The 57,671-nt window shown below is 36.5% G+C and carries 59 protein-coding genes and 1 pseudogene (1 of these 60 running past the window's edge); 19 read left to right on the top strand and 41 right to left on the bottom strand.

What is annotated here, in order from left to right; translation table 11 throughout:
• From BD809_RS10050 to BD809_RS09995, 12 genes are all read right to left on the bottom strand, one after another.
• Positions 1 to 294, bottom strand: the 5' end (the start) of a protein-coding gene (locus tag BD809_RS10050; RefSeq protein ID WP_148782849.1) for an MBL fold metallo-hydrolase. 1,056 nt of this gene lie to the left of the window's left edge; only the first 294 of its 1,350 coding nucleotides appear in the window; the start codon lies at positions 292 to 294; its stop codon lies off the left edge, out of view.
• A 253-nt stretch (positions 295 to 547) separates the two neighbouring features.
• Positions 548 to 1,081 carry a GNAT family N-acetyltransferase gene (locus BD809_RS10045; protein ID WP_148782848.1) on the bottom strand — a complete coding sequence of 178 codons (534 nt, stop codon included), beginning with the start codon at positions 1,079 to 1,081 and terminating at the stop codon, positions 548 to 550.
• A gap of 139 nt (positions 1,082 to 1,220) precedes the next feature.
• Positions 1,221 to 2,942, bottom strand: coding sequence for a SulP family inorganic anion transporter (locus BD809_RS10040; protein WP_148782847.1), 1,722 nt, complete (start codon positions 2,940 to 2,942; stop codon positions 1,221 to 1,223).
• A gap of 67 nt (positions 2,943 to 3,009) precedes the next feature.
• Entirely contained in the window at positions 3,010 to 3,645 is a 636-nt protein-coding gene (locus BD809_RS10035; RefSeq protein ID WP_148782846.1) for a Crp/Fnr family transcriptional regulator, read from the bottom strand.
• Positions 3,642 to 4,043 carry a DUF983 domain-containing protein gene (locus tag BD809_RS10030; RefSeq protein WP_148782845.1) on the bottom strand — a complete coding sequence of 134 codons (402 nt, stop codon included), beginning with the start codon at positions 4,041 to 4,043 and terminating at the stop codon, positions 3,642 to 3,644. Before BD809_RS10030 ends, BD809_RS10035 begins: the two co-directional genes overlap by 4 nt.
• A 129-nt stretch (positions 4,044 to 4,172) precedes the next feature.
• Positions 4,173 to 4,985: an OmpA/MotB family protein gene (locus BD809_RS10025; protein ID WP_148782844.1), complete on the bottom strand. Its 813-nt coding sequence runs from the start codon at positions 4,983 to 4,985 to the stop codon at positions 4,173 to 4,175.
• Between the two features lie 50 nt (positions 4,986 to 5,035).
• Positions 5,036 to 5,482: a hypothetical protein gene (locus BD809_RS10020; RefSeq protein ID WP_148782843.1), complete on the bottom strand. Its 447-nt coding sequence runs from the start codon at positions 5,480 to 5,482 to the stop codon at positions 5,036 to 5,038.
• A gap of 123 nt (positions 5,483 to 5,605) precedes the next feature.
• A complete protein-coding gene (locus tag BD809_RS10015; protein ID WP_148782842.1) occupies positions 5,606 to 6,856 on the bottom strand; it encodes a PepSY-associated TM helix domain-containing protein in 1,251 nt (416 codons plus the stop codon).
• 65 nt (positions 6,857 to 6,921) lie between these two features.
• Positions 6,922 to 9,291: a TonB-dependent receptor gene (locus BD809_RS10010; RefSeq protein WP_148782841.1), complete on the bottom strand. Its 2,370-nt coding sequence runs from the start codon at positions 9,289 to 9,291 to the stop codon at positions 6,922 to 6,924.
• Between the two features lie 187 nt (positions 9,292 to 9,478).
• Positions 9,479 to 9,700: a hypothetical protein gene (locus tag BD809_RS10005; protein WP_148782840.1), complete on the bottom strand. Its 222-nt coding sequence runs from the start codon at positions 9,698 to 9,700 to the stop codon at positions 9,479 to 9,481.
• Between the two features lie 274 nt (positions 9,701 to 9,974).
• Entirely contained in the window at positions 9,975 to 10,505 is a 531-nt protein-coding gene (locus BD809_RS10000; RefSeq protein ID WP_148782839.1) for a hypothetical protein, read from the bottom strand.
• A 75-nt stretch (positions 10,506 to 10,580) separates the two neighbouring features.
• Positions 10,581 to 11,216, bottom strand: a complete 636-nt coding sequence (locus BD809_RS09995) for a trimeric intracellular cation channel family protein (protein WP_148782838.1) — start codon at positions 11,214 to 11,216, stop codon at positions 10,581 to 10,583.
• Positions 11,217 to 11,378: 162 nt separating this feature from the next.
• Between BD809_RS09995 and trxB the strand changes: the two genes are divergently transcribed.
• Positions 11,379 to 12,347 carry a thioredoxin-disulfide reductase gene (trxB, locus tag BD809_RS09990; protein WP_148782837.1) on the top strand — a complete coding sequence of 323 codons (969 nt, stop codon included), beginning with the start codon at positions 11,379 to 11,381 and terminating at the stop codon, positions 12,345 to 12,347.
• A 65-nt stretch (positions 12,348 to 12,412) separates the two neighbouring features.
• Here trxB and BD809_RS09985 read toward each other — a convergent pair whose 3' ends face one another.
• The 6 genes from BD809_RS09985 to BD809_RS09960 form a co-directional block, all read right to left on the bottom strand.
• Positions 12,413 to 13,279 (bottom strand): GIN domain-containing protein, encoded by an 867-nt coding sequence (locus BD809_RS09985; protein WP_148782836.1) that lies wholly within the window; start codon positions 13,277 to 13,279, stop codon positions 12,413 to 12,415.
• 221 nt (positions 13,280 to 13,500) lie between these two features.
• A complete protein-coding gene (locus tag BD809_RS09980) occupies positions 13,501 to 14,967 on the bottom strand; it encodes a serine hydrolase (protein ID WP_148782835.1) in 1,467 nt (488 codons plus the stop codon).
• A gap of 94 nt (positions 14,968 to 15,061) precedes the next feature.
• Positions 15,062 to 15,781 carry a head GIN domain-containing protein gene (locus BD809_RS09975; RefSeq protein ID WP_148782834.1) on the bottom strand — a complete coding sequence of 240 codons (720 nt, stop codon included), beginning with the start codon at positions 15,779 to 15,781 and terminating at the stop codon, positions 15,062 to 15,064.
• A 41-nt stretch (positions 15,782 to 15,822) separates the two neighbouring features.
• Positions 15,823 to 17,580, bottom strand: a complete 1,758-nt coding sequence (locus tag BD809_RS09970) for a PspC domain-containing protein (RefSeq protein WP_148782833.1) — start codon at positions 17,578 to 17,580, stop codon at positions 15,823 to 15,825.
• Position 17,581: 1 nt separating this feature from the next.
• Entirely contained in the window at positions 17,582 to 17,917 is a 336-nt protein-coding gene (locus BD809_RS09965) for a PadR family transcriptional regulator (RefSeq protein ID WP_148782832.1), read from the bottom strand.
• 56 nt (positions 17,918 to 17,973) lie between these two features.
• Positions 17,974 to 18,426, bottom strand: coding sequence for a DUF4870 domain-containing protein (locus BD809_RS09960; protein WP_148782831.1), 453 nt, complete (start codon positions 18,424 to 18,426; stop codon positions 17,974 to 17,976).
• Between the two features lie 152 nt (positions 18,427 to 18,578).
• Here BD809_RS09960 and BD809_RS09955 point away from each other — a divergent pair, with 152 nt between their 5' ends.
• The 3 genes from BD809_RS09955 (at position 18,579) to BD809_RS09945 (ending at position 20,254) form a co-directional block, all read left to right on the top strand.
• The gene (locus BD809_RS09955; RefSeq protein WP_148782830.1) at positions 18,579 to 19,043 is read left to right on the top strand and encodes a DUF4442 domain-containing protein; all 465 of its coding nucleotides are present in this window, start codon (positions 18,579 to 18,581) and stop codon (positions 19,041 to 19,043) included.
• A gap of 79 nt (positions 19,044 to 19,122) precedes the next feature.
• Positions 19,123 to 19,923, top strand: a complete 801-nt coding sequence (locus BD809_RS09950; protein ID WP_148782829.1) for a TIGR00266 family protein — start codon at positions 19,123 to 19,125, stop codon at positions 19,921 to 19,923.
• 133 nt (positions 19,924 to 20,056) lie between these two features.
• A complete protein-coding gene (locus BD809_RS09945) occupies positions 20,057 to 20,254 on the top strand; it encodes a hypothetical protein (RefSeq protein WP_148782828.1) in 198 nt (65 codons plus the stop codon).
• A gap of 20 nt (positions 20,255 to 20,274) precedes the next feature.
• Here BD809_RS09945 and BD809_RS09940 read toward each other — a convergent pair whose 3' ends face one another.
• The 7 genes from BD809_RS09940 to BD809_RS09910 form a co-directional block, all read right to left on the bottom strand.
• Entirely contained in the window at positions 20,275 to 21,228 is a 954-nt protein-coding gene (locus BD809_RS09940) for a LysR family transcriptional regulator (RefSeq protein ID WP_148782827.1), read from the bottom strand.
• Positions 21,229 to 21,330: 102 nt separating this feature from the next.
• Positions 21,331 to 22,665: a DUF58 domain-containing protein gene (locus BD809_RS09935; RefSeq protein WP_148782826.1), complete on the bottom strand. Its 1,335-nt coding sequence runs from the start codon at positions 22,663 to 22,665 to the stop codon at positions 21,331 to 21,333.
• 2 nt (positions 22,666 to 22,667) lie between these two features.
• Positions 22,668 to 23,699, bottom strand: a complete 1,032-nt coding sequence (locus BD809_RS09930; protein ID WP_148782825.1) for an AAA family ATPase — start codon at positions 23,697 to 23,699, stop codon at positions 22,668 to 22,670.
• 51 nt (positions 23,700 to 23,750) lie between these two features.
• Positions 23,751 to 24,959, bottom strand: a complete 1,209-nt coding sequence (locus BD809_RS09925; protein ID WP_148782824.1) for a DUF4350 domain-containing protein — start codon at positions 24,957 to 24,959, stop codon at positions 23,751 to 23,753.
• A complete protein-coding gene (locus tag BD809_RS09920; RefSeq protein ID WP_148782823.1) occupies positions 24,956 to 25,720 on the bottom strand; it encodes a hypothetical protein in 765 nt (254 codons plus the stop codon). Before BD809_RS09920 ends, BD809_RS09925 begins: the two co-directional genes overlap by 4 nt.
• Positions 25,710 to 26,597: a hypothetical protein gene (locus BD809_RS09915; protein WP_148782822.1), complete on the bottom strand. Its 888-nt coding sequence runs from the start codon at positions 26,595 to 26,597 to the stop codon at positions 25,710 to 25,712. The genes BD809_RS09920 and BD809_RS09915 overlap by 11 nt, the downstream gene beginning before the upstream one ends.
• Entirely contained in the window at positions 26,594 to 27,553 is a 960-nt protein-coding gene (locus BD809_RS09910) for a stage II sporulation protein M (protein ID WP_148782821.1), read from the bottom strand. The genes BD809_RS09915 and BD809_RS09910 overlap by 4 nt, the downstream gene beginning before the upstream one ends.
• A 36-nt stretch (positions 27,554 to 27,589) precedes the next feature.
• On the opposite strand from BD809_RS09910, the gene BD809_RS09905 reads away from it, so the two are divergent.
• Positions 27,590 to 28,306 (top strand): RDD family protein, encoded by a 717-nt coding sequence (locus BD809_RS09905; protein WP_148782820.1) that lies wholly within the window; start codon positions 27,590 to 27,592, stop codon positions 28,304 to 28,306.
• A gap of 5 nt (positions 28,307 to 28,311) precedes the next feature.
• Here BD809_RS09905 and BD809_RS09900 read toward each other — a convergent pair whose 3' ends face one another.
• Positions 28,312 to 29,076 carry a peptidylprolyl isomerase gene (locus BD809_RS09900; RefSeq protein WP_170251855.1) on the bottom strand — a complete coding sequence of 255 codons (765 nt, stop codon included), beginning with the start codon at positions 29,074 to 29,076 and terminating at the stop codon, positions 28,312 to 28,314.
• Between BD809_RS09900 and BD809_RS09895 the strand changes: the two genes are divergently transcribed.
• Together BD809_RS09895 and BD809_RS09890 are read left to right on the top strand one after the other, a co-directional pair.
• Positions 29,070 to 29,711 carry an NUDIX hydrolase gene (locus BD809_RS09895; protein ID WP_148782818.1) on the top strand — a complete coding sequence of 214 codons (642 nt, stop codon included), beginning with the start codon at positions 29,070 to 29,072 and terminating at the stop codon, positions 29,709 to 29,711. The genes BD809_RS09900 and BD809_RS09895 overlap by 7 nt on opposite strands.
• A 145-nt stretch (positions 29,712 to 29,856) precedes the next feature.
• On the top strand, positions 29,857 to 30,660 hold the full coding sequence (locus BD809_RS09890) for a lysophospholipid acyltransferase family protein (protein ID WP_148782817.1): 804 nt from the start codon (positions 29,857 to 29,859) through the stop codon (positions 30,658 to 30,660).
• Positions 30,661 to 30,701: 41 nt separating this feature from the next.
• Here BD809_RS09890 and BD809_RS09885 read toward each other — a convergent pair whose 3' ends face one another.
• From BD809_RS09885 to BD809_RS09855, 7 genes are all read right to left on the bottom strand, one after another.
• Positions 30,702 to 31,454, bottom strand: a complete 753-nt coding sequence (locus tag BD809_RS09885; RefSeq protein WP_148782816.1) for a LytR/AlgR family response regulator transcription factor — start codon at positions 31,452 to 31,454, stop codon at positions 30,702 to 30,704.
• Positions 31,455 to 31,503: 49 nt separating this feature from the next.
• Positions 31,504 to 31,809 carry a 2TM domain-containing protein gene (locus tag BD809_RS09880; RefSeq protein WP_148782815.1) on the bottom strand — a complete coding sequence of 102 codons (306 nt, stop codon included), beginning with the start codon at positions 31,807 to 31,809 and terminating at the stop codon, positions 31,504 to 31,506.
• Positions 31,810 to 31,858: 49 nt separating this feature from the next.
• Positions 31,859 to 32,185, bottom strand: a complete 327-nt coding sequence (locus BD809_RS09875; RefSeq protein ID WP_148782814.1) for a 2TM domain-containing protein — start codon at positions 32,183 to 32,185, stop codon at positions 31,859 to 31,861.
• On the bottom strand, positions 32,182 to 33,531 hold the full coding sequence (locus BD809_RS09870; protein WP_148782813.1) for a 2TM domain-containing protein: 1,350 nt from the start codon (positions 33,529 to 33,531) through the stop codon (positions 32,182 to 32,184). The genes BD809_RS09875 and BD809_RS09870 overlap by 4 nt, the downstream gene beginning before the upstream one ends.
• Positions 33,532 to 33,580: 49 nt before the next feature.
• Positions 33,581 to 34,204 (bottom strand): hypothetical protein, encoded by a 624-nt coding sequence (locus tag BD809_RS09865; protein ID WP_148782812.1) that lies wholly within the window; start codon positions 34,202 to 34,204, stop codon positions 33,581 to 33,583.
• A gap of 94 nt (positions 34,205 to 34,298) precedes the next feature.
• Positions 34,299 to 36,455: a TonB-dependent receptor gene (locus BD809_RS09860; protein ID WP_148782811.1), complete on the bottom strand. Its 2,157-nt coding sequence runs from the start codon at positions 36,453 to 36,455 to the stop codon at positions 34,299 to 34,301.
• A gap of 130 nt (positions 36,456 to 36,585) precedes the next feature.
• Positions 36,586 to 37,884 carry an NAD(P)/FAD-dependent oxidoreductase gene (locus tag BD809_RS09855; RefSeq protein WP_148782810.1) on the bottom strand — a complete coding sequence of 433 codons (1,299 nt, stop codon included), beginning with the start codon at positions 37,882 to 37,884 and terminating at the stop codon, positions 36,586 to 36,588.
• Positions 37,885 to 38,078: 194 nt separating this feature from the next.
• Here BD809_RS09855 and BD809_RS09850 point away from each other — a divergent pair, with 194 nt between their 5' ends.
• The gene (locus tag BD809_RS09850; RefSeq protein ID WP_148782809.1) at positions 38,079 to 38,573 is read left to right on the top strand and encodes an RNA polymerase sigma factor; all 495 of its coding nucleotides are present in this window, start codon (positions 38,079 to 38,081) and stop codon (positions 38,571 to 38,573) included.
• Between the two features lie 2 nt (positions 38,574 to 38,575).
• Complete coding sequence (locus tag BD809_RS09845) at positions 38,576 to 39,196, top strand: hypothetical protein (RefSeq protein WP_148782808.1); 621 nt, start codon at positions 38,576 to 38,578, stop codon at positions 39,194 to 39,196.
• 23 nt (positions 39,197 to 39,219) lie between these two features.
• Here the strand turns inward: BD809_RS09845 and BD809_RS09840 are convergent, their stop codons facing one another.
• On the bottom strand, positions 39,220 to 40,401 hold the full coding sequence (locus BD809_RS09840) for an LETM1-related biofilm-associated protein (RefSeq protein WP_148782807.1): 1,182 nt from the start codon (positions 40,399 to 40,401) through the stop codon (positions 39,220 to 39,222).
• Between the two features lie 113 nt (positions 40,402 to 40,514).
• On the opposite strand from BD809_RS09840, the pseudogene BD809_RS16040 reads away from it, so the two are divergent.
• From BD809_RS16040 to BD809_RS15620, 8 genes and pseudogenes are all read left to right on the top strand, one after another.
• Positions 40,515 to 41,843 (top strand): annotated as a pseudogene (locus BD809_RS16040) (DUF4331 family protein).
• A 178-nt stretch (positions 41,844 to 42,021) separates the two neighbouring features.
• Positions 42,022 to 43,314 carry a tetratricopeptide repeat protein gene (locus tag BD809_RS09825; RefSeq protein WP_148782804.1) on the top strand — a complete coding sequence of 431 codons (1,293 nt, stop codon included), beginning with the start codon at positions 42,022 to 42,024 and terminating at the stop codon, positions 43,312 to 43,314.
• Between the two features lie 22 nt (positions 43,315 to 43,336).
• Positions 43,337 to 45,562, top strand: coding sequence for a TonB-dependent receptor (locus BD809_RS09820; RefSeq protein ID WP_148782803.1), 2,226 nt, complete (start codon positions 43,337 to 43,339; stop codon positions 45,560 to 45,562).
• 262 nt (positions 45,563 to 45,824) lie between these two features.
• Positions 45,825 to 46,676 (top strand): methylated-DNA--[protein]-cysteine S-methyltransferase, encoded by an 852-nt coding sequence (locus BD809_RS09815; protein WP_148782802.1) that lies wholly within the window; start codon positions 45,825 to 45,827, stop codon positions 46,674 to 46,676.
• 3 nt (positions 46,677 to 46,679) lie between these two features.
• A complete protein-coding gene (locus BD809_RS09810; RefSeq protein WP_148782801.1) occupies positions 46,680 to 47,192 on the top strand; it encodes a GNAT family N-acetyltransferase in 513 nt (170 codons plus the stop codon).
• A 24-nt stretch (positions 47,193 to 47,216) separates the two neighbouring features.
• Complete coding sequence (locus BD809_RS15625; protein WP_170251853.1) at positions 47,217 to 47,387, top strand: hypothetical protein; 171 nt, start codon at positions 47,217 to 47,219, stop codon at positions 47,385 to 47,387.
• Positions 47,388 to 47,882, top strand: coding sequence for a class I SAM-dependent methyltransferase (locus BD809_RS09805; RefSeq protein ID WP_148782800.1), 495 nt, complete (start codon positions 47,388 to 47,390; stop codon positions 47,880 to 47,882).
• Between the two features lie 117 nt (positions 47,883 to 47,999).
• The gene (locus BD809_RS15620) at positions 48,000 to 48,152 is read left to right on the top strand and encodes a hypothetical protein (protein WP_170251849.1); all 153 of its coding nucleotides are present in this window, start codon (positions 48,000 to 48,002) and stop codon (positions 48,150 to 48,152) included.
• A 199-nt stretch (positions 48,153 to 48,351) separates the two neighbouring features.
• Here BD809_RS15620 and BD809_RS09800 read toward each other — a convergent pair whose 3' ends face one another.
• The 4 genes from BD809_RS09800 to BD809_RS09785 form a co-directional block, all read right to left on the bottom strand.
• Complete coding sequence (locus BD809_RS09800; protein WP_148782799.1) at positions 48,352 to 49,152, bottom strand: anti-sigma factor; 801 nt, start codon at positions 49,150 to 49,152, stop codon at positions 48,352 to 48,354.
• Positions 49,153 to 49,154: 2 nt separating this feature from the next.
• Positions 49,155 to 49,685 carry an RNA polymerase sigma factor gene (locus BD809_RS09795; protein ID WP_148782798.1) on the bottom strand — a complete coding sequence of 177 codons (531 nt, stop codon included), beginning with the start codon at positions 49,683 to 49,685 and terminating at the stop codon, positions 49,155 to 49,157.
• Between the two features lie 100 nt (positions 49,686 to 49,785).
• The gene (locus BD809_RS09790; protein WP_148782797.1) at positions 49,786 to 50,388 is read right to left on the bottom strand and encodes a superoxide dismutase family protein; all 603 of its coding nucleotides are present in this window, start codon (positions 50,386 to 50,388) and stop codon (positions 49,786 to 49,788) included.
• Between the two features lie 122 nt (positions 50,389 to 50,510).
• Positions 50,511 to 51,398: a hypothetical protein gene (locus BD809_RS09785; protein WP_148782796.1), complete on the bottom strand. Its 888-nt coding sequence runs from the start codon at positions 51,396 to 51,398 to the stop codon at positions 50,511 to 50,513.
• Between the two features lie 179 nt (positions 51,399 to 51,577).
• On the opposite strand from BD809_RS09785, the gene BD809_RS09780 reads away from it, so the two are divergent.
• Complete coding sequence (locus BD809_RS09780; protein ID WP_148782795.1) at positions 51,578 to 53,848, top strand: fibronectin type III domain-containing protein; 2,271 nt, start codon at positions 51,578 to 51,580, stop codon at positions 53,846 to 53,848.
• Positions 53,849 to 53,945: 97 nt separating this feature from the next.
• Here BD809_RS09780 and BD809_RS09775 read toward each other — a convergent pair whose 3' ends face one another.
• Both BD809_RS09775 and BD809_RS09770 read right to left on the bottom strand, forming a co-directional pair.
• Positions 53,946 to 55,157, bottom strand: a complete 1,212-nt coding sequence (locus BD809_RS09775) for a bifunctional alpha/beta hydrolase/OsmC family protein (RefSeq protein WP_148782794.1) — start codon at positions 55,155 to 55,157, stop codon at positions 53,946 to 53,948.
• Between the two features lie 141 nt (positions 55,158 to 55,298).
• Positions 55,299 to 55,631, bottom strand: a complete 333-nt coding sequence (locus BD809_RS09770; RefSeq protein WP_148782793.1) for a single-stranded DNA-binding protein — start codon at positions 55,629 to 55,631, stop codon at positions 55,299 to 55,301.
• A 992-nt stretch (positions 55,632 to 56,623) separates the two neighbouring features.
• Here BD809_RS09770 and BD809_RS09765 point away from each other — a divergent pair.
• Entirely contained in the window at positions 56,624 to 57,139 is a 516-nt protein-coding gene (locus BD809_RS09765; protein WP_148782792.1) for a hypothetical protein, read from the top strand.
• Between the two features lie 242 nt (positions 57,140 to 57,381).
• Here the strand turns inward: BD809_RS09765 and BD809_RS09760 are convergent.
• Positions 57,382 to 57,671: transposase (locus BD809_RS09760; RefSeq protein WP_211356709.1), on the bottom strand; the 290-nt coding region annotated here is incomplete at its 5' end.

The following is a 57,671-nucleotide window of genomic DNA, read 5'->3' as shown; positions in this document are numbered from 1 at the left end:
TCCCATTGTAAAGGTATCATCATCATCAAACGTTTCATGAGGATAGGCGGCATCTACTAATTTACTGGTGAAAATCGTGGCTCCGGTTTCTTTATGGATCTGTAAATGACTACTTATAAAGTCAGCATGCGGATGTGTTTCAAAGACCGCAACTATTTTGGCATTATGTTCTTCTGCAAAAACATAATAGGGTAAAGGATCTCGTGCCGGATCTATAATTGCTAGTTTATTATCACTAAGAACGGCATATGAGTAATGCGCTAGGGGTTTGTCTTTGAATTGTTTGATAATCATAGATGTATTTTTAAAGTTTACTGTAAAAAGAAAGTATGTTCATTTTGACATACATTGCTGCATTTCTTTTAAAATTATAAAGTATCCTTTAAAACAGTGTAACTTATGTTACATTTAAAGAGAGGTTTAACAGAGTTTAACGTGATTATAACGCTAAAGTAAGGAATGGAAAACTTGAACCGTATTTAGATACTAAAGCGAATCATCGATGTCGTGAGATAAGATTATCAAAACGCAAAAAAATAGCATTAGATTATAAAAGAACTTTAAACCGTTCACGATCCAATACCCACCTGCACACATCTTGCTCAAAATTTAACGACCCTGGAATTGTCCGATAGGTTTTTTCATAGGTAAATCCAACCTTTTCCAGAGTTTTATTAGGTGCCGGATTTAAAGCGTAGGGCTCACAAATTAGACGTTGTAATTTTAAATTGTTAAAGTAAAAGGGAAGGGATTTCTTAACTAATTCTGTACCCATACCACGCTTTCGATACGATGTTGTCCACAGGTGTAAGTGTATGTTAGCTTGTTGTCCATACCTAATTGCATTTACATTAGAGTGTCCAACGGCTACACCATCACATTCCCAAATTAGCGCATAGGAGGCTCTTTCTTTGATAGGCAAAGCTAATTGATTCGTTAACATCTTGCTAAGTGACTCCCGAGACGGAAGTTTTGTGAGATCAACACCCATGCCTTCTAAAAAATCAGACGGAGATGTATGCCAATACGCTACTATGTGGGGTATATCTTTGCTGATTAATTCTCTTACCTTCAAATCCATTTCAAATTGGTTGTGATGTTTAGCTAAGCTATACTTTTTTGCCCCAAAATCAAAAAGTGTTTTGCACGTGATATGCTAAGACAGGTTGATAGTTATAAAAACCTACATATAATCGGCGTAATACTGTGTGTTTTATGGATTATTGGGTTTGGGTTGTGATTTTTTGTTGTATTTCGGTACGCTCGCCCATATTGAGTGCATAGTTATAAGCTTCGCTAGTTTTGACAAATAAATGGTCACGTTTGATCACCTCTGCAAGGCCGGTCTTAAAGATAATATCACGTGTAGGACCTATAGCTCCGGCTATTAGTAGCGTTATTTGTTTCTGTTTCAGCTCTTCGATTAGATTAAACAACAAATTTGTAGCACTACTGTCTATATAATTGATAGCCTCTGCATTGAGTATCACATATTTTAATGAACTTCCTTTCTTCAGTATATGTTTTTGCAATTCATTCTTAAAATAATCTTTGTTTCCAAAATATAACTGAGCATCGAACCGTAGAATTAATATTTCTTCATGAATTTCTACCGTATTTTCAAAACGTATTACATTTTTAAAATAATCTGTGTTCTTTATCCTACCGAGTATGGCAATATGAGGATTCGAAGTTCTGTAGACCAGAAGCAACAAGGACAATAAAACTCCTAGTAAAATGCCTTCTTTGATGCCCACAAATAATGTTATAGCAAACGTAATGAGCAGTAGAAAAAATTCATCCTTCGCATTTTTTAAGAGCTGAAGTGGATATTTAATATCAATGAGTCCAAACACCGCTACCATGATAATAGCAGCCAAAACTGTATTGGGTAAATAATAAAATAGTGGCGTAAGAAAAAGTAAGGTCAATCCAACGATCAGTGCACTTACTAGAGGAGCAATCCCGGTTTTGGCTCCGGATTGATCATTAACCGCAGTTCTTGAAAACCCGCCTGTAGTTGGATACGATTGAAAAAATGATCCTACAATATTGGCTGTTCCCAGTGCGATTAATTCCTGATTGGCATCGACCTCGTAGTCAGAATGTTTTTCTTCGACGGCCTTTGCGACCGATATAGCTTCCATAAAAGCAATTAATGCAAGGGTGAGTGCAATAGGAACTAAATCAGAAATACGAGAATAATCTACCGTTGGTACTCCAAATTCAGGTAAACCTTGCGGAATTTCGCCAACAATTTTGACACCTAAGTCATTAAGTCCTCCTAGGTATATTCCTAGAATAGATACCACTACAACCACTAAGGCAGCCGGGATACTTTTATGAATTCTCTTTAACCCTTTTATTAAAACAATCGCAGCAATACCAATGCCTACCGTATACAAATTTGTTTGATCAATTGTTTCTATGGCGTTCAGAATAACCAGATGAACTTGATTGCTTCGTTCAATAGAAGTACCTAATAAATGCTTCAACTGACTTAAACCTATGATAATTGCGGCTGCTGAGGTAAATCCACTTATAACTGGTTTTGATAGAAAATTAACCAAAAATCCCATACGAAATAATCCAAGCGCTAATTGAATTACACCCATAAATAATGCTAAAAATATAGCCATGGCGATATATTGATCAATACCCGAAATAGCCAATGCCCCTAATCCTGAAGCAACCAATAATGAATCCATGGCCACAGGACCTACAGCAAGTTGTCTTGAGGTGCCCAATAATGCGTAAATAATTTGAGGAATTAAAGAGGCATATAATCCAAAAACAGGAGGAAGACCGGCAATCATAGCATAAGCCATTCCTTGTGGAATCAGCATAATACCAACGGTAATACCGGCAGCTAGATCACCTGAGAGGTACTCCTTCTGATATTTTGGTAACCATTGTAGTATAGGAAGATATTTTTTTAACATAGTGCACTTATAAGAATGTCAAAATTATGAGACGCTAAGAGATTTTACAGTAACATGAGTTACACAACTAGGATAAATCAACAATAGTTATATGATTACGATGTAATTCAATCTTACCAAGTCTTTCAAGCTTTTTAAGCAATCGTGAAATAACGACACGTGAACTATGGAGCTCATAAGCAATTTCTTGATGTGTTTGATATAGCACATTGTCCTTATTCACCCTGGCTTTCTCCTTCAAATGGCTAACCAATCGTTCATCCATTCGATCAAATGCGATCGTGTCTATTGTCAACAGCATCTCATTAAGACGATTGTGATAACTTTCGAATACAAAGTTACGCCAACTCTTATATTTGGTAATCCATTCTTCCATCTTGCGAATAGGCACCATAATGAGTTTGGTATCGCGTTCTGCAATAGCACGGATTTCACTTTTAGTTTCGCCCATACAACAGGTCATTGTCATTGAACAAGTATCCCCTTTTTCCAGATAGTAAAGCAGTAATTCATCACCATCTTTATCTTCGCGTAAAACCTTAATAGCTCCGGATACCAGTAGCGGCATACCTTTCACATAATCACCGATTTCCATGAGTTTATATCCTGCGGGAAGTTCTCTAAAAGTACTGACTTGTGCGATTTCCTGTAATAAGGCATCTTCAAATTGATGGCCATAACTTTTTTTTAATTCCTGAATCATGTTTGTGATTGTTTAACTTTTATCGCTAACTCTTTATCATACTTAAAAAAAAGATTAGCCCAAATAGATTTAGAAATTGCACCTATATAGGGCATCAGCAAAACTAAGGTGGTAAGGATGCTAAAAAATATGGTTAACGGTTGCAAATCTAATCCTAACAAATATAGGGTTGCAAAAACAACCACTGCCAGTGCTATACCAACACCGTAAGAGACATACATTGAACCATAGTAAAAGCTAGGTTCAATACTATATTTGAGTTCACAATTTTCACATCGCTCTTTAACTTTATTAAAATCAGAAAACGTATAAGGATGTGATTCTAAAAAATCTCCTTCATGACATCTTGGACATTTCAAAAAGAGAATACTATACAATTTAAAGCCTTTACCAAACATAGCTTGTATTTTAGTTAAAGGTACAAAAACTTCAATTTTATTTGGTAACAAAGGTTACATAGAACAGCTGTAAACAAAAAAAATCTTACGATGATGTAAGATTTTTTTGTTTATAGCTAAGTAAGAAGATTACTCCTTCATATTATCTTTGATCTGAATATAAAAGTCTTTGAAACCCGGATCAACACGAATTCGTGTAACGGTTTCAATTCCTTCAGTAGCATATTCACTTTTTCCCAAGACTTCCATTTGTTTGGGAAGTACTTTAAACTCTTCTTGTAAACTTTGGATAACAGCAGCGGCCTGTAATGAACTCAAATCCCAGTTACTTCTCAATTCAGTTTTTTCAAATTTAAGAGCATTGCTATTACCTTCAACAGCAATTTTTAGATCAGGATTAGCAACCAGCACAGTACCTATACGGCTCAATAAGGCTTTAGACTTATCTTGAAGACTATAATTTTTATCATCATCGCCAAAAAGTAGGCTATTAGGTATGGTAATATAAACAGCTCCTTGTTGAACACCGATAGCTGCATCGTTACCAACGGCTTGTTTGAACTTTGTAAGTACCGCTAATTTAATTGAGTCATTTTTGCTAAAAGCATCATTAATTGCATTAATCTTTTTGTCTTTTAACTGTAAACTAACTAAAGAAGACTCTAGATTTTCTGCTTTTTTCTTTGATAGCGCAGTGAAACTCCCCATATTAGAAAGTAAGGAGGTGTTAGATTCTCGTAGATCTTCAACCTGTTTTTCTAGTGAGGCAATTTGTGCTTGACTGGCTACCTCTTTGCGCTGGTAATCACTTACTTGGCCTTGCGAAACTCTAAGTTCCTGACGTAATTGATTAATTTCTTCAAGTAGATCTTTTTTCTTCTGAGCATTCATCGTTTGAAACGAGACTACAAGAAGAATAAATAGGGTATATAACTTATTCATGAATATATGATTTGTTGCTGCTAAAATATAATTTTCTCCAGTTTTTAAGACTATTCCTCTTCAGTAATTTTTAATACTGATTTGGCGTTTTGAATGCTTGAATTAATTTGATCTCTCAATTCTTTGACTTCGACTTCCTCTTGCTCTAAAATTTTCATTTTAACATTGAGCTCTTCATTAGAGAGTTCTTTGTTTTTATCATCATGTGGAAATTTCTGACTAAAATCGCTCATCCATTCCATCATAAAATCATATCCGTCTTTTAAATTTTGTTGCGCTTGTTTATAATTTCTAGTAGCATTTGTAGTGTCAATTTTTGACTCAAGATTTTTAATCAATGCGCTCATTTCTCCCATTTTTGGCATCACTTCATCGTGAACATCGATTATTTCTTGCATTTTTTTATCAAAAGCTTCTTCTTCTTTAGATAGGGAATCACAGCTGTACGTAAGAAGTAAGGCTGTAAGTATAAATACTAGGTTACTTAGTTTAGTCATAATATAATTTTTTATCATTCAAATATATTGATACTTCTCAGTATTTTTTTGATATAAACGTAAATTCTTACAAATAGTTGTACACTAGAAAAAAATCCAGTTTTTTGATGAAAGTCTTTCAGGTCATAAAGATGTAAATTGTTTTTTCTTACGAAATATATAGTTTGTGGTTGCTATGAGTAAAATACTAGCGCCAAAAAGCGGAAAGACAACACTTAGGAAAATAATACTTCCCAACACCCAATACCCTGCGGTAAAACTGGAAGGTACATTGGGAACGCCCCAAATGTTTTTTCGTTTTCTTACCAAATAGTGCGTAATCGCGGCTACACTTATTACAATCAAAAATAAGGCTGTAAAGAGCATTAGCAACCAATTCCAGTTGCCAAACTGACCTTGATGAAATGCCATTACCCACATACGGCTTCGCATTAAAACACCTACATCATCCCACTTTTTTTTCACCAACGTTTTACCTGTGTATTGATCAAAATGCAGCATGATTTGTTGTGATTGATCTAGAGGATAAGTATTAGATACACTAAACACACCAGTTTTATTTTGAGGTAACGTTATTTTTGTAATGCCGGGAAGCTTCTCCTGTTTTGCGGTAGCTATCATTTGATCAAGTGTGATAGGAAGTCCATCCCGAGTGGAGATAATCGTAGTACCATTCCAGTCATTCGGAAATCCTGTATGAGTGATTTTTTGTACCCACTTAAAGTTATTACCAAATACATCGGTCCAGGGGAAGCCTCCTGCCAAGGTGATTAGCAAAAGTATAGAAATCCAAAATCCGGTAATAGCGTGTAGGTCTCTGTAAAAGGTTTGTTTACCGCTTTTAATTCGTGGTACAAAAAAACCTTTAATTCGCCAACCTCTGGCGGGCCACCAGATAAAAAGCCCTGTAATGATAAGTACTACCATCCAACTGGCAACCAATTCTATCAATAGAGTGCCAGTTTTACCCAGTAGAAGCTCTCCGTGTAATTTACGAATTTTGAACATAAAAGAATTTTTAGGCAATAGTTCACCGGATACTTCTCCCTTGTAAGGATCTATAAATATACTGGTAGCATTGCCAAATCGCCCTGATACAAATTCGGTTGCTTCTGTAGTAGTTGTTGGCACTACAACAGCAGATGGTTTTGTAAGCGCATTTTCCTTCGCAATTTTCCACTGTTCCTGATAGGACAATGCTTCACCGTCAGGTATCACCTCCTTTATTTCTTTGTAAATTGGTTCTTCGTAGATAGATTTAAACAAGTAAATACCACCAGTGATTGAAAGGATCAGAATAAACGGTAATGAAATCAAGCCGGCAATAAAGTGCCATTTCCAAAGCCATTGATTCAATTTTTTATTTTTTTTCATAGTATCTGATAAAGATGAGGACTTGTTATTAACTAATGCTACAAGTCCTCGGCATGTTGAATTAGTTAAAAATTATAACGCACTCCAAAATGGAAGGCTCTAGGTGTACCAATAGTGTAATTATTTTGATTTGTGTAGGGGCTATATGATGCTCTTGCAGCATATAGCGAATCAAAAATATTCAGTACATGTCCCCAAACCTCCAGATTGTAAATATTTACGGTTGCTCTCAGATTAAAAATATTGTGTCCAGAGTAGGTAGCTGTATCCGTGACAGGGTTCCCATTAGCGTCTGTCATACTGTCGCCGGCTTCCTTAGTTACAATAATTTGATTTTCATAACAGGTAGCATATTTTCCGACAAGTTCATGAGAAGCAGTAAGGCTAACGCCAAGTTTATTGGAAAAAGAAGTTCGGTAAGTTACTGAAGAGTTTCCCAATAAATTAGGCGCGGTTTCTCTATCGGTGTTGGAGTAATCAATTCCTCTGTCAAAAAAATCGACATAGCGATGTTTGGCATAACTACCGTTATGAGTTAAACTTATGTTTTTTATCGGTGTATACGTAATTCCATATTCAATACCATACGATCTGGTAGCTCCGGCATTTGTGCTTAAAAATGTGTCATCCGCGTTGCGTAACGTAATTAAAGTATTTTTTCCATCTAGAACATACAATGCTACATCCAGTTTCCATCTGGAACCGGAGTTAAAATAACCTCCTATTTCATAATTATGGTAGATACTGGGTTTGATGCCTGTTAGTTCATTTTTGCTTCGATATAATGTTGAAACTTGTGGCGGAGTAAAACCTTGAGAGTAGTTGGTATACACTCCTGATTGATTGGTAATAGTATAATTAATCCCTAATTTTGGTGTCCAATTATCAAATCGCTCTTGATTTTCATAGGTCTCCTGTGTAGCAGCTAAATTGTTGTAATCGTATTCGAATCTATCATAACGAAGAGCTGCAGTAAGTTTCAAAGCTCTGATAGGAGATATTTCATATTGAATATATCCGGCATAGTTTAAAATATTAGCTTCGTAATTGAGAATATAATCTCCGGCGTTTAATGTAAAACCTAAATTCTTACCTGTCGCTGGATCTAAAAGGACAGCAGTTGTTTCTGCACTGTATTTCTGCGGAGAATAATCTATGGATGCTCCAGTAATTAAGGAGCTTTTCATATAATTAAAACGTTGTCTGTGTTGGATAAGTCCTACATAACTATTGTATTGATTGCTGTTTATTTCTCCCGAACCAATACCAGTCAACTGTCCCTGATTACGAAACTGACGTATACGATAAGATGGATTTTGATCCATTTGATTACTTCTAAAGACAAAATTGGCTGTAGTTTTGGCTTTATTATTCCAAATCATGTCGAGCGTGTTTCTCGATCTAAACGCTAAGGCATCTCGTTGAGTAAAAGTCTGATCACTTTGATAATTTCCTTCGCGATAATCTTTTTCGTTAAGCGATCCACTCATATCAGATCGATATTGAATGAGGTCTGTAACCGTCGTCCATTTTAGGCTGGGGGAGAAGTCGATAACTGTTTTGAAGGTTGTTGCAAATTTCTCATAATCACTATGAGCCACAGGTCCGTCGTTACGAAATGTATACTGTGAACCTAAATAAAAACCAAAAGTCTCTGAAGTTTCGTTAGAAACTTCAACGTCATATCTTGTTAGTCCAAGATCATTGGTCTGAAAACCAAGAGATCCGCTTAAAGTATCCGTTGGCTTTTTGGTTACAAAATTGAAACTGCCACCAATAGCCTCGCTTCCATAGATACTTGAAGCCGGACCTTTCAACACTTCAATTCTGTCAAAAGACAGATCATTCATCTCTAATAATGCATTATGATTAAATACTGAAGTGGGTCTAATAGGCATACCATCTTCTAGGTATAGAAACAAGGCCTTGGTTGAAATAGGAGATCTAACAGCCATAAAATGTTGCTCATTGCTGGCCGCTTGCGAGGTGGACATATAAACTCCGCTAATTTGATTGACTAATTGATCAATACCAAAAGCTTTGGATTCTTTAATATCCTTTGCGCTTAGGATTCCGATAGCTCTGGGAATGTCAGATCGTCTCTGTAATTCACGACTTGCAGAAGTAATAAGTACTTCACTTAAGAGGATGTTTTCCTGTTGCAATGAAATTTGATTTAGCGATGTCGATAATTCAAGTTCTTTAGCATGGTAACCAATAAATTGTATCGAAACTTTTGTCGAATCATATAATAGGATTTTAAAAAAACCGTCATTATTTGTTACCACCCCATTCTTAGGGTGTAATAGGTCAATTACTGTCGCTCCCGAGATAGGATTTGTAAACTCATCGGTTACGATACCTGTATATTCCTGTTGTGCGTTCAATAAATTGCTGAGTAGAAGCAAAATTAATGCTGTATATTTTGTTGTCATGAGTGTATAAGTAGTAGCTTCTACCTATTATAGTACAGGTAGAAGTTTTGATTTTCAAATGCTAGATATCGCTATGAAATGAACAATTGTCATTCATAGACATCTTTTTCAGATGATATTAATTTTAAATTTGATTGTAGAGTTATGTCATAAACAGAAATACCGTTTATGATACAAGTTGTTAACCTTAAGAAAAATAAAATTCGGGAGGATGATCTAGCGTTGAGGTGAAGGATTGCATCTGTAATATAGCATACTTCCAATTCGGGCTTGGTGCTATGGCAAAGTTGTTGTTTTGTTCAATTTGGACAGATAGATCTTCAAAAAATAAGGGGATGAAAGCCTTAGTACTTATAGTAGTTTTAGGTGTCTTCTCTTGCGATGGGGTTTGAGTCTTTATTTGACTCATTAAATAACATTTTCCATTACAATTAAGGCTGGGACGCTCTTTGTTTACACAATATTTTTCAACGATGTAATCAATATTAAGTTGGTAATAGAGGATATTACTTATCTCAATTGCAGGCCGTAGAACAAATGTCGCCAGTAATAGTATAGAAAACAGAATCCTCACAATGGATTGAAAAAATTTTCAACAAAGATACTGAGCTTTTTTAAAATGATACTGGTTGATGCAATGAAAAGTGTTTTACCTAAAATTTTTGTTTTGCTGTTAGGTTTTGTTACTCAAAATAAGGCGCAATAGTTTCAAAATTTTGATACTTATCAATGTTCTTATCACGTTTGATAGCTAATTCAAAAATTTTCGTTGTAGCATCCCATGCTATCACATCTAACTCTTCTAGTCTCATTTTCTTGCCGTTGGATGAAGTCACTTTTTCCATCTCCATTTGAGGATAGATGATGTTACCATCTACTAATTTGAGATTAATAAACTTACCTACATCACTAAATTTGTCAAACGTAAAGGTGATTGTGATATCTACAGAATTTTTTTTGGCTTCTACGGCAACGTTAGATAAACTAAGAAATTCGTAGGAGGAGTTAAACTTCGTAGCTTGCTTTATACGCTTTAAATCTTCTTGGATAAATAATTTTTCAACATTTTCAGATGTTTCCAAATCATAATAGGTAATAGTCGCAGTTTGGTTCTGTAAATCCAGAAGAAGCTCTGACCTATCTGCCACTATTTCAGAATTGACATTAAACAGTGTAGAGAAAAGTATTAAAACTTGATTAAAAATGCTTGACATAACTAGTAGGATTTTAGATTAAATCGGGAAAATAAAAATTTTATAATTTGTTTAAGGTACTGATTTTTAATTAATTCAATCAATGTTGGGGTTTTTTACTGTAAACGAGGGTAACGTTATCTGGTAAGTCACTACTAATAACCGTATAACAATAATTAGAAGTGTAGTAGCGATATAGGTCAATGTCATATCTAAGCCAATGCTATACATAAACATAAAGCAGATTCCCCCAACGATGGTAACCGTAGCGTAAATTTCCTTTCTAAAGATTACCGGAATTTCATTACATAATATATCTCGTATTACACCTCCAAAACATCCAGTAATAGTTCCCAAAGCAACAGAAACAATAGGGTCTAAGCCTGCTCTAATACCAGTTTCTACTCCTGTAATTGTAAAAATCCCTAATCCTATAGTATCAAATAAAAAGACTGATTTTTTAAGATAATCAAGTTTGTTTCTGAAAACAATTGCGAAGAGGGTAACCAAGCTAATTAAATAAATAGTAGTTGTATTCTGCATCCAAACCACGGGGGTCTGGCCAATGAGTACATCCCGTACGGTACCTCCACCCACAGAGGTAACAAATGCAATAATGAAAATACCGAATAAATCAAGTCTACGGTTCATAGCACTCAAAGCACCTGAGATCGTAAATGCCATCGTTCCTAAAATATCGAGTATATCAAATACGGTAAGCTCAATAACCATTGATTGAAATTTTGGGCAAATGTACCATTTAGAAGGGATATCCAAGAACTCTTAGGCTGTTTTTTCATAACTTAATATTATAAGATTATAACTTTTCTTAATAACTTTATTGTAAGTTTTTAGCTCGAATTACTACTTTTACCAATGTAAACTGAATTGATTATGTCTGAAACTATTGAAAAAGTAAAGTGTCTTATTATAGGATCCGGTCCTGCTGGCTATACAGCAGCTATCTATGCAGCGCGTGCTGACATGAAACCTCTTATGTATACAGGTATGGAGCCCGGTGGGCAATTAACTACAACTACCGAAGTTGATAATTTTCCCGGGTATCCTGAAGGTATTGATGGTCCTACAATGATGGTACAACTCCAACAACAAGCTGAGCGCTTTGGAACCGAAGTACGTATCGGGATGGTAACCGAAGTAAATTTCAGTAAAGAATTAGGAGGTATCCATAAAGTGATCGTTGATAACTCAAAAGAAATTGAAGCAGAAACAGTCATCATTTCGACAGGTGCTACAGCAAAATATTTAGGACTGCCAAGTGAACAGCGTTTACGAGGTGGGGGAGTATCTGCCTGTGCCGTTTGTGATGGATTCTTTTATAAAGGTCAGGATGTAGCAATTGTGGGAGCAGGAGATACTGCTGCCGAGGAGGCTACATACTTAGCAAATATCTGCTCAAGTGTAACAATGTTAGTTAGAAAAGACGAAATGAGAGCATCCAAAGCGATGCAGCATCGTGTCAATAATACTCCAAATATCAAAGTACTTTATAATACCGAAGTTGATGAGGTCTTGGGAGATCAGGTAGTCGAAGGATTACGTATGGTGAATAATCAAAGCGGAGAGAAAGAGGAGATCGCTATTACCGGATTGTTTATAGCTATTGGTCATAAGCCGAATACCGAAATTTTTAAAGGTAAATTGGATATGGATGATACCGGATATATCATTACAAAAGGAAAAACGACTAAAACTAATGTTCCTGGTGTGTTTGCTTCTGGAGATGTTCAAGATAAGGAATATCGTCAGGCAATCACTGCGGCAGGTACCGGTTGTATGGCAGCCCTGGATGCCGAGCGATATCTTGCCACTGTAGAATCAGGTGAAGAAGTAACTGCTTAAATGGCGGTAAATTTATACTTTTGAAATCAACCCCTCAACTTTTGAACATGTTTGGGGGTTGTTTTTTATAATTTTAATAATCCGGGAGAATAGTCCAGTCCCTTTTTATAAAGTGAAGCTTCACCGCTAAAAATTTCCAAATATACTTTGGGCTCACCCAGAAGATAAATCTCCGAGGTATCTTTGGCTTCAATAGTACAAACTTCATTAACCAATAGATAAGAATCACTTCCTCCCTCGGCAATGAGTTTAGCTGTATTGATACTAAGTTTTTCTCCTCTAAAATTAGTGGAACTGTCAACACGTATTAATGCACCGTTAACTTTTCCTTCCAATTTACTAGAACCTTTTTGGTACAAGTCTACCTTTAGGCTGTCAGCAGTAACAATTCCTTGGATTTCCGAATTTTCATTTACTTGATAAGACACTTCATCGGCTTTGGTATGAAACTCTCCCGAAGCTTTTCCATATGCGTATGCAGTAAATTTTGTGGACTCGGTAGACATAAAAGCTTCTGTCTGGTCATAAAGGTGTAAAGAGAGTTTTTCTGCATTTACCAGACCGGCAGTAGTCAATTTGACCTCGTTACGTAGTTCAATATGTTTTAAAATGTTGGTATACGAAATCGTGAGATGTAACGATTTGGCGCGTCGTATGTCTTTGTCAGAAACTATTTTGAGAATACTATCTTGAACTGTAAGGATGATAGCATCTTGTACATTGCTATCAGCTTTGATGGCCACCGAATTTTCTAACCCTTCCTGAATGCTTATCTCAAAGTTATCTTCAACTTTGATGGTATGAAAAGCATCAATTTCTCTAAGCTCGGTCATTACGATTTTATTTCCCTTAAGACGTTCTTTTTGAGCAATACTCGTACCGCTAACAAAGATTAATACAAGTAGGATAGGTAGTTGTTTCAAGATGTTCATAGTGTGATTTTTGGATAAAACAATAATTCGGATACTGTTAGTGCAAAGATAAAAGACTCTATGCGCAAATTCATGTTACAGCTTCATAAATTATTCTTATCTGATGTCTATACTTCTAACGAGTAACTTTAAAAAATATGATAAAAAAATCCTATCATTTGACCAATGATAGGATTGTGATAATTTTTTTGTGAAACCAAGTACGATGTACGCACTATCTTTTATTGGTTTTTTATTTTTTCGATAAATTTTTCAGCATTTTCGTTTTCCGGATTTAATTCAAGTGATTTTTTGTAATTTTTGAGAGCAAGCTCATTTTGTTTGTCCATAAAGTAAGCTTCACCTAAGCTATCATAAACATTTGATGATTCCGGGAAAGCCACCACATTCATTTTAAAAACTTCGATAGCCTCTTTTGTTTTGCTATTCTGAAGAAAATAATAGCCCACACGATTCATTTCATTTTCGTTGAGATTGTAATCCTCATTGTTTTGATGGGTTTCGAAAGTCTTCATGCCCTCTTCGGTATTTTGTGATTTGATAGACTCCATAACCGCTAGAGCCAACGATTGTTTTGGCATTTCAAAAGGCTGATCGTATAAGATTTTGGTAAGCTTCTTGGCCATATCAAACAGTTCGATTCTTCCTGTATTATTTAATAAAATAATAGTATGATTATCTTCGGGGATGCGGTATATCAACGTATTGAAGCCATTGATTCCGCCTCCGTGTTCTACCACTGTAATACTATCGCGATTAGCTACTTTTTCTTTGCCGATACTCCATCCGTATCCGTAAGAAGCCCTACCCGTAGGCATATACGCAGTAAACATGAGATCTCGGAATTTTTGTGTGAGTACCTTGTTTGTATATAAAGCACGATCCCAAGTATACAAATCTTCAACGGTAGAATACATAGATCCTGCAGCATACGGCAAAGACATGTCTAAATACTTAGAATTAGTGTACTTTTTGCCTTCTCTGTCATATCCTGTAGCTCTGTTTTTGAGAATACGATCGTGATGGTCGTATCCTGTGGCTGTCATGTTTAAAGGACTTAGGATATTCTCATGTAACAGAGTTTCGTAAGATTTTCCGGAAACCTCTTCCAGGATCACGCCCAATAAAAAATAGCCGGAGTTACTGTATGCAAATTTTTCGCCCGGATTAAATTCTAATATGGAGTCCTGAAACACTGTTAAGAATTCTTTTGGTGTATATGGATTTCTATAGATATCCTGAAAAGTTTCTAAACTTGTATAATTCGGTATCCCCGCACTGTGTGTTAATAAATGATGAATGGTTATCTTATCACCCTGAGCTTTAGGATAATTTTTAAGATATTTAGCGATAGGTGCATTTAAATCCAATTTTCCTTGTTCTACAAACTGAAGAATTAAAGCAGCAGTAAATTGTTTAGTAATCGAACCTAATCTATGTTTAGTATCTGAAGCATTAGGAATGTCCCACTCCATATTGGCCAGGCCTAAGCCTTTGCTGTATATGACATCGCCCTTCTCTGCGACCAATATGGAACCATTGAATTGATCATACTCATGATAGGTCTTCATTAATTTATCAATCTGATCAGCTTTACCCTGGCCAAATGTGGTGCCAAAGGCCAGGAGAGCAACTACTATTATGAGTGAGGAAATGGAGCGTGTTGGATAACGATATATTGTTTTCATTTTAAAGAGATATAATTTGTGTAAAGTTTTATGATGAATGGTATCAGTACGTTACATTTTTTTGCATCATACATGGATCATCATCATTTTTGGATTAATTACGACTTACATTTCCTCCGGAATTATCAACCTCTGATACTTTTTCCGGTGCTCCGAAATATCGAACACTTGCACCACTTGTAGCACGTCCGTTAAATTCATTTTTGGCATGAACCTTAACTGAAGCTCCACTGGTTGCTTTTGCCTCGGTAACTAAGCTCAGCACTTCCTTTGCTTTAATTACAGCTCCGCTGGTGGCAGAAACTTTGTGAGAATTTACCATTCCCGATATTTCTATAAAGGCGCCACTGGTGGCCGAAGTAGTTAAGGATTCTGATTTAATCTCTAATTCAATATCGGCTCCACTTGTTGCACTTAATTTCATTTTTGGCTGTTCAATCACTTGAGTCGAGGTGACACTTGCTCCACTGTTAACAGCAATTTCTTCTAAAGTTTCATAGGATATCAATACACTTTTTTGATCTGCACTATAGATATTTTCTTCTGACTTGATAACAAGCGTCTTATCTTTTACATAAATATCAATTAGATCATGTAGGTTCTCATTGGCATCAATAATAATTTTGTTGTCAATATCTTTTGATAAAATAACGTCCAGACCGCTACTTGCTTTAATACGATTAAACGGTTGGCTGATTGCACGTTCGGTTTGTATAACTTTTCCTGTTCCTTTTACTCCGTTGAACGGAATATTACAGGAACAACACACTAAGGTTAAACAAAGAGTTACTAATATTTTGGCTAAAGTTGTCATAAGGTGATTAGTTTAAAATTACTGTTCGATTTTTGATTGTTTTAATTTTTGGTTTTGATTTCTATACCATTCTCGTCGATTTTTACTTTTACGGGTTCGTTATTAAGTTCTAGGCCATCTTCATCTATTTTGAGATTGAATTCCTCATTGTTGTCTGATTTATAGTCATTTTGATCCTCATCATCGTTCCATTCTTTATATTTCCACTCACCATCCACTTCATTATCTAGACAGTCGTCACAAGTAAAACCACCTTCCTTAAGAGTAACATACTTTCCTTCTTTACCTGATAAGGAGACATATTCATCATATTTCCATGAATTGTTAAAACTGTAGGTATTCTTATCTGCTAATACCGTTGTACCTTCAGGAAGTGAAAGAATTATTTGAACTTCCTGATCCCGGTATTTATTTTTGATTGCCGTTAGTGCGTACCCATCTAGTGTTAACACATTATCTTTTAATTCATACTTGTAAAGTAAAGCGTCGGCAGCATTGCTGGCGTTATCGTATGAAAACCCTTCAGCTTTTTTTAGGACTGAAATACGAGCTATGGAATCAGTGCTTTCTTTGATGTATAACCGAACATCCTGTAATACAATCACTTTATTTCCTTTTGGATCTTTACGAATGCTGTAGTCGTTACGATGGGATAAATGGTGTATGTACCTTCTGTTATTCTTCATTTTTACTTGCAGTGTATCATTTTTACTAATAGGAAGAATGATTTCTTCTGTAGCTACCTCTGCAGTGTAGTTTTCGAGCATGGCCTGTCTAATTCCTATGACAGCTAATCCAACCGTTGAAATAATCCATAAAGCTAAAAGACCGAGTTTTGCTGTAGTTCCGATTGATTTTAGATTAGGTATCATAATCTTTAAACCCAAAATAAAAAGAAAGAAAAAAGGAATTCCTACGGCTAGAAAGGTAAAGATAGCGATCAACCAAATAGAAACATCACTATGATTCAATACTTGTAAATGTTCATTTAGCGGCGTATCAATTACACCAAAAGTACTTACAGCAAACAGACCAAAGAACAAACTTATAAGCGTCACACCTGCGACGATCATTAATATGACTCCGATGAATTTTATAGCAATTTTGAAAAGAAAGATAAGCACATCTCCTAAGGCATCAAAGAAAGAAGTAGAACTGCTCTTTACCTTTGAGCTATACTTTTGATAATCTACATTTTTTACTGAATCTGCAACATCATTAAAACCTTCCTTTATTTTTTTTTCAATCGTATTGATGTTTACCGGTTTTCCTCTCATAGCTAGCTTATCTGCCGTAGTTTTTGCTTCTGGAACAAAAATCCACAATGCGATATAAATGAGAACGAATCCGCCACTAGAGAAAATTGTAAACAGAATCCAAGCTAATCGAATCCAAACAGGATCTATGGCCAAATAATGACCTAAACCGCTGCTTACACCTCCTACATATGAATTAGTCGTATCTCTAAAAAGAGATTTAGAACGTTGTGGGGCTGCTTGAGTTGTTGCTTTTGGTTCATCTTCAAAAATGTCTTCGTCAATTTGATAATCCTCAGGTTGTCCCATAACTTCTATTACGGCATCTACCTCTTTATGTCCAATTACCTGACGTTCATCTTTAATTTTTTCATTAAAAAGCTCGGCAATTCTGGCTTCAATATCAGCGATGATCTCGTCTCTTCCTTGGGAATCGGTAAATGAACGTTTTATGGCGTCAAGGTACCGTTGAAGTTTCATATAGGCGTCTTCATCAATATGAAAAAATATTCCGGCAAGATTTATATTAACTGTCTTGTTCATTTTATTTATTTTTTTGTTTGGTTACCAAGTTTACAGCGCCCTGTAGTTCGCTCCAAGTTGTGTTAAGTTCGGTCAAAAATACTTTACCGGTATCTGTGAGTCCGTAATATTTTCTAGGGGGTCCTGAGGTAGATTCCTCCCAGCGATAGCTAAGTAAACCTGCATTTTTGAGGCGGGTTAATAAGGGGTAGATAGTGCCTTCTACAACTAGCATTTTTGCGTCTTTTAATGTTTCAAGAATTTCTGCCACGTAGGCATCATCATCCTTGAGTATAGAAAGAATGCAATATTCTAGAACACCTTTGCGCATCTGCGCTTTTGTGTTTTCGATCTTCATAAAGAGATTTTTTAAAAGTTAAACTGTTCATTTTGATTGATTGATGATTGTAATTTTTACTTAATAAATTTTATAGTAAGCGGGTATTGATATAATTCTCCGTTTTTAGCTTTGATTGCAGCATTGATTATAAAAATAATTTCTAAGAAGAATCCTATGAGGGCTATAATACCTATAAAAGAGGCACCAGCGAGCATCCATAAGCCTCCACTGTGATCAAAATTGATATGCCAATCATGTCCATGCATGATATCGGAAATTGACATATGTTTGAAAAAATTAAATACAAAAAAAGGAAAAGAAAGTGTTCCCAAAATTATAGTATATAAAAGAATACTTAATTGAAAATTGATAGCTTCTTTTCCATGGCTATTTACAAAATTAGATTTGTCTTTGTTAGTCGACCATAGAATTATCGGGATGATATAATTTCCAAAAGGAATAAAAAATTTAGAGAATATTCCTAAGTGAATAAAAGTTGCGATGTTTTTGTGATTAGTGTCTGACATGATGAATGATATAATAGTTGCTTATGCAAATATATGTTTAAAAAAAGGTATTATGCAAAACATAGTACCATAATTTAACATTTATTTAAGATTTAAGTTTAATTTGGACGGTATGTTTATTATAAATATTTTAGGAGTCTAAAATGATACTTATGACCATTACACCGCGTAAATTAAACCTTTTCAGTCTTTTTAAACTTCCTTCGGCATGGCTATGTGGGGTGCGGGTAAAATCTATTGACGATGAGCAATGTACTGTGAGTGTTACACACAAATGGATCAACCAAAACCCTTTTAATTCGATGTTTTGGGCAGTTCAAGGAATGGCAGCAGAACTTAGTACGGGAGCATTAGTAGTCGGGTATATAGAAGATTCTAAAAAGAAAATTTCTATGTTGGTTGCTCAGAATAACGCTACGTTTACAAAAAAAGCAACTGGCAGGATTACCTTTCAATGCACAGATGGCTCGCTAATTAAAGAAGGAATTCAAAGAGCGATTGCAACCGGAGAAGGTCAAACCGTATGGATGCGATCTGTAGGGAAGAACAGTGAAGGTATCGAAGTCTCTCAGTTCAATTTTGAATGGACAATCAAAGTAAAACAATCAACAGTTTAAGAAATCCTCAATCTTCTTGTAACAATTTTTTTTTGTTAACGTCGTATAGATAGAATGCACAATAACTAAACATACGATAATGAAAGCACACGAAATTGATTACGAAATACACGGAGAAGAAATGCAATATGTGGAGATAGAACTTGATCCACAGGAAGGGGTTATAGCCGAGGCAGGAAGTTTTATGATGATGGAGACCGGCATAAAGATGGATACCATATTTGGAGATGGTTCTGAGAATGATCGTGGATTTATGGGAAAGATATTTGGAGCAGGTAAACGATTACTTACAGGTGAGAGTCTTTTTATGACGGCTTTTTATAATGAATTGAATGGTAAAAAGAAGGTTAGTTTTGCCTCTCCATATCCGGGTAAAATAATTCCCATAGACTTAACGCAATTTCATGGCAAATTTGTGTGTCAGAAAGACGCGTTCTTATGTGCAGCCAAAGGCGTCTCTGTCGGAATTGAATTTTCAAGAAAATTAGGGCGTGGACTTTTTGGCGGAGAAGGGTTTATCATGCAAAAATTAGAAGGTGACGGTATGGCCTTTGTACACGCAGGTGGAACTACGGCTGTAAAGCATCTTGCCGCCGGAGAACAACTCAAAGTAGACACAGGGTGTATCATTGGATTTAGCAAAGAGGTAAATTATGATATCGAATTTGTAGGAGGTATCAAAAACACCATTTTTGGAGGTGAAGGTTTATTTTTTGCAACCTTAACTGGGCCAGGTACAGTATTTATTCAATCATTGCCCTTTAGTCGATTGGCAAATAGGGTGTTAGCCTTAGCTCCAAGAGAAGGTGGTAAAAGTAGAGGGGAAGGGAGTATTTTAGGAGGCATCGGTGATCTCTTGGATGGCGATAACAAATATTAACAATGTTAAATAACGGATTAAAAACAATAATTTTGGATTTATTTCGCTATATTCGTTTAGACAACGTTAACAGCGTAAATAAATTCCTACAAATAAATGTAGGATAACTAACAACTTTAAACCCCTAAAATTTATGGCTAGAGCAATGTTTGATTACACCAAAACTGTGCTAGACAAAGTAAGTTTTGATGTAAATTTGTTTACAAAGGAAGTTATCAAAGCAATGAAACGCTTACTTCCACATGAGATCGACGAATTAAAAATTTGGATTCAATCTCTAGCGCTCAATAGACCAGAACTACAACCGTGTCTGGTGTATTTAAAAAAGTAAATATTGAAATAAAAAGCGACTTACGAGTCGCTTTTTATTTTTCCGAGCGGGCTGATAATTTGTACGTTCTGAAATGTTATCGCGCCTTTTACAATGCCAGCAATGGTATTGTGAAGTACTTCGATAATTTGCATCTTCAATTCACTTTTATTATAAATCAAGCTCACTTCCCGCGCAGGGCTTGGTTCGTTAAAGTAATGTAGATTATGCTTCTCATCGTCTTTTATATCTAGCGTATGAAGATAGGGTAGTAATGTCATGCCTAAACCTTCATTAGCCAATTTTACCAAGGTCTCAAAACTTCCGCTTTCTAACTGGAAGTGATCGTCATCATAATTTTTATCAATTTTGCACAGGTTGATAATTCCATCTCTAAAGCAGTGTCCATCTTCTAACAATAGCATGTCATCAATATCTAAATCGGCAACATCAATTTTTTTCTTTTGGTTAAGGCGATGCATTGGAGGGATGTACCCTACAAAAGGCTCATAATACAGCACTCGTTCCTTTATATGCATATGCTCAAGAGGTGTAGCGGCAATTGCGGCATCCAAATGACCGTCTAATAATCGTTGGATAATCGTCTCAGTATTGAGTTCTTCAATTTTGAGTTTTATTTTAGGGTATTTCTTTATAAACGTATTTAAAAACATCGGTAAAAGGGTAGGCATTACCGTTGGAATGACACCTAATTTGAACTCACCTCCAATAAATCCTTTTTGCTGATCTACAATATCTTGAATACGTTCGCTTTCATTAACAATATTTCGAGCCTGCTGCACAAGTTTTTTACCAACTTCGGTTAGCTCAATAGGCTTTTTTGTTCGATCAAAAATTTGTATGTCCAACTCATCTTCCAATTTTTGTATTTGCATACTTAAGGTGGGTTGAGTCACAAAAGTCTTTTCTGCTGCTTTCGTAAAATTTTGATGTTCTGCTACCGCTAATACGTAACGTAATTGAGTGATCGTCATTTTTTTATCTTTTACGCTACGAAGATACAAAAGCTATTGATAAAAATTATACGTAATTTTTTAAAAATCTATTTTCTCTATATTAAAAATGAAGTAGTAATTCTATAAAATGCCTCTTGCCTTTATTTCGAGATATTTATTAATGGTATCTGTAGTCAACTGTTGCGGAGTAGTAAGTATTGTTTGTATTCCGTATTTCTGTAATTCTTTTACCATTCGCTTTTTCTCTTGTGCAAATTGGAGTGCGATAGTTTGTTGATAGATTTCCGGGATTGAGGTTCCGGGTAAATTTATTAGGCTGTCAAGCTCTGTATTTTTGAAAAATATGACAACAAGCATATGTTTTTTTGCCAAAGTTCTTAAATATGGGAGCTGACGTTCTAGCGCAGAAAAATGCTCAAAATTTGTGTATAATAAAAGGAGACTACGCTGAGTAATTTTCTGTTTTACATGGGCATACAACGTCCCATAATCCGCGTCCAAAAAAGCCGTTTTATTATTGTAAAGTGTCTCAGAGATCACATTTATATAACTGCGCTTTCCCATAGGTGGCAAAAAGCTAGAGACCGTATTAGAAAACACTAAAAGCCCTGCTTTATCTTGTTTCCGTATGGCGATATTCGAAAAAGATAAACTGCTATTGATAGCATAATCCAGTAATGATAATCCGTTAAACGGCATTTTCATGACTCGACTCGCATCGATAATGGAATATACTGGTTGAGATTTTTCATCCTGAAACTGATTAATCATGAGACTACCACGCTTGGCCGTTGCTTTCCAATTAATGGAACGAACATCATCCCCGGTTACATATTCTTTGATTTGTTCAAAATCCATAGTATGTCCAATACGTCGGGTCTTGCGTACTCCCAAAATATAGGACCGGGTATCCAATGCTAAAATATCGTACTTTTTCATCTGTATAAAAGAGGGATACACTTTTACGAGATACTCTTTTTCAAACCTATAGCGTCTTTTGATCAAAGCGATACGAGAACTTATATATACATTAAGAAACCCAAATTTGTATTCACCTCGGGCTAGCGGTTTTAGCTGATACGTAAATTGAGTTTGTGACGCTGCATCTACAGTCAGTGTTTTATTAAAATCTCGTTTTTGGAACTGATAGGGGATTTCATCAATGATTTCGGTTCTAATCCTAAATCGATATCTGTTTTCTAAGCGTATTTGAACTTCGTTGTAATCGCCATTAGAAAATTTATCAGCTAATTCCCGGGAACCCTTAATCCCATCTTTTAGACCATACAAGGCGGCAAAATCTATAGCAAAAATGATAAAAATTCCTATGCATAACAACCAAATAAATGGGTATAAGGCCACAATCCAATACGATATAAAGAATAACAGGATAATGGCACCCAATACATAATAGGTGCGATTTGTGAGATATAAAGATTTGAAAAATCGGATCACAATTATCGTGGAATTTCTATAGATTGTAAAATTAGTTGCATAACTTTTTCCTCGGTCATACCTTCCATTTCTCTTTCAGGAGAAACGATAACACGATGCCTCATAACCGGTGCAACTGATTTCTTAATATCTTCCGGTGTAGCAAAATCACGACCATCAATGGCAGCAAAAGCCTTGGCGCTTTTCATGATAGCTATAGATGCCCGGGGCGAACCTCCCAGGTATAAGTGAGGATGTGATCGGGTTTTGGTTACAATTTCTGCAATATATTGAAGCAACTTTTCTTCTATAAACACTTGTTGAACCTTGTCGCGATATTCGAGAAGCTTATCTATGTCCAGAACAGCATCTATGAGTTCTAACGGATCTTTAACCGTACGCTCATGATGTAATTTTAATATTTCAACTTCATCTGCAAATGTTGGATAGGTTACTTTTATCTTAAATAAGAATCGATCCAACTGCGCTTCTGGTAGGGTGTAGGTTCCCTCTTGTTCGATCGGATTCTGAGTTGCTAGCACCATAAAGGGAGGTTCCATTACATAACGAACCCCATCCATAGTAATTTGTTTTTCTTCCATTACTTCAAACAAAGCCGCCTGAGTCTTTGCTGGAGCACGATTGATCTCATCAATAAGAATGATATTTGAAAAAACGGGACCCTTTTTAAAAACAAATTCGCTTGTCTTGAGATCTACGATTGATGTACCTAAAACATCACTTGGCATAAGATCCGGTGTAAATTGAATACGACTAAAGTCAGTTTGTAATGTTTTGGCAAATAATTTGGCCGTTATCGTTTTTGCGATACCGGGAACGCCTTCAATTAAAACATGTCCATCTGTCAACAGAGCAACCATAAGTAACTCAACAAAGTCAGACTGACCAATAATCACTTTTGATAGCTCCTTTTTAATGCTGCTATAGGATTGTTGCAAGTTAGTAAGGTCTATTCTGTTTTTAAAAGACAAGGATGGATTAGCCGTTTTATCATCGGTGTTGATGGGTGTTTTATTTGAGTTTTGGTCTGTCATGGAATTTTTTTATTTGATGAACTCAACTGTGGTTTTCAGTTTCATTTTTGTTCAATATAGATTATTTTTGAATGCTTTTATTTTGGCTACAAATTTAATAAGCTCTTCATTGGTAACGCTTGATTTGTTTTTAATAGCTTGCATGTTTTCAAAAAGCTGCTTTGTCTCTTTAATTGAGTTACCACTTTTTAGTGAAATCTCTTTATAATCTATGCCGGAAAATTCATCAATCGTTAAACGGAACTCTTCACGTAAAAAGTTTAGAAACTCCTGAATTTGCATTATAGCGATAGCTTTATGATCGTTTCTTTCAAGGTACATGGCACTAATCGTTTGTGCAAACGCCACCGATTGATTTTGAAGCGGGTTGACCACAGGGATACTTCGCTGTTTGCGTTTTCCTTCAAAAATTACAAATAGAACTAAGCCAAAAATTATGGTGTAATATGCCCATTTTAATGATTTGGTTCTGAACAATAGGTATAGGGGAGAGGAATAGGTAGTTTTTCCGGATTTGTAATGATTATCCCAAAATAAAGGTTGATTGTGATCTATATAGGCCAAAAGATTTTCTGTGTACTGGTAGTTTTTGTTCGTCAACATAAAATAATTAGCAAAAGCTTCGGGAAACATTTGAAGCAAAATTTGTCCGTTTCCAAAAGATTGAGATATAAAATTAAATTGCCTTTGTTGTAGGCTGTCAGTAGTAGTTAAAAGTTTTACCGTACCTAAAACTTTGGTGGCAGATGTGTCAATACTCGAGAAGTAAGGAACATGTATATCACGATTGTAGTGATAGCTATCATCACCCGGTAAGTTGGAATTGGTTAGTGCAATTTCCGGTTTGGTCTCAATAGATTTAAGCGAAATCAGATGATCCGCGGAAAGATTTAAGGTGTCCAACAGTTGATGGCTTATAGTTTTTGCAGAAATAAATAATGTATTTCCATTCGTAACCCATTGCAATACCTGATCTAGTTCTTCATTTTCAATATTGACATGTCCGTTTACAAAAAAATACACTCCATTTATGGAATCGCTGCTTGCTAAAAATTCATACGGAGAGGTGTTAACTTCCTGAATTTTTTTATGGGAGTCTTTTAAAACATTATAAAAAACATAAGTGCCTAACGGAATCTTATCCAACTTGGAATAGCTAGGGTACCAATTGACAGGTGCTGGCTCTGTGGCTTCATAATATGTGAGAAGCGCGAGCAATCCCAATAGTAATATAGCAATTATTTTATATCCTTTACTCATATGGATGCTGAAGTGATCATATTACGAAACTGTTCAAATTTGATTTCAAAGTGTGTATAATTCTTACTGTCCACCTCAAAATTACCATACCATATAAAATTATATACCTGTGTAAGATCTTTAAAACCAGATTTTAGTATAGTTGACTCAAGCTCCAACACATAATCTGCGTTTGTTTTTTGTGCAACCAATAAGATATGGTTCTCATCAGATAAAAGTTTTATAACCAAAAGGTACTGATAACGAATGGCCAAACGATAGTTAGCTTTTGCGACGGCATGTTCTATTAACTGATAAATATTTTTATTTTTTATAATTTCTTGATCCTCTTGAAATAAGCTATCGGGAAACTCTTCTTTTTCATCAAGCATTCGCCCCACTTTACCACGTATAAATAGCCACACGATAAGCCCTAAAACACCCAAAAGTAGCAGGTATGGCAAAATTTCCAGGATAATCAACCATGGTCCCGAAACTTCATCTATATCAAATAATGAAGCAAAAAATTTATGCCACCACTCTTCTAACCAATGCTTTAATTGTGTCCACCAAGAATCCTCAACCGGTATTTCGGTATAATCGAAATCTTTGGATTCTTTATATTCTGATAGTTTTGTTCGGTCAAAAAATAACGGTTCTATAACACTTGAAGTGTCAATTTGAATTTGAGAACTATCAGATTCAACACTTTTAAATTCCGCTGCCTGATGCGATCCAAAACTCAAACAGAAAATATAAAATATCAGTACTTTAATCTTCAAGATGATGATCTTTTCCTATCGTATTAATTTCTTCCAAGGCTCCGGTATTATATTTTCGTTCATGTAAATTGAAATAAATAAATGCAGAAGCTACTGCAGTGATGGTATATAAGATGTATTGTGCTGCCGATGATAGGGTGTTTAATCCTACATAAATCCAATCGATGCTATCAGCGGTATCAAGATAAGAACTTTCTGAAGCTGCTACAAAACCTTTAGAAAAGGTGTAAATCATCGCCGGAACAGAAAAAATAAGCCCAATTAAGGACACTAACACGCCAACAACTAGTAATGTACCAAATGTTACCCACCAGTGGCCTTTGATTAATTCAAAACTTTTTGAAATGACATCTGTCGTAGAGCCTCCTTCGAATACCATAATAGCAAAAACTAAACTTAAGGGAACATAGAAGTAAATGCCTGGTAGAAAACAAAGCATAAAACCGAAACCGACCATTAGACTAGATAGTATACCGAGTCCCAGAAATTTCATGAAATTTTCGCTAACTTGATTTTTAATTTCGTAAACGTCAATTGCATTCTCGTCTCTTATGTAGGCTTTTATATAATGTAATACAGTGCTAAACAAAACTGCGTAGAACAAAATCATCGTAATAAATAAAAAAAGCATTGCAATAAAAATAGTGCCAGTATCTCCTATGTCGTAAGGGGAGTAGCCGCCGGGATTAAAAATTTTTGAAGAGACTTGTGTATAATATCCTGTTGCTACTAAAGCTAACAGAAAGGGTATAGTTGCAGTTTTTACCAGAACTGTCATTATAGCTTTGGCATGATTTCGCAAAAAGGAAAAGGTATCATTGATGATGTCACCTAGTTCACGTTTTTGTCTAAAATTTATCTTCTTTGAAGCGTTCATTGATAGGTAGTTTTATGTAATCGAATTGGGTAGAAAATATAATAGTAACAAATTAGAATAACAGAAGCTGTAATGATAAAGATGGCAAGCCAGTCAGGCATTTCGGTATGTCTGGTTACAAACCCTTCGAGAAAACCGGCTATGATAAAAAATGGGATGGTACTTATAACAATTTTAAGACCGACTTTGGTACCTCGAACAAAAGAGGTAAGCCGCGTATATGTTTTAGGAAAAAGTATGGATTTACCAATCACCAGTCCTGCGGCGCCAGCTATAATAATTACTGAAATCTCGATAACTCCGTGTATCCAAATCGTTCTGGCACTTTCCCATAGGAGCCCTTTTTCATAAAAAAAGTATTGGAAAGATCCCAACATTATAAAATTTTGCATTAAAATAAAGAGTGTACCAATCCCAAAAAGTACTCCAAAGACAAAACATAATAGGGCCACCCGAATATTATTAATGGTGATACCAAGAAACATATCAGCCTCTCCCATTTGTTTATAAACCGCCATGGGATCACCATTCGCAATGTTCTCTAAAGTCATGTTTACATATGTATCTCCCAAAATAGATCTTACAAATGCTCCTTCGGTAGCGGCGGAGTACGCACCAATAGCAGTGAACAAAGCAGCAATCAAAAACGCAATGAGTAATTCTTTTTGGTAATGATAAAATTCCGTAGGAAACTCTTTCAACCAAAAAGAGAGCAAACGATTACGTTTTTCTTTTTTTGTTTTATAAATTTTATGGTGTGCTTTTGAAGCAATAGTGTTCAAGTAGGCCAAGGTTTGACTTTGAGGGTAAAAAGTTTGAGCATAACTTAAGTGATCCGTAACCTCGATATATAGATCCGAAAGCTCTTTTGGAGAAATCTGAGCAGTATTATCTAAAACACTTTCAAATCTTAACCATTTATTCTTATTTTGCTTCACAAATGCCGCTTCGCGCATGGATCATTAAATTAAGAGGATAAAGTAACATAATTCATGGATAACTTTCAAATAGAAACGGCGCAAAATGTGAGTATTCAGCAAAATGTTGCGGGCGTAGGAGATCGTATTCTAGCTTTTTTTATAGATTCACTATTTTTGGTCGCTTATATGATTTTGGCTGTATTGCTAATGAGTCAGCTTGGAAGTAGTCTATCGCAAGGTTGGGTATCGCAAATGCTTATAAGTTTACCTGTATTGCTGTATTATCTGTTATGGGAAGCCTTATGGAATGGAAGAACCCCTGGTAAAGCTCTTGTAAATCTTCGGGTGGTACGCGTTGATGGCACGCCGCCTACATTTTCTAATTATCTAACGCGCTGGTTGCTACGAATTATAGATATTACGTTAGGCTTTGGTAGTATAGCTATTGTAACCATTGTGTTCAAAGGAACAGGGCAGCGTTTAGGTGATCTGGCAGCAAATACCACAGTGATTAGCGAACGCAATCGCATACCTCATAAACATACGATATTTGCAGAGTTGCCCGAGGATTACCAACCAACCTATCCTCAGGTAACTAGGTTTAACGATTCGGATATTCAGAAAATAAAGAGATTGTTTTATGATGCTCGAGCGCATCGTGAACAAAAAGTTTTAGAACAATTAGCCGATAGAGTATCGCAGGTTTTGGAAATAACTCCAATAACGCCTCCCGCCGAGTTTATAAGTCGAGTACTAGAAGATTATAAATATTATGCTGAACAAGCATAAGTTTTTTATTGTATCACTTTAGCCTTTATAAAAATATTCTCTTTGGGCCACTCGCTTTGGTCAACCGGAACATTCGAAATTTTATCTACTACATCCATGCCTTCCACTACCTTTCCAAAAATAGTATGCTCACCATCCAGATGATGTGCTCCATTTTTTGCGACAACTACAAAAAACTCGTATGGAGTTGATCTGTTTGAAGGATTGTCTACCCAACGTTTGGATAAAGCTACAGCACCTCGTGTATGTTTTAAGCCCTTAACTTGTTCTTGCGGTACTGTGTAATCGCCAATATCGAATCTTTTTAATGCCATTTGATTGCGATCGCTATTACCTCCCTGAATCACAAAATTTTTAGCAACACGATAAAAAAATGTTTCGTCAAAATACCCTTCATTTACCAAGTAAATAAAATTAGCGCGATGAATAGGAGTTTTTTGATACAACCTAATTTTAAAACTCCCTAAACGTGTTGAGATTTCAACTAAGGTTTCCGGGTTTTTGGCACCATATGCCGTCATGAATTCTATCAGATTATCGTTGGTAATTTTAGAGAGGGTATCTTTTGAGGTAGCAGACTGCTCAATTTGTGGGTTAACAGTATCAGTAGTAAGGCTTTCTTTTAAGCCCGATTCAGTTTTAACTTTTTTTGAAGGATCATTAGTAAACTGGGTGTTTTTATTTTTAGTAGATTGTGTATCTTCACAACTCGAAATAATAAAAATCCATATAAACAGGCTATACTTTAAAACAATTCTGGTCAATGACATTTGAAACATTTAAACAATTGATTCCAAAAATAAAGAAAATGTCAGTACCAGGCGAACGTTCTCATTTTCTTATGGCTCCTGACATGCGTATTCGTGAATTGGATACTATAAAAATAGAAGAAAAGAACCCGAGACATGCTGCCGTAATGATGCTTTTATATCCAAAAGAAGAAATTACAAATTTGGTATTGATATTAAGACCTGAGTACGAAGGCGTGCATTCTGGGCAGATAGCTTTGCCCGGTGGTAAGGTAGAGGAATATGATCGTACCTATGGTGAAGCAGCGCTCAGAGAAACTTGGGAGGAGGTAGGTGTTGATCGTGAGACCGTAGAAATATTATCACCTTTAACAAAGGTTTATATTCCACCTTCAAATTTCTGGGTGCATCCTTTCTTAGGGTTCACCGATATTTTGCCTGATTTTGTTCCGCAGTTGGAAGAAGTTGCCAAAGTTATTGAGGTACCGATAAGTGAATTATTAGATGATGATAATGTAATTTCTAAAAACTTAACTACTTCGTATGCAAAAAATATTGAAGTACCTTCCTTTGAATTAAACGGTTATATAGTCTGGGGAGCAACAGCCATGATGTTAAGTGAACTTAAAGTCTTTATAAAGTCTGCTATAGGATAAGGATTTTGTATCTTTGATCCTCGTTTTTTCTAAAACTAAATGAATCAGCAACTTTTCAAGTGATAAAAGAGTTTAATTTTAGAATAAAGAATAGTTTAAAAGAAGCAGTCTAGGCTGTAAATTCAACTAACAACACAAAAAAATTATGGGATTATTTAAAAGGAATCCTTTTGGTCATATATTATTTCTAAAAAAATGGCTCATCCGTATAATGGGAGCTTTGACACATCGTCGTTATCGTGGTTTTAATGAACTACAGATCGAGGGGAGTGAAATTTTTAAAGAACTGCCAGAGCAAAATGTTTTGTTCGTGTCAAATCATCAAACCTATTTTGCAGATGTGGTAGCCATGTTTCATGTGTTCAATGCTAGTTTAAGCGGACGGGTTGACTCTATAAAGAATATTGGATACTTGTGGGACCCAAAGCTTAATCTATACTATGTTGCGGCAAAGGAAACCATGCGCGCAGGTTTGTTGGCCAGAGTATTGGCTTATGCCGGAGCAATTACCGTAGAACGTACTTGGAGAGCAAAAGGTCAGGACATCAACCGTCAGGTTAAAATGAGTGACATTACCAATATCTCGCGTGCACTCGAGGATGGTTGGGTAATAACTTTTCCTCAGGGAACTACGAAACCTTTTAAACCTATTCGTAAAGGAACTGCTCATATTATTAGAAAATACAAACCTATTGTCATACCTATTGTTATTGATGGATTTAGACGTTCTTTTGATAAAAAAGGAATTCGAATCAAAAAACGCGGTATTTTACAGTCGATGGTAATCAAACCTCCTTTGGATATTGATTATGAGAATGATTCAATTGATGATATCGTAAGTAAATTAGAATATTCTATTGAACAACATTCTTCATTCTTAAAAGTCATTCCACAAGAAGAGCTTGAAGCTGAAGAAGCCTTGAACGAAAAGCGTCGTTGGGAGTATTAAGTACATGATGTGGAGGGTTTACTAATATGCTACGAATCGAACTATTCCAGCCATTCTTTAAAATCTTTAACGCGTTCACGACTTACAATAATTTGATGATCAGCCGTAGCCTTTAGTTTTAGCTCCAGGCGCGAATTGGTATATGAGATAATGTCATCGATTGCATTTACATTTACAACATACTTACGGCTTACCCGGTAAAATAATTTTGGATCGGTTTCATTTTCTACCAAATCCAGTGTGGTATCCAATAAGTAATTTCGTCCTTCTAGCGTATGAATGTAGGTGCCTTTATTTTCTGAATAAAAATAGCTTACATCACTTGACTCAATGATCTTAATACGTTGACCGAGCCGTGCGGTATAGCGCTTTTTATACGTTGGAGTAGAAGTGTTTAATAATTTTTTGATATCATCAATGTTAAACTGCTGTACTTCGTTTACCGCAAAATAGTCTCTAAACTTTTTGATTGCAACTGCTAGTTCATCATGGTCAATAGGCTTCATCAAATAATCAATGCTGTTCAATTTAAAAGCTTTTAGAGCGTATTCATCGTAAGCAGTTGTGAAGATTATAGCGCTTTTAACGGATATCGTGTCAAAAATCTCAAATGATAATCCATCACTGAGCTGAATGTCCAAAAAAATCAAATCCGGATGCGGATTTGAAGTAAACCAGTCTATGGATTCTTCTACAGAATGCAGCATGGTTTCAGCCTTTAGATTTAGTGCTTCAAGCATTCTCCTGAGTCTTCTGGCTGCGGGACGCTCATCCTCAATTATCAAAATTTTCATCGGGCTAGTTTACGATTTAAATTTAGGTTACACGTTATATTACTAGTTACTATTCCCAGCGTTGTTGGGTCTCTTGTTCTTCTTCCATATATTTTTGTATGCGTTGTTCTTCCCAATCCTTATCAAATACGGGATTTATACGATAGGCTTTGATCGCATGAAAGGCTAATCCAATTCCCCAACCAAATGCAGCCCAAAGAAACCATGGATTTCTCCATTCATTTGTATAATAATTCAGTCCTGCCAGAAAACTAATAACTACGAAATATGAAAATAAATTATTATAAAATTTTTTTAACTCATCCACCCGTTCTTTTGCGCGTTGATATCTTTTTTGCTCTTGATAATTTTCCATAATGGTTTTATTTTATTGGTTATTCTTATAATTGCTTTTGTACTATCAGTTAAAAATCATCACGATCCATATATTCTTTAATCTTTCGTTCCTCCCAGGCTTTATTAAACACGGTACCTTTACCAAAAACAGATAATCCATGAAAAAGTAAACCAATTCCCCAAAGAATGGGTGTAATTAAAATATTCCAGTCGAACCAATTTTTAAAGTCAAGGGATTTATTATCCATAGTAAAATAATCGATAACATCATTTCTTAAGAAAAGTAGGATTACATTTACAATTATGTAAACTATTAAGTGACTGTAGAATCCTTTTTCTCGTTGAACTCTGGCTTTTGCTTTAGTATAAGCGCTGTGTTGTTCTCGGCTATTCATAATCCCTTGTTTTTAGATTCTTTTATAAATTTTTTAATCTTTTTTTCTTCCCAGTTTCTTCCCAGTATAGGATTGTAGTTATAGGCCTCCATCGCGTGAAAGATTAATCCGAATCCCCAACCTATTATTGGAAACCATACCCATGGTAAGTCAAACCCTGTCGTTTTATAGTTAATAAAAATTAAGAATGGAATGACAATGCAATAGGCTGTCAAACTAAAATAAAATTCTTTAATTTTTTGTACACGCTCTTGAGCACGCTTGTATTTTACTTCTTTTGGGTTTTCAAATGTTGCAGTCATATCAATATTTTTATTGGTAATTAATTTTGTTAGCATAGGGAGCTTTGCAATAAATGCATCTTTTGACTTATAGACAAGAAATTCTCTTCTGGTTAATAATGCAAAGCGCTGTTTAACGTTAGTTAATCCCATCCCGCTGCTTTGTGCAAGTACGGATTTGGGTTGTAAATTGTTTTCTACGATCAAAAAACCATCTTGTTCATAAATTCGAATATACAAGGGTTTTGAGGGTGTTACCATATTGTGTTTGATGGTGTTTTCTAATAAAATCTGTAAAGAAAGCGGAACCACTTTGGCTTCGGGATCAGACGATTGTATAGGAATGTCAACCTGAATACTGTCTTCAAATCGAAGCATCAATAGCTTCATATATATTTTTGCAAACCTCAATTCTTCATCAACACTCACCAATTCTTTATCTTTTTGTTCCAAAACGTATCGATACACTTTTGATAAAGAAGTTGTAAAATCTTGTGCTGTAGCAGGATTTTCTTCTATAAGGGATGTTAATACATTCAAACTATTGAACAAAAAATGCGGATCTAGTTGGTTCTTTAAGGCTGCAAATTTTGCCGATGCTGTTCCTGCTATAATTTTTTGCTCGGTAACCTTCTTTTCCTGTAATGCCTTGTAAAAATACATTGCATGAAAAAATAATGAAGCGATTGTTGTGAACAGTAAAGGAATTACATAGTCCTTAAACGACTGATCTGCTAAAAATTCTTGAGTGGTTTGTTCTCCCAGAATTAGAACGATTGTAACATACGTACAGATAGCGTAACCAATCATGGTAACTACAATAGATCCCCCCGCACCAATCAAAACCCGTCGTAACCCTTTGTTTTTCCATGCAAATCTGTGATTAATAAATCTAAAATAGACTATATTGATAATCGTAAGAAACATTGAATACATAATGTTTATTCCCCACCATTGCGCCGTAAATATATAGGTAGTATTAAACCCATTATTGAGAAGAACTATCAATGCAACAGCTATCGATATTATCCCGGTGATGATGAGTACGAGTTTCAGATCTTTCATGAGGTACGTTTTGCGATACAAGAATGATAAAGTTAGCAAATATTACGTGTTATTCATCACAGTTTTTCTGTATGCGAGCTACTTGATTTAATCCCCATGTAGGATAATAGGGAGTTTTGTTTTCAATATTTTCAAAAAGGGCAATAGCCTTATTAATTTCGGGACAATACTGCTTTGGGTCTGTTCCAAAGTACTTAGCAGAACCCATTTTCCACTCCGCATGATTTAGTATTGCTCTGGGGTTCATTGAGTCTAAGCTTTTTGCTTGTTGATATAAAGCTTCCACTTTTGGAGAATGTGTCATGCCGTAGTTTGAAGGGTTATATACTACGTAAGCAGTGTTTAACATGGCTTCTAGAATAAATAATTCGGCGTTGTCTTTTGAAATTAAATTCGCGTGGTTAATAAACTTTTGCGCTTTTTTCAATCGTGCTTCAATGGCAGCTGCATCTTTTGTGCGATACGTTTGAATAATGTTAATTTGAGCTGCATAATAATAAGGTAACCAATGTTGGTCCTCAGCATTAGCGATGCGTTCAAAGAGGTTGGCTGCTTCATCAGCTTTGTCGCTTTCCCAAAGTTCGAAAGCTTTTTTCATTCCCTCATCATAGTGGGTTTGTGCGGTGAGCATGTTTACGGTAAAACTTACTAAAATTAAAATAACTGTTTTCATGAGTGTTTGTTTTTGTGAGTTGTAAAGATGCTGTAAGAGCAGTAATTTTTAAATTTAAAATGACTGAATTGTCAATATTGCCTACTGAGTTGTCTTACAGCCTATCCAATTGGTTATCTTTTTTGTCGGTACTTATAGTCCAAAAGAACCCTACGATAAAAAATCGATCTGCAGCGGGTTGAATAGCACGTCGTTCAAAAGTACCATTTGAATTGGGCGTATTGGCGTATTGATATCCAAAGGTTGCAGGAGTGCCTAAGGCATTGGAAACAGAGATATATAGAATTTTTTGTTGACTTATCAAATAGGCCCAGTTCAGGTTTAATGCAGAAAATCCTTTTGTTTTTTCAGCTTGGAACTTCTTTGTATTTGGATTGTCATACGGCCGTCCGGAAGCAAGATTTAGTGATGCACCAACCATTGATTTCCAATCTTGAATCCAATACTTACCAACTAATGAAGCAGTATGAGTAGCCGCAAAATTAGGAGTGGCACTTCTTTCAAAGTTTTTGTAATCCCTTTGTGTATTCAGATAAGAATAACTTATCCAATACTCAAAATTTTTCAGTGACTTTTTATCTTTCCAGAGAACATCAATTCCCCCGGCATACCCCTCTCCGTCATTACTATACAAGCTACTATATTCGGGTTGCGCGGTAGTGTATTTTATAAGGTTGTCATAGGTTTTGTAATATCCTTCCAATCGCAACATTCTTCCCTTTTTTTGATATAGATAATTGAAAATAAAATGAGAGGCTTTTTCCGGAGCTAGCTGACTTGAATATTTTAGAATATCTTGCTTAGGTGCTTGGTTAAAATCTCCGTAAGCCAAGGAAATCTGAGAGGTAGTATTGAGCTGATATGCCAGCGACGCACGTGGTGATACTTTTGTGTAGTTTAGTGAATAATTATGGACACCTCTCAAACCTAACTTCATAGCAAATTTCTTACTGAAAAAGACGTTGGCTTCAGTATATAGTGCAGTACTTGTATTTTTAAAATCACTTGTAAAAAAAGGAAAATTTGGATCATCAACCGTTTCATCGAATTTTTCGATAAACTGTTCTACACCAGTAAACCATTGAAACCTATTACTAAATCGCTTTTTCAACTTCAATTTCAAATGAAAACTTTGCGTCTCATTATGCACCTTGGTTTCTTCAATTCCGATGCGATTTTTGTCTAAGGCAAAACTGGCTCCTGTCGTTAATTTCCAGTCCGTTTCTAAAGTACCAGTATAGGAAGTATTGCTATAAAAATTTTTGTTTCTAAGCTTAAAACGAATTCCCTCTGCAATATTTATATCCTCTTGTGTAAGTTCAAAATTAGTATCACTTAGCGCACTGTATACTTTTAATAAACCATTTTTGAATTGTTGACGATATACGGCTTCACCAGAAAAGCTTTCGGGTGCTTTTATCCAATCAACACGTTGGGGAACAATATCTTGATAAGGTTTTAGATTTAGGTAAAACGTATTGATACTTAGTGAGTTTTTCTTCCATTTTTTGGTATGTCCTATACCTGCGCCTACATTTATAAGCGATATTTCTGTCTTATCTTGATCAGGCGTATCAATTGTATTGAGTAATAAAACACCCGATAGCGCATCTCCATATTCCGCAGAAAACCCACCGGTAGAAAAATTGGTACCTTTAAACAAGAAAGGAGAGAATCTCCCGCGGGTTGGTAAGTTACTGGCTGAAGCATTGTAGGGTTGAAAAACTTTTATGTCGTCAATATATACATTGGTTTCATCGGCGGTGCCACCCCGTACAAACAAGCGACCATCTTCACCAACATTGGAGGTTCCGGGCAAGGTTTGAAAGGCTCCGATATAATCCCCCGCGGCTCCAGCCGTGGTTACAATATCCAACGGACTAAGTACGGATGCTTTGCTATTATCACCTGCAGCAAAGTTACCGGCGGTTAGTACAACGCTTTCCAGACTGTTTACATCTTCTCTTAAAACAATCGTCAGCGCATTCATTTTAGAAACCGGCATAGTTTTGGTGAACGTTTCAAAGGATAAAAAAGAAGCCGTTATTGTCTGTTGTGCTGTTAGAGAAGTTGTAAAGGAAAATTCTCCATTTTCATTTGAGGAACCTCCGTCATACGAGCCTTCTATATAGATATTTGCTCCCTCAATTGGACTTCCTGTTTTGTCTGTCACTTTACCAGAGATAGCAGTTTGTGCAAACAGTGCATGGGCATACATACTTACAATTGAAATCAGAACTAATTTGATCATTGGATACTAGATGTTTTGGTTGAGAGCTCAAAACTCTAGGATATCAGACTTGATTCAAATAAATTGTGACCGAACTGTAAAGATCAGTAGATGAATTGCAAAATAAAAAAATACGTATTACGAACGTATACTATACACGCTGTGTGGTATCTGCTTCCTTATTTTTAAAAGGTCGTACGATTAAACGTGCTGCTTTGTCGTAGTTGATGTAGTTATAGGTCCAGTTGAAGAAAGTAACCAATCGATTTCTAAAACCAACCAAAAACCACAAGTGGATGAACATCCAGACAAACCAAGCTATAAAACCTCCGAAGCGTAGTTTTCCCATGTCAACGACGGCTTTATTACGACCCACCGTTGCCATTGCACCCTTATCAAAATAAGTAAAAGGTTTCATCGCTTTATTATTAAAATGACGCTTTAGGTTTTTGGCCAAATGTTTGCCCTGTTGTATGGCAGGTTGTGCAACCATGGGATGTCCCCGAGGGAAGTCTTCAGTTTCCATGTAGGCAATATCTCCCAAAGCATATATATTGGTATATCCTTCAATTTGATTATACCTGTTCACCTTATATCGATTTATTTTATCAATCAAAGAAGATGCCTGTATACCTTCAACAGGTGCTCCGGTTACACCGGCAGACCAGATAAAAGTGGCACTTCGTAAGCTAAGATCTGTATTGGTAGACACTAGCTTCTTCTCATAATTAGTAACCTGTGTTTTGAGATGAATGATAACCCCCAATTCATTCAAGAATTCCTCAGCTTTTTTAGAAGCATGTTCGCTCATTGGTGGTAGCAAACGTTCTGCGCCCTCAATAAGGTGGATCTCCATCTCGTCAAAGTCCATATCAGGATAATCTCGGGGTAATACGTGATTTTTGAGCTCTGCGATACCGCCGGACAATTCTACGCCTGTGGGTCCGCCGCCGGCAAGAACAAAGGTCATTAACTCTTTGCGCTTTTCAGGATCTGTAGTAATCACCGCCTGTTCTAAATTTTCAAGCATTAAACTTCGTAAATTTAAGGCTTGCGGTAAGTTTTTCATACGCATAGCGTTGCGTTCAATAACCTCATTTCCAAAGAAATTAGTTCGCGTACCCGTCGCAATCACGAGGTAATCATAAGAGATTGATCCTATATTCGTATGTACCTGAGTTTTATCAGGGTCAATGGATTGTACCTCGGCCATTCTAAAATAAGAGTTTTTGCCCTTTTTTATAATTTTTCTAAAAGGATAGGCTATAGAATCGGGTTCTAATCCCGCAATCGAAACTTGATACAGCAAAGGTTGAAACGTATGATAATTATGACGATCCAATACGACGATTTGTAAGTTTTCTTTTATTAGATTTCGAGCTAAGGCAACACCGGCAAATCCACCTCCGATAATGACAAGTCGGGGTAGATTAGAGAAAGGAATATTCATATACAAAAGGATATACCGTAAATTTAAGCCGAATTTTTGTTACCTCCATAATTTTAAAGATTTATTAAGATTTGTACTTAGTTTAAAATTATTTTTCTCAAAATAGTGCTTATCTACAGGTGATTACAGTTAGTTTGTAGTATAGGTGTAACAAAATTAATTTTTTGTATACTTATCATGAGTAACCCAACCAAGTGAATAAAGAACTAGAACATAATTTTGTAACCCATTTGGAGCAAAATCAGAATATAGTGCACAAAGTATGTCGTATTTATACACACGATATTGAGTCACATAATGATTTGTTTCAGGAGATTACTATACAATTATGGAAAGCATTTCCAAAATTTAGAGGAGACGCAAAGTTTAGCACCTGGATGTATCGCGTGGCATTGAATACGGCTATAACTTTGTATCGTAAGTCGAAGCGTAGTATACCGACTACAGATTTTGATACGGTAGATTTTAAAATAAGTGCCGAAGAATATGATGATGAAGAGGAACAACAACTCAAATTAATGTACGCAGCTGTAAAAGAATTGAATGATATTGAAAAAGCTTTAGTTTTTCTATACCTCGAAGATAAATCGTATCGTGATATCTCAGAAACCATGGGGATAACAGAGGTCAATGCAAGAGTGAAGATGAATCGAGTGAAAACAAAATTAAAGAAAATATTAAATCCGTAACTATGGATGAATTAGAGGTATTAAAGCAACATTGGAAAAAGCAGGAGCAAGGTCTCCCAAAGCTTTCTTATGATGATATTTATAAGATGATCTTAAAACGATCTTCTTCAATGGTTAAATGGATTTTTATCATTAGTGTTCTGGAGTTTTTACTTTGGGGATCATTGGATGTGTTTTTTAGGGTGAACGGACAGTATGATGAGATCAAAACTTCTGGTATGGAGAACTATTTGACGATTTCATCGGTGGTATCCTATGGTATTTTGATTTATTTTATCATACGATTTTATTTGAATTACAAAAAAATACAGACCACAGATTCTGCAAAGGTTCTAATGCAGAATATTTTAAAAACCCGTAATACAGTTAAATTATATGTTTGGGTCAATCTTAGCTTTTTGGCCATCTTGTTTTTGACAACCATGTCTTACAGTATTTTTTTTACAGATGATTTTCAGAATGGGGATACCAAAGAGGTTCCTGTTTGGATGATTATGGTAACTGCTGTCATCGTTATAATCGTTTTTATAGCAGTTATTGCTTTATTTTATCGGTTAGTCTATGGAATACTTACACGAAGGTTAAAAAAGAATTATGATGAACTTGAGCAGTTACAGATGTAAGATTGCCGACCTCAGCTACAAAGCTATTTGTTTTCGTTAAATGCTGAAGGCAATAGCTGCGGAATAAATTTAATTAACAAAGGCAATAACAAGCTACCACCCGGTAATATAAAGATGGTTAATGATGGGACCGATTTACAGATATCCAGTAGTTGATCTTTAACACGTTTTTTTTCTTCTTTTGATAAATCACGTACGGTGGACTGGCCCAGAAGAATCATTAAATCCTTACTTTCAGAAATTTCTTTTACTAATCTTTTTTTATTTCTCAATATTAATACCCGAACCGTTCTCGAGGTTTGTCGATAAAAATGATGAGCCGGATTCGAATAATTGAAAAAAGAAATCTCCTGACGATGGTTTTGAATAAACGTTTTTACTTTTTTTAAAGATGCATTAATTTGATTCTCAGAGATATTTAGCTCCATCCCCAGAGTTGCTAGAAAATCTAATTCGCCTTGATCTAATTCATGATCGTTCCAAACAGCAAGACTAATCAAATCAAGTAGATAACGTTTCTCTAATGCATCCGTATACCGTTCCAGATGTACATTATCAAAGGTTACATCATCCTCTGATACTTGGTTGTAACGAACGGATGAAGAAAATAGTTTTATTAATAATCCGTCATATTCGTCTTTCTGACTTTTAGATTTTAAGGCCAGAAACACGGTGTTGGTAATTGATTCTTCCAGTTTAGTCGCATAGTCGATTGGATTGATATCATGAATTAAAAAATGTTCGAATGCTAACACATCAATAAATAAAAGCGCATTGGTAAGTAAGTGACTAAAATTTTTAATCACTACCGATTCATTAGTTTGTATCCTGGCGTGTAAAATCTTTTCTAACTTCTCACTTTTGGTTGAGGTAATTAAGGTTGTCCAGGGAAATATAGATTTTTTGGTGTTTAAATAATTATAAAACTGTAGAAGTGCTGTTATACAATCTTCTGTACTGCCATCTTCAATAGTGTCATAATACATACTCACCAGCGCAGTCAATAAATTGATCTTGGTACGCTCTTCCTCAGAATATACGATACCGGAATCTTTAAAAACCAAGGTTTCTACCGAAGCACCATATAAAAAGCCTGACTGCAGCAACGCCTCATAAAGCACCTCCATGCTTGCGAAGGATTGCCTCTGATCTCCCGTAAACTCTCGTAAAAACTTATCAAGCCAACCTGATGTAGATGGATTCATGGATTCGTTGCTTAAGCTTAGTTAGGTTTCTTTAACAAATTATTAACTCTTTTAGGCAAACCGTGATTGGTTTCTGGACGTAAATATAACTGTAAACTTTAAAAATAATTAAAATGAACAGTATGAAAAAAACAAATTTATGGATTCTTGGCGGTCTGGTATCGTTAGGAGTTGTTTTGACAGCGGCAGATCACCTAGATGCGCCAAAGGTTGCAGGAACCACAGCAGATATCACAGACTTTTATGCTTTTGAAGGCGCAACCGCATCCAATACGGTTTTTGTTGCCAATGTACAAAGTTCATTAGCACCGGCAGGAACTACTGCTTCATTTGATGAAAATGTGCTCGTAGAAATCAATATTGATAATGATGGAGATTTAATTGAAGATTTGGTTATACAAGCAATTCCAAGAAATAGTATAATGTATTTCTTCGGGCCATTTGCACCTGGTGCCACGGGTCTCAACAGTACAATTAATTCGGATGCTTCTTATTTAGGGGAGGTTGAAATTAGTACTTCTTCTGAAGCAAAAACTGCTACAGCAAACGGAATTTCTTACTTCGCAGGTTTGAGGGAAGATCCTTTCTACTTTGATTTTAGCCAGTATAATAAAGTAATCGCCGGAGATGCACCTAATGGATTTAATGTTCCGGGAACAGATGACTTTGATAATACAAATGTACTATCCATAGTTGTCGAAGTGCCAAACGAATTTTTAGGAGGAACTTTTGATCACCCGGCAGGCACAGGAGCCAAAGTATTTAATGCCTGGGTAGAAGCTAAAACAAAACAATAAGCAATCATTTATTTAAAAATTAAAATTATGAAATTACATACAATAAAATATTTAGCAGCATCAATAGTATTAGCAGCAGCAGTCGGTAGTTGTGGAAATGATGATGATGGTATGACTAACGAAATGGAAATGATGACCGCAGATTTTAGCGGAACTTACAGCCAGCAAGATCAAATGGGACGTCCTGGTATCAATACAGTTTTGAGTGGTTCATCAGAAACGAAAAACAGTTTTAATGTGACGATTCCTTCTGAACAAACTGCAAAATTTCAACCTTTATTTCTAAATCAGGCAGTAGCATTACACGCAGCTTTCGGTGCAGAATATGAAAACAATATTCTTGGATTAGACGCCACAACCTTGACTACAATTTTAGCTACAGATGTATTACAGGTTGCTCCGGATTTACCTACTACTTATTATGATGGCACTAATGTGTTAACCGGTAGAAATCTAACCGATGATGTGATCGATGTTACTTTGATTTTATTATTTGGAGGAGAAACAGGAGCACGTTTTAACGGACAGGACACTAACGGGGACGGAGTAGCAGATTTACCAATATTAGTAACCGATGGTGTTAGTAATGAAGGGGAGACACCCTCTAACAATTTCCCATACTTAGAGGCACCTCATAGTATCTAATAAAACCCTATAAAAGTTAAGGACTGGGCATATTTCTATCAGCACGTAAGTACGATAAACCCTTGATACGCCCAGTCTACTTTTTGATCACTTAATTGAGCAAACGACCAAACTTAAAACAGCTCAACACCTTATTCTATTTACCAAACAACAACAACATCTTCAAAAACTAAATCTAATGAATTTAAAAACCTTAACCAGTCTACTAGCACTTGGTATAAGCTTTATAGCATGTACAACGAGCGAACCAAAATTAACAGATCCTAATGATTATGCTATGTATCTGCAATCGAATGATACATCAGCCCTGAAAAACGCACAAATAAGATTAAATTTTTGGAATGGCAAACTTGATGCAGACACGACAAGGATTATGGCAATTCATCCTGTGAGTACAGCATATTCTCAACTTTTTCAAATTACGGGAGATATAAAATACCTCAAAAATTCTGAAAAGATTCTGAGAAAAGGTGTCACTATTGCCGCTATTAAAAAAGAAGAATATTTACTTGCACTGGCTAGAAATTACATTTCGCAACATCGCTTTTTGGAAGCAGAGTCCAGAGCGATTGAAGCTCTGTCTCTGGATCAAAATAAAAAAGAAACTCAGATGGTGCTTTTTGATGTTGCTATGGAATTAGGAAATTATCTCGAAGCCGAACAATATCTCCATCAGTTTGTAGATCAAAAGGATTTTAATTTTTTAATTCGATTGGCAAAATGGAATGATTACAAAGGGAATCTCGATGCAACCATTAAATATATGGAAAAAGCCAAAGTGATTGCCATACAGAGTAAGGATGATGAATTGATGCTTTGGACATATACTAACCTTGCAGATTATTATGGTCATGCAGGTAATCTTAAAGCGTCGTATGCACACTACCTTAAAGCCTTAGCTATTGATCCTTCAAACGCGTATGCTAAAAAAGGAATTGCCTGGATTGTATACTCTCATGAGCATAATACACAAGAGGCGGGTAGGATTATTGCATCGGTTATGCAGACACATCAATCTCCGGATTATCATTTGTTTAAAGCAGAATTAGCGGAGTTTGAAAATAAGGCAATCACTAAAGAAAAAGAAATTCAGGCATTTTTAAAGGTTGTAAAAGAAGATAGCTATGGTGATATGTATAATATTCCGGTAGCGTTACTAATAGCCGAAGAACATAGCAAGTTTGATGAAGCTTTGGCTTTAGCTCAAAAAGAAGTCGCGAATAGACCCACACCACAAACCTATGATTTGTTAGCCTATATCTATCATTTAAAAGGAGAACATAAAAAAGCATTGACGATTGTAGAAGATCATATAGCTGATAAGACATTTGAACCCGAAGCACAGTTTCATATCGCTGAGGTATATAAGTCGAATAAATTAGAATATAAGATGCTTCCAATTAAAGAAAGCTTATTAGAAAGCACTTATGAATTAGGTCCTGTACTGACCAAACGTATTCAACAGCTATAAAACCCATTGTAAATCTACTATCATGAGATACCCTACTATGCTATTTTTTTTACTGAGCATCGTGGTTCAGGGTCAGGAGCGTCTGGTGCAAGGGGTGATTCTAGACGAATTTGAACTACCTGTTGCCGAAGTTTATGTATACAACACGAATTCTCAAAAACATGTGCATACCTTAGAAAACGGTAGCTTTTCATTAATTCAGAATAGTGTTGGAGATACGTTGAAACTGAGATTACTCGGATTTGAACCTGAGGATATCGTACTCAACGAGCGTATGCTATCAGGAGCTACTACATTTCAGATAAAATCTAAAGTTTTTCAGTTGGATGAAATGGTCTTACAACAAGAGCTTAACCCTTTGCAAACGATAGAAAAGTTTGACAATACCATTAACCCGGTGAATTCTTCGCAGGAATTACTACAGCGTGTTCCCGGTTTATTTATAGGACAACATGCTGGGGGAGGTAAAGCAGAGCAAATATTTCTACGTGGATTTGATGTAGATCATGGGACCGATGTGCGTATTACAGTAGATGGTATGCCGGTAAACATGGTGTCTCATGCACATGGTCAGGGCTATGCTGATTTACATTTTGTGATTCCGGAAACTATGGATCGTATGGAATTTGATAAAGGACCTTATTATGCTACGCAAGGAAACTTTAATACCGCAGGATATATCGCTTTTCAAACAACTGATCGGTTTGAGCAAAACAAGATTAAGGTTGAGGCAGGAGATTTTAATACCTTGCGTACCGTTGGTTTATTTAACTGGAGTCCAAAAAATGATGATGAACAATTTATTACAGCCATAGAGTATATGGAGGGGAACGGACCGTTTGAGGCTCCGCAAAACTTTAATCGTCTTAATCTTTTTGGTAAATACAAAAAAGTCTTCGATACGCAACAATTTGAGATTTCGGCATCATATTTCAAAAGTCGATGGGACGCCTCGGGTCAAATTCCTGAACGCGCAGTAGCACAAGGAATCATTTCCAGATTTGGCGCCATAGACGCTACTGAAGGTGGCGAAACTTCGCGTAGTAATGTGAATGCAACATTCACCAAATATTTGACTGCCAATTCAACGTTTAGAGCTCAGGCGTATGTCAGCAAGTATGACTTTTTATTGTTCTCTAATTTTACATTTTTCTTAAATGACCCTGTTAACGGAGATCAAATCAAACAATACGAATCTCGTAATCTCATGGGTATTACCAGTACATTGACAAACAACTATGTGGTTGGTGGCACAGAAATAGACGCAAAAGCAGGTTTTGGGATGCGATATGATGCCGTAGATGATATCGAATTATCTAAAACACTCAATCGTAAAACCGTATTAGCGTATGAGCAACTCGGAGCTATCGATGAGACCAATATTTTTAGCTTTTTGGAAGCTGAAATCACACGAGGAAAACTTAAAATAACACCCGGATTGCGTCTGGACTATTTCAAAAACATCTATGAAGATGAACTAGCAGCTACTTATGAATCAACTGCAGAAACTGAAACTTTGATCAGCCCAAAACTACGGTTGGATTATGCTGCGACCTCTAATCTGAATTTGTTCTTCAAGGCAGGGATAGGTTTTCATAGTAATGATACTCGTGTGGTCGTACTACAAAATGGCAGAGAAACCTTGCCCAAGGCAAGCGGAGCTGACTTAGGTCTGTATTGGAAACCTGTTCCCAAAATCTTTCTAAGTTCAGCATTATGGATACTAGATTTAGAGCAAGAGTTTGTATATGTGGGAGATGAAGGTGTCGTAGAACCTAGCGGAGCAACAAGACGATTGGGTGTAGATTTTAGCGCGCGATACCAAATGAACGATTGGTTGTTTCTCGATAGTGATTTTACCTATACGCATGCACGCAGCAAAGAAGCTGAAACGGGCGAAGATTATATTCCCTTAGCTCCAAAAGTTACAGTGGCGGGCGGACTCGGTGTAGATAATTTGAATAATTTTTCTGGCGGAATTCGATATCGTTATTTGGGAGATAGAGCAGCCAATGAGGATAACAGTATAGTGGCCAAAGGTTATTTTGTAACTGATGCCAATGTGAGTTATACCCTCAGCAATATTACGTTGGGTGTATCGATGGATAATATGTTTGATGTGGAGTGGAATGAAACACAATTCGCGACTACCTCAAGATTGGCTAATGAGACAGAACCGGTAGAAGAAATTCACTTTACACCGGGAACCTCAAGATTTTTGAAAGCAAGTATCACATACAGTTTTTAATTGCTAAGTATATGAAGATCCATGGTTTGTTTTTGGATGTTGTTTAAGGAGACGGCTTGTTTGAGGTGGTTCTCAAGCAAGCCTTCCTTTTTTTGCCCTTAGTTTAAATCCTCTGTGCTCTTTTTGAGCTAGAGGATTTTTCAGTTCAGGGTATATATTAGAATTAGAAGATGTAATACAAAACACTAATTTTATCACAATCGCAAGAAATGGATTGTACGCTTGAGCTGTCTTTTTCATATTTGTGATAGATATAAAACGTATGACTGAGCAGAAACATATCAATTATGAACGTATAGCAAAAGCTATCAGATATCTGGTGTCAAATTACACCGAGCAACCAGACTTGGCCGTATTAGCTAGTCAGGTGCATATGAGTCCGCATCATTTTCAACGTATTTTTACACAATGGGCAGGTACAAGTCCGAAGAAATTCTTGCAATATATCAGCATTGAGCATGCTAAAGCTATTTTACGTCAAGAACAAGCCACTGTTCTTGATACGACCATTATGACCGGATTGTCAAGCTCAAGTAGATTACATGATTTATTTGTAAGTATTGAAGGCATGACGCCGGCCGAATACAAAAACGAAGGTAAATCTTTGTCATTGTACGTTGACAGCATTTCAAGTCCGTTTGGGACACTGCTTATCGCTGCAACGCAAAAGGGCATATGTCATCTGGCATTTAAAACTGGTGAGACTACACAAATTGAGACAATTCGTAATGATTTTCCACAAGCTACAATTATAAAAGCACGCAATCAATTGCATGCTCAAGCTGAAGCTTTCTTTACAGATCAAAAAGTAACCAACAAAGTGCCTTTGCATATTAAAGGAACAAATTTTCAGTTGAAAGTGTGGGAAGCCTTACTTAAAATTCCGCAAGGACAACTCACAACCTATGGAGCGATTGCCAAAAGTATTCAACAGCCAAGGGCAGCAAGAGCTGTAGGCACGGCAATTGGCAGTAATCCGGTAGCTTTTCTGATTCCTTGTCATCGGGTTATACAAGCCTCAGGAGTATTGGGAGGGTATCGTTGGGGACCCACTAAAAAAGCAACACTTATAGGATGGGAACATGCAAATCAAGAAAAACCAATAACTCTATAAACAATGAACATAACAAACAGCACGATACGAGATCTGGAAACAATTTTTGAACTGTATGCTATAGCAACTGCTTATCAAAAAGCAAAAAATACGGTAGTGGTTTGGCCGGAATTTGATCGGGATATGGTGATTGGGGAGATTCAGGATAATCATCAATGGAAGCTACTGATTGAAGGAGACGTTGCTTGTGTTTGGGCAACCACCTTTAGCGATGCACAAATCTGGGAAGAAAAAAATAAGGATGCCGCGGTATATATACACCGTATTGCAACAAATCCGAAATATCGTGGACATAATTTTGTGAAGTCCGTCGTAACTTGGGCCAAAGAGTATGCGAAGCAACATGACAAACGATTTGTGCGATTGGATACATTAGGCGATAATCAAAAATTAATAGCGCACTATACCAACGCAGGGTTTGATTTTTTGGGAATGCAGGATTTAAAGGATACCAGCAGTTTACCTGATCATTATAAAACTGCCCCGGTCTGTTTGTTTGAGCTTGAAGTTTTGTGAATAATCTTTGTAGTAAACCAAGGGATGAAAAAAAGGAATGAAGATAATGAAGCAAAGGAAATTGTCAGACAATTAAGCTGTCCAGAGGGTGAAGCAGGAACTGAGATGGGGAAACGGATGGACTCCACCAATGCAAAAATGATTAGAGCTTCAATCGATTTGATTCCTGAGGAAAATAGTAATAACCTTTTGTAAATCGGACATGGTAATTGCGGGCACTTAGTATATCTCTTGAAGAAATTTTCAAATCTTAGTTATTTTGGGTTGGAAATATCTGAAGTCATGCATTATCAGGCAAAAGAGATCAATGCACATTTCGTATCAGATAATGATATCAGTTTTCAGCTCTATGACGGCAAACATATTCCTTTTTCAGATCATTCGTTTGAAACCATTATGACGGTCAATACAATTTATTTCTGGCAAAATCCCAAAACTTATCTAAGTGAACTTTGTAGAGTTTTGAGACCTAACGGAAATTTTATTCTGACGTTTGCTACTAAGAAATTTATGAAAGGACTCTCCTTTGCAAAACATGGTTTCACACTATATGAGCTTGAAGATGTAAAAAAGCTGATTAAAACTACTGGGTTTACAATCTCAGAAACTAAAGAATTAGAAGAGGTTGTGCAAAGTAAGGATGGAAGCATGGTCCATAGAGAATTCGTAGTAGTTAAGTTGCTTAAATAATAGTGGTCAGTATTAATGAAAAATACAGTGTGCTTTAAAATAAAATTTGTTCAAGAGAAAGCACCAATTCTTGTAACAAATTTTAAAATTTTATATTTATAGTCAAAACCTGTACGTATGAGTAAAGTAAAAATTAAGACGCTCTCGTCAACCTCGCTTTTTGGTAAGAATAGTATAGCATTTTGGATCAGTTTAGCTTCGTATGCGATTCTGTTGACCCTTTTAATAGGATATTGTGCGGGTCACCTATATTACAATCTTACCCATTGATGGTTTGCTTAGATCGAATTGGTAGCTAAAAGATTATAAACACGAGGCTATCTAAAAAGGGTATTTTTAAAAAAAATGTCACATTGAGCGGAGTCGAAATGTATTGAAATCCAATATATGTATCTCTCGACTTCACTTGTGTTGACAGAAGAATTGACTTTATAGATAGCCTCGTGTTTTAAAGTATCAATTTATTGAGTTATGAGTTTACCACACCCAAGGTATATAATTGTTCCATAGTAGGAGATTCACTACCTCCTTCAGGCTCCAGTGTAATACCAAATGCTTCAGATTCGTTGGCATTGTTTAAGGCAAAAACCTTTGTTGCTTCTTCGTTAAAACTATCCAATGTACCCAAGCTTGTTGGCGTCAGAGGATCTAATTTTAATGACCATACCTGATACACCTTTCCCGGGGGAGGCGTAGGCAAACCGGCAACATCAATATAGGCAGTCTGACTCTCTTTATCCCAATATACGGCGGCATATGCTTCAGGAGCTACTTGTTGTGCTTGTAATGGCACTTCGATCACATCCTTGTTACGCAGCACGCTAAGAATAGTTTTGGTTTTTGTCAAGTCTTCTTCAGCCACCTGAATTTTACCTTCGAGGAGATTTTTTTCAATTTGAGATTGTACCACTTCCTGACGTAGCTCTTTGTTCTTGTCAAATTGTATAAACAATCCGATAAGCAATGCCACAGATGCAGCCCAACCAATATAGGCAGGCCAGTTGGTACGTTTGCGAGTGATAGGAATCATGGCTACCTCCTGATCCTTAAAATTTAATTTTGTTTTAATTTGCTGATATACCTGATCCGGCTGATAAGGTGCTGCTGCGGTAGACAATTGAGTTAAGGAACGCTCTATTGCCTCAACTTCGGCACGTATTTCGGGATGCTGCTGCAATGCCTGTGAAACTTCCATGCTTTCTTTTTCAGAAAGGGCACCGTACACATACAATTCAAGAATTCCAGAGTCTATATAGTTTTTACTATCCATAATTATACGTCCAATATTTCTCTAAGTTTATTAATGCAGTTTCGGTTTCTTGTCTTCACTGTGCCTAATGGCATATCAAGTGCCTCCGACGTTTCTTTTTGTGTAAACCCTTTAAAAAACAGATAATCAATAAGTTTTTTACAAACAGGTTCTAATACATCAATATACTTTTGGATGCCGATTGCATCAATTTTATGAGAAAAACTATTTTTCTCTTCCAGTATATCTACGAAATAATCGGCTGTTTGGTTTTGTTTTGAGTTTTTAAATACCTTAGAGCGAGTTTTATCTATCGCTGCGTTGCGGGCAATGTTTAAAATCCAAGTAAAAAATCTTCCTTTTTTTTCTGAATATCGTGCTGCATTATCCCATACTTTTATAAATACATCTTGCAATACTTCTTCAGCTAAAACTTCATCTTTTAAGATGCTGTAGATAACACCAAACGTATTTTCCGAATATAACTCGTAGATACGCTGAAAAGCCTTTTCATTTTTCTGTTGTAACTGAAGAATCAGTTCTGTTGGTTGCATAAAGTTCTGTTAGAATACCTCTAAGGTACTATAAAAATCATTTAAAATAAAAAAGAGCATGATGAATAATCATACTCTCTATAATTTGCTCGGTAAGTACTTATTGAATCACTGCTGCACAACTTATTCTGGTGCCTGCAGCCCCGGAAGGTTGAGAGGTAAAATCATCTGTACCTTGGTGTACAATTACAGCCTTACCAACTATATTTTTTTGATCATCGTCACAGCCAATACACCATTCGTTGGTAGCAAAGGTTATAGTACCTTCTCCTTGCGCATTCGCATTAAAATTACCGATATCACCCTTGTGATATCCTGATTCTGCACCCCATTTACCATGCGGCTCAGCGGTTGGATTCCAGTGGCCCCCGGTGGATTTACCATCAGCAGACGAGCAATCAGCTTTCTCATGTAAGTGAATAGCATGTTGTCCCTCAGACAGTCCGGTAATTTTAGCTTCCATACTTACGATACCTTCAGCTTCGGTAAACCGTACAGTACCTTTGACATCGGACTCACTTTTTGGTTCCAGTGTTATTTCGAGAATTTTTTCTTCGACTTCCTCTTCCATTTCCATATCCGTGTCGGAAGTCATATCGGTTGTCATTGTGTCGTCAACAGTCTTATCTTCTTTTTTTCCGTCCTTGCAGTTTACAAGAACAACAGAAATAAGTGCCAACACTGCTAAATTAAGCGTTTTCATACTTTTTAATTTTGTTTTATTTGTTGATTAGTAGACAAGGTAATGCAGTTTTTGTAGTTAACAAAGTATTTAAGGTAGATTTAAGTGTAAATGTTAAAAGAGAGTAACTGCTTTTTAACGTATCACAAATGAATACGCTCTTCAGCATGCTGAATTGTAGAGTCATCTGTCTTTGTCAACTTTTGCTGTATGATGTAGGCTATTAATGGAACTATACCGTGCGGAAGTCGATAGATTGTCTCATACAAATTTTGATGCAGGCTTTGCCAGAAAAAAATGAAATCTATAGAGGCAACAATTCGTGCCATGGCTGTGAGAAATCCCCAAATAACAGCATAAAGCAAGATATATAGTGCTGTTTTAGGCACAAAAATAAGAATAGCAATAGCAAAATCCAGTATTCCTGCGATGTACAGTAGGTGTATACTCATCGTTTCATCAGTTCCTAAAATCTGTATGACCATATCCACAAAAGTCCCCGGTACAGGGTAAAATCCGAATGCATATAAGCCATGTGAGAAGAAGGTGATTGCAATACTGAGATTCAGTAAAAAAAGGAACATTTTTTTGTCGACACTTTTGGATCGATAATAAAGGAGTAAAAAAGGAAGGCCGAACTGTATTGTATGTTCAAAAAATTGTGCGGTGTGATAGAATTTCTCTTTAGTTAGTAATATTGATAGGAGCACTAAACTACAGCCTCCCGAAAAAATGATAGTCGTAAAAAGCTTGTGCTTGTACTTTAAAAATGCTAGGGTAGCCATCGCAGCAGATAGATATAAGTATCCATTGATACGTATGATAGTGGTAATTAGTGTATCGGTTTCCAGATCGGTTACATATTCTTGCCAGGAGCGATTGAACAGACCTTCGACTATTGGTTTGAGTAAGGCTTCGTCCCAAAAGAAAGTACGATAGGGAGCGTCCCAAAATAAATGTTGATACGCTCTGCCGATAAAAATGAGAAATACCGAAAGATGCAGGAGTTGGTTGGTTCTAAGAATATTCATGTTATAAATAAAAGGTTTATTGCCTGGAATTTGATACCTACAGTGTTAACTTTTTAAAATGATAAAGTTAACAGGTTTAAGTTTTGGTTACTAATGAATCAAGTTCATTTTTAGTATGAGATAAGCAGTTATTTTAGTAAAAAAAACTAACTTGACAGTACCAACTTAAATATGTATTCATGAAAAATTTCTATGCACTCTTTTTAGTATTTTTAGTTGCTTTGCAACTTAATGCCTCAAATGATAAGTATCGACTGACGCTACGAGGTAATCCGGCCACCTCTATTGTTATAGGATGGGACCAAACCTCGGGTTCCAATCCCGTTGTATATTATGACACGGTAGATCATGGAACGAATGTCAGTAAGTATTCCTATGCTAAATCCATAGATCGTAGTGTCTATTATAAAGGTATGAACAATACCTTTGCACGATTAACGGAATTACAACCTAACACTGCGTACTATTTTGTAATTAGCGACAGCCAGGGAGTTAGTGAACGTTTTTGGTTTAAAACCGCTCCGGCAGATAATAGCCGTTTGTCTTTTATCGCGGGAGGCGATTCTCGTAATAACCGGACTCCGCGTCGTAATGCTAACAGTTTGGTGGCAAAACTGAAACCTCATGCGGTGTTGTTTGGTGGGGATATGACCAATGGCGACAGTAATAGTGAATGGAGAGAATGGTTTACGGATTGGCAATTAACTATCGCCGGCGATAATCGTATGTTTCCTATAGTCGCTACTCGTGGTAATCATGAGGATAGTAACAACAGTATCTATAATCTTTTTGATGTACCATCATCCAATGTCTATTATGCGATTACTTTTGGAAAGAATTTAGTTCGTAGTTACACACTTAATACCGAAATATCGATAGCCGGAAATCAAACTAGCTGGTTAGAGAATGATCTTAATGCAAACACAGATGTGTTATGGAAGATGGCGCAATATCATAAGCCTATGCGTCCACACGTATCTGCAAAGCGTGAAGGTAATAATCAGTATAATTATTGGGCTAATCTTTTTTATACCAAAGGGGTCAAACTTGTAGTGGAGTGTGATGCGCATACCGTAAAATCCACCTGGCCGATACGCCCCAGTTCAGGATCGGGTAATGATGAAGGATTTGTAAAAGACAATCAAAACGGAACTGTGTATGTCGGAGAAGGTTGTTGGGGAGCACCATTGCGTTCTAATAATGATGGCAAGGCCTGGACTCGTAACTCGGCATCCTTCAATCAATTTAAGTGGATTTTTGTAGATGAAAATACAATCGAAACACGTACGATAAAGGTGGATAACGCTGCTCAAGTTGGCGAAGTTTCTAATGCCAATATATTTGCAGCACCTGCTAACCTTGATATTTGGAATCCTTCTAACGGAAGTGTGATAACCATAAACAGAGATGGAACCGTAGATCCTGATCCGGAGTCGGGAACGATCACTGTACCCATTGTGAGTGGAGCAGATGATGTTGAAGAGGATAAAAATGGAGCTCTATACACTAACAGTTCTGACTTAGAGTTGGTGTATGATAGTAGTAACAATTCAAGTTATCAAACCATAGGATTACGTTTTCAATCGGTACGCCTTCCAAAAAACGCAACCATAACCAGTGCGTATTTACAATTTACTGCAGATGAGAGTAACAGCGCAACGACTGAACTACAAATAGCGCTTGAAAATAGCAGCAATTCTCCGGCTTTTTCGTCAGCAAACAATGTATCGGATCGTTCGGTATTTAGCAATCGTGTAGTCTGGAGACCTGCTGCTTGGACGAGTGGACAACGGGGTAGTGCACAACGATCGCCGGATCTGAAAGGGATGGTACAAAACCTGGTAAACAGTAGCGGATGGGTGTCATCAAACAGTGTCAGCTTCGTGATTACAGGTATAGGTGTAAGCGGTACGAGCAGCGCGGCAAAACGCGTGGCAGATTCTTACGAAGGGGGTGCAAGTAAAGCTGCCACATTGATCGTAAGTTATACAACGACTTCTAATCCTCCAAATGATATTTGCGAAGGTATCACAGAGTGGCGTAGCGGAGTTTCTTATCAAACCGGAGATAAAGTCACGTATCAAGGAAATTTATTTGAGCGAACCTCCTCTGATTGGAAATTTCTAGGTGCATGTACTACTACACGATTGGCAGCAGCTACACGCAGCGCAATAGCGTATCCTGAATTTAAACCGGAAGTTGCGGATGAACAGGCGGTAGCTATCTATCCGAATCCATTCTCGGGAGACCTTCAAATCGATGTCCCAACTCAAGAGGGGAACGTAGCCATAGAAATCTATCGCGTAGGAGGTACGTTGGTGTATGCGTATCAACACAAAGCCGGCAGAATTACCTTGCCTTTGCAAAGACTTGATAAAGGAATCTATTTTATAACAGTTCGCAATGAAGTAGGAAAGACGCTTCAGGTCAAAAAGCTACTCAAAAATTAGAGATTGTAAGAAGCCTACTAGTTTTAGAAATACAAAAGAACCGCCGAACGGCGGTTCTTTTATTTATAGTAAGTTCGATTAACACTATTAACACTATTTACACAATCTCAGTAATGACCTGTGTTTCGGTATGTAAGGTTTTGTGGACCGGACATTTATTAGCAATTTGTAAAATACGGGCAATTTGTTTTTCATCCAGGGCACCCTCTAACTTGATATCACGGTAAAAGGTGTCAATTTTAGCTTCCGGATCTTCAGAATGGTCACTATCGATTTTGTGTGTTTTCTTATAATTTGTATGTACTTCGACACGATCTAAAGGCCAACCTTTTCTGGCAACATACATCTTTATGGTCATTGCGGTACAGGCCGCTAATCCGGCTGATACAAGTTCGTACGGATTCGGACCAAAATCCGTTCCGCCAACGGCGATAGGTTCATCGGCAGTCATATGATGATTTCCAACTTTCATCTGCGTGACAAAACTATTGATGTCATCCAGACTGGCCACTACTTCGTGGGTAGTAGATAGTTTGGTTTGCTCTGGCATCGGTACATAACGCGAGGCCCAGGTAGCGATCACATCACCTGCATATAAAGAATCCTCTTTTTTCATTAATAAATGATCGGCACCGTCAAGCGAAACAAAACTTTTAGGATGGTACGCAGCGACATAAATTTCTTCAGCATTTTGAATCCCAACTAAGCTATCCTGTGGTGAATGCATGACGAGTAAGGATTTACCAAAATTTTTGACCACATTGGGCAGAGATTTGGTTTCCAGATCCTCCAGAAATTGCTTTTTGATAGTAAAATCTCTTCCGCTGAGGTTGACCACGGCCTTTCCGTTTTTTTGTATTTCCTCCAGTTCACTTTTTAGCAGATGTTGCACATGAATAGGGTTAGAGGGTGCACCGATGGTAGCCACTGCCTGTACAGAAGGTAATTGAGAAGCCGCAAAGATAACTGCTGCTCCGCCCAGAGAATGTCCAACAAGCAGGCTAGGTGCCTTGTGATGTTCTTTAAGATAGTCGGCTGCAGCGATCAAATCCTCGACATTCCCTGAAAAGTTAGTGTCTTCAAATTCCCCTTCACTTTCTCCCAAGCCTGTGAAATCAAAACGCAACACTCCGAAACCTTTCGCTACCAGCGCTCGGCTGATGTTACGTACGGCGCTTAGGTTTTTGGTACAAGTAAAGCAATGCGCAAATACCGCAAAATTATGCGGATGTTGATCTGCCGGAAGTTCTAATTTACCGGACAAGGTTTGTCCGTCTACATTGGTAAAGGTAATTTTGGAAATACTCATAAAGAATTCGTTTGTATAAAAGTCGACCTTTTGACATAGACTAACAGCATAGCGCGGTTAAAAATCTGTTAAACCTAAAAAAGACCTGAACAGGAGCGATGCTTCTGAGCAGGTCTTCGGTGTATCGAGTAGTTAGTGGGCTTACTTGCCCCTCATAAGCAATTCGCTACACACCACCTCGGTAATATAGCGTTTAGCCCCTGCAGTATCTTCATAGCTACGTGTGGTAAGTTTGCCTTCGATTGCCAGTTCCTGACCTTTGTTTACATAATTCTCGATCACCTCGGCAGTTTTACCCCAGGCAACGATTTGATGCCATTGTGTATCGGTTACTTTGTCACCCTCTTTGTTATAATAATAATCATTGGTTGCCAGTGAGAATTTTGCCAGTTTTTCACCACTATCCAAGGTGATGATTTCCGGATCCTGACCTAAATTACCGATTAACTGAACTTTGTTTTTAAGTGTACTCATGATATAAAAATTTAAATTGATTAAAGTAATTAGTATGGCTTTAACAGCACTGGGACAAAAGTAGGGTGAGGGTGGAGTGGGAGGTGGTTATCAAGTATTTGCTTTCGTTTATATTCGGTTACAGTCGTTTGTTGTCGGTTTGAATAGCTGTAAACACTGGGATGTGTAAAAAGCGACGGAATTATTATTTTTTTTGTATTTCCGCTATTTGTCCTAAAAGCGTTTCTATTTATATAGTGTGCTTAACATCTCTCTAAATCTCTCTTCAAAGAGAGACTTTATGCTCCTTCCCTTTGAAGGGAAGGCTGGGATGGGATGTAAAACCTATGTTTCAAAATGATTCCAAACCTTTATTTCACAAACTGGACGCTTTACCGGTATATTATTATTTTTTATGGTTTTGGAAGATAAAACCGAATAGCATGTTTAAAAACGTATACTATATATTGAAGGGAAACCCGATAAACAGTCAACCTAATGGTGAAGAGTCAACACATCGATTTTTTACGAACCCTTGCTACCACTGCTTGGAAAGTTGCCGCACTTGTCAGGAAGGTTTCCCGAAGGTGGGAAAGTGTGCCGCACTTGTCAGGAAGGTTTCCCGATGGTGAGAAAGTCTCCCGCACTTGTCAGGAAGGTTTCCGGGAGGTGGGAAAAGGATATATTTAGATTACTGAATAAAAAATATCGAACACTGAAGTTAGCGTGTTGGAGTTTAAACATACTATTACAAGCTAGCAACTATTGCATTCTGTTTCCTGTCATCATGATTCCTGGTTCCTATCGAACTAGTGGCTTATAATCCTATCTATATAAAAAATCTTCTATGTAAAATAAAATCTGTAGTTTAGTGACATTAAAACCCACTACTAACTCCACTTTGTATCCTTAGGGTAGTGATCGTAAAAGAAAAATATAGTTACCTTTAGTAATTATATAAAAGAATATAGTTACCAAAGGTGATTATATAACAGTGTTAGCAAATATTTGAATTGAATAACTGGAAAGAATATATTGAACGAACATTTCAACCGAAATCGGATTTTCAAATTGAGGACGGAACAAATGATGATGGTAACGGAATTTATAGGATTACCCATAGTTTGACGGGTACTATATTCCACTTCATTTATCCTGAAGATAATTGGAAAAAAATCGGGGACGTTCAATTTTACAATCCGAAAACTAAAGGTAGTTCTGGCGAATTTTGGGAATCAGAATTTTCAGAAACGGAAAAGAAAAAGTTAGATGATTTTCTTAAGCCAGCTATAAAAACCGGTTGGTCGAGTCAGGATTTTTACATAGCCAACAAACATTATAAATCTTACGTTTATTGGAACCAAAAATTTGCCGGAGATAGATTTAATTATAATACCGGATTTGGTTGTTTTTCGATTTTGCTTTTTCCATATTTCTGGATTACCACTCAATTGAAAAAAAGGAAAATAATCAATGGAATGGAGGAAGTAATAATTGAACCGACGGAAAAAACATTTGCTAACAACTAAGCATTCATGCGGTCGGTACGACCGAGCATGCAGGCCGTGTTGACTAAACCGGGTCGATATTCCTTAGTATGGGGTTTGATATGTATTTCTATAGATCTGCGTGAGGTGGAACCTATTTAAAAGAAGTTCGCTTTACCGATTTATGAGTGCCATTTTCTTCTTTCTATAGAGGTTGTAATGATTTTATAACGTAATTGTATCCTCTTTTTAATATTTTTTTGTTTTTGGTTATAAGTATCCTGTTACACCACAAGGGTGTTACTTTTTGGGGCAGTATGTTTACTCTTTATCATTTTGAGCCAGTGATTTGGCGGTCCTCTGCTACCAAAAGTGTGCACCGTTACCAGTATTCCTTTCTTACAGTTTGGACACCTGCGATGTTGTATGGGATGTTTATTTTTTATTGCTGGTTTTTCTGTTAATAGACCTTTAAGTATGGGTAGCACTTTGTTCTTTATGCTACTACTTAAGATACCATAATGCCGTATTCTGGTAAAGCCTTTTGGCAGGATGTGTAAACAAAAGCGTCTAA

The organism is Aquimarina intermedia, assembly GCF_008124785.1.
Classification (GTDB): domain Bacteria; phylum Bacteroidota; class Bacteroidia; order Flavobacteriales; family Flavobacteriaceae; genus Aquimarina; species Aquimarina intermedia.
Note: the sequence above shows the minus strand (reverse complement) of the source record. Positions and strands in the feature narration are given on the sequence as shown.

What these genes read in the sequence shown, in the direction of transcription:
- BD809_RS09795 (WP_148782798.1), bottom strand. Translation starts at nt 49,685, where the DNA reads ATGCAACCAACAGAACTGATTCTTCAGTTACAACAGAAAAATGAAAAG.
- BD809_RS10010 (WP_148782841.1), bottom strand. Translation starts at nt 9,291, where the DNA reads ATGACAACAAAATATACAGCATTAATTTTGCTTCTACTCAGCAATTTA.
- BD809_RS09875 (WP_148782814.1), bottom strand. Translation starts at nt 32,185, where the DNA reads ATGAATAGCCGAGAACAACACAGCGCTTATACTAAAGCAAAAGCCAGA.
- BD809_RS09845 (WP_148782808.1), top strand. Translation starts at nt 38,576, where the DNA reads ATGGATGAATTAGAGGTATTAAAGCAACATTGGAAAAAGCAGGAGCAA.
- BD809_RS09890 (WP_148782817.1), top strand. Translation starts at nt 29,857, where the DNA reads ATGGGATTATTTAAAAGGAATCCTTTTGGTCATATATTATTTCTAAAA.
- BD809_RS15625 (WP_170251853.1), top strand. Translation starts at nt 47,217, where the DNA reads ATGAAAAAAAGGAATGAAGATAATGAAGCAAAGGAAATTGTCAGACAA.
- trxB (WP_148782837.1), top strand. Translation starts at nt 11,379, where the DNA reads ATGTCTGAAACTATTGAAAAAGTAAAGTGTCTTATTATAGGATCCGGT.
- BD809_RS09950 (WP_148782829.1), top strand. Translation starts at nt 19,123, where the DNA reads ATGAAAGCACACGAAATTGATTACGAAATACACGGAGAAGAAATGCAA.
- BD809_RS10030 (WP_148782845.1), bottom strand. Translation starts at nt 4,043, where the DNA reads ATGTTTGGTAAAGGCTTTAAATTGTATAGTATTCTCTTTTTGAAATGT.
- BD809_RS10020 (WP_148782843.1), bottom strand. Translation starts at nt 5,482, where the DNA reads ATGACTAAACTAAGTAACCTAGTATTTATACTTACAGCCTTACTTCTT.
- BD809_RS09945 (WP_148782828.1), top strand. Translation starts at nt 20,057, where the DNA reads ATGGCTAGAGCAATGTTTGATTACACCAAAACTGTGCTAGACAAAGTA.
- BD809_RS15620 (WP_170251849.1), top strand. Translation starts at nt 48,000, where the DNA reads ATGAGTAAAGTAAAAATTAAGACGCTCTCGTCAACCTCGCTTTTTGGT.
- BD809_RS10035 (WP_148782846.1), bottom strand. Translation starts at nt 3,645, where the DNA reads ATGATTCAGGAATTAAAAAAAAGTTATGGCCATCAATTTGAAGATGCC.
- BD809_RS09770 (WP_148782793.1), bottom strand. Translation starts at nt 55,631, where the DNA reads ATGAGTACACTTAAAAACAAAGTTCAGTTAATCGGTAATTTAGGTCAG.
- BD809_RS09870 (WP_148782813.1), bottom strand. Translation starts at nt 33,531, where the DNA reads ATGAAAGATCTGAAACTCGTACTCATCATCACCGGGATAATATCGATA.
- BD809_RS09865 (WP_148782812.1), bottom strand. Translation starts at nt 34,204, where the DNA reads ATGAAAACAGTTATTTTAATTTTAGTAAGTTTTACCGTAAACATGCTC.
- BD809_RS09905 (WP_148782820.1), top strand. Translation starts at nt 27,590, where the DNA reads ATGGATAACTTTCAAATAGAAACGGCGCAAAATGTGAGTATTCAGCAA.
- BD809_RS09820 (WP_148782803.1), top strand. Translation starts at nt 43,337, where the DNA reads ATGAGATACCCTACTATGCTATTTTTTTTACTGAGCATCGTGGTTCAG.
- BD809_RS10015 (WP_148782842.1), bottom strand. Translation starts at nt 6,856, where the DNA reads ATGAAAAAAAATAAAAAATTGAATCAATGGCTTTGGAAATGGCACTTT.
- BD809_RS09840 (WP_148782807.1), bottom strand. Translation starts at nt 40,401, where the DNA reads ATGAATCCATCTACATCAGGTTGGCTTGATAAGTTTTTACGAGAGTTT.
- BD809_RS10040 (WP_148782847.1), bottom strand. Translation starts at nt 2,942, where the DNA reads ATGTTAAAAAAATATCTTCCTATACTACAATGGTTACCAAAATATCAG.
- BD809_RS09925 (WP_148782824.1), bottom strand. Translation starts at nt 24,959, where the DNA reads ATGAGTAAAGGATATAAAATAATTGCTATATTACTATTGGGATTGCTC.
- BD809_RS10005 (WP_148782840.1), bottom strand. Translation starts at nt 9,700, where the DNA reads ATGAGTCAAATAAAGACTCAAACCCCATCGCAAGAGAAGACACCTAAA.
- BD809_RS09910 (WP_148782821.1), bottom strand. Translation starts at nt 27,553, where the DNA reads ATGCGCGAAGCGGCATTTGTGAAGCAAAATAAGAATAAATGGTTAAGA.
- BD809_RS09915 (WP_148782822.1), bottom strand. Translation starts at nt 26,597, where the DNA reads ATGAACGCTTCAAAGAAGATAAATTTTAGACAAAAACGTGAACTAGGT.
- BD809_RS09780 (WP_148782795.1), top strand. Translation starts at nt 51,578, where the DNA reads ATGAAAAATTTCTATGCACTCTTTTTAGTATTTTTAGTTGCTTTGCAA.
- BD809_RS09775 (WP_148782794.1), bottom strand. Translation starts at nt 55,157, where the DNA reads ATGAGTATTTCCAAAATTACCTTTACCAATGTAGACGGACAAACCTTG.
- BD809_RS09860 (WP_148782811.1), bottom strand. Translation starts at nt 36,455, where the DNA reads ATGATCAAATTAGTTCTGATTTCAATTGTAAGTATGTATGCCCATGCA.
- BD809_RS09995 (WP_148782838.1), bottom strand. Translation starts at nt 11,216, where the DNA reads ATGGTTATTGAGCTTACCGTATTTGATATACTCGATATTTTAGGAACG.
- BD809_RS09785 (WP_148782796.1), bottom strand. Translation starts at nt 51,398, where the DNA reads ATGAATATTCTTAGAACCAACCAACTCCTGCATCTTTCGGTATTTCTC.
- BD809_RS09900 (WP_170251855.1), bottom strand. Translation starts at nt 29,076, where the DNA reads ATGTCATTGACCAGAATTGTTTTAAAGTATAGCCTGTTTATATGGATT.
- BD809_RS09930 (WP_148782825.1), bottom strand. Translation starts at nt 23,699, where the DNA reads ATGACAGACCAAAACTCAAATAAAACACCCATCAACACCGATGATAAA.
- BD809_RS09810 (WP_148782801.1), top strand. Translation starts at nt 46,680, where the DNA reads ATGAACATAACAAACAGCACGATACGAGATCTGGAAACAATTTTTGAA.
- BD809_RS10025 (WP_148782844.1), bottom strand. Translation starts at nt 4,985, where the DNA reads ATGAATAAGTTATATACCCTATTTATTCTTCTTGTAGTCTCGTTTCAA.
- BD809_RS09895 (WP_148782818.1), top strand. Translation starts at nt 29,070, where the DNA reads ATGACATTTGAAACATTTAAACAATTGATTCCAAAAATAAAGAAAATG.
- BD809_RS09885 (WP_148782816.1), bottom strand. Translation starts at nt 31,454, where the DNA reads ATGAAAATTTTGATAATTGAGGATGAGCGTCCCGCAGCCAGAAGACTC.
- BD809_RS09790 (WP_148782797.1), bottom strand. Translation starts at nt 50,388, where the DNA reads ATGAAAACGCTTAATTTAGCAGTGTTGGCACTTATTTCTGTTGTTCTT.
- BD809_RS09940 (WP_148782827.1), bottom strand. Translation starts at nt 21,228, where the DNA reads ATGACGATCACTCAATTACGTTACGTATTAGCGGTAGCAGAACATCAA.
- BD809_RS09980 (WP_148782835.1), bottom strand. Translation starts at nt 14,967, where the DNA reads ATGAAAACAATATATCGTTATCCAACACGCTCCATTTCCTCACTCATA.
- BD809_RS09960 (WP_148782831.1), bottom strand. Translation starts at nt 18,426, where the DNA reads ATGTCAGACACTAATCACAAAAACATCGCAACTTTTATTCACTTAGGA.
- BD809_RS09800 (WP_148782799.1), bottom strand. Translation starts at nt 49,152, where the DNA reads ATGGATAGTAAAAACTATATAGACTCTGGAATTCTTGAATTGTATGTG.
- BD809_RS09825 (WP_148782804.1), top strand. Translation starts at nt 42,022, where the DNA reads ATGAATTTAAAAACCTTAACCAGTCTACTAGCACTTGGTATAAGCTTT.
- BD809_RS09855 (WP_148782810.1), bottom strand. Translation starts at nt 37,884, where the DNA reads ATGAATATTCCTTTCTCTAATCTACCCCGACTTGTCATTATCGGAGGT.
- BD809_RS09815 (WP_148782802.1), top strand. Translation starts at nt 45,825, where the DNA reads ATGACTGAGCAGAAACATATCAATTATGAACGTATAGCAAAAGCTATC.
- BD809_RS09955 (WP_148782830.1), top strand. Translation starts at nt 18,579, where the DNA reads ATGACCATTACACCGCGTAAATTAAACCTTTTCAGTCTTTTTAAACTT.
- BD809_RS09880 (WP_148782815.1), bottom strand. Translation starts at nt 31,809, where the DNA reads ATGGAAAATTATCAAGAGCAAAAAAGATATCAACGCGCAAAAGAACGG.
- BD809_RS09965 (WP_148782832.1), bottom strand. Translation starts at nt 17,917, where the DNA reads ATGAAGATCGAAAACACAAAAGCGCAGATGCGCAAAGGTGTTCTAGAA.
- BD809_RS09975 (WP_148782834.1), bottom strand. Translation starts at nt 15,781, where the DNA reads ATGACAACTTTAGCCAAAATATTAGTAACTCTTTGTTTAACCTTAGTG.
- BD809_RS09985 (WP_148782836.1), bottom strand. Translation starts at nt 13,279, where the DNA reads ATGAACATCTTGAAACAACTACCTATCCTACTTGTATTAATCTTTGTT.
- BD809_RS10045 (WP_148782848.1), bottom strand. Translation starts at nt 1,081, where the DNA reads ATGGATTTGAAGGTAAGAGAATTAATCAGCAAAGATATACCCCACATA.
- BD809_RS10000 (WP_148782839.1), bottom strand. Translation starts at nt 10,505, where the DNA reads ATGTCAAGCATTTTTAATCAAGTTTTAATACTTTTCTCTACACTGTTT.
- BD809_RS09970 (WP_148782833.1), bottom strand. Translation starts at nt 17,580, where the DNA reads ATGAACAAGACAGTTAATATAAATCTTGCCGGAATATTTTTTCATATT.